Below are 57671 nucleotides of genomic sequence, written 5' to 3'. Positions count from 1 at the left end.
CGGTATTTGGCGGTCCATGGACGGACATGCCTCGGACGACCAGCGCAAGCGGTTTGTCGTCCCCTCGGTCATGGGCGAGATCAAGATCGCGTTCACGCTCACCGAACCCGGCAACGGAACCGGTGCGGACATCACCGCCTCGGTGACGCGTGAGGGGGACACCTACTACCTCTCCGGTCGAAAGCACCTGATCACGTTCGGGATGCGCTGCGATTACTACCTGCTGGCCGCACGCCTGGCGGATACCAGTGGGCACAGGGGCACGGTCGCTCTGCTGGTGCCCCGCGACGCGCCTGGGGTACGGGCCGAGGACATCTCCGACACGATGGGAGTCACCGGCACCGATCATGCCTCCCTCGTCTTCGACCGCACGCCCGTACCGGTGGACCACCGCATCGGCGAGGAGGGCGAGGGGCTGGACGTCTTCCTCGGCGGGTTCCTCACCCCCTCGCGGATCTCGGTCGCCATGAGCTGCGTCGGACTGGCCCGGCGAGCTCAGCAACTGGCCTTCGACCACGCGCGTACCCGGGTGACCTTCGGCAAGTCCCTGACCGAACGTCAGGCGATCCAGTTCATGCTCGCCGAGAACGCCACCGACATCGAGGCGGCCAGACAACTGGTGCTGCACGCCGCACGTCGCTTCGAGGCGGGTGCCGACGACGCGTCGATGCAGTCCTCGATGGCGAAGATGCACGCCGTGACGATGCTGACCACCGTCACCGACAAGGCCCTCCAGATCCACGGCGGGCTCGGCTACTGGAAGTCCCAGACGATCGAGCGCGTATACCGGGACGCCCGCGCCCAGCGCTTCGAGGAAGGCACCAACGAGGTGCAGAAAGCCGTTGTGTTCCGTGAACTGCTGCGGCAGGGCGCCGCCACCGGAGGGGGAGAGCGTTGACCCGTGACAGCAGCAGGACACCGGAGACCGGGACGGCTCCGGTCTCATTGATCACGGGCGCCTCGCGCGGCATCGGTAGGGCGCTGGCGCTCACCCTCGGCCGCCAGGGCTGCACCGTCGTGGTCAACTACAAGAAGAACGCCGACCTGGCGGAGAAAACCGTCGCCGATATCGAGGAGGCCGGCGGTCGGGGTCTCGCCGTTCAGGCGGATGTGGAGACCACAGAGGGCGTCCGCGTGCTCTTCGACGAGGTAGCGCGCCGCTGCGGGCGCCTGGACCACTTCGTGGCGAACGCGGCGGCCAGCGCGTTCAAGAACATCGTCGACCTGGGTCCGCACCACCTCGACCGCTCGTACGCGATGAACGTGAGGGCATTCGTCCTCGGCGCGCAGGAAGCCGTCCGGTTGATGGACAACGGCGGTCGGATCGTCGCGCTGTCGTCCTACGGCTCGATCCGCGCCTACCCGACGTACGCCATGTTGGGCGCGATGAAGGCCGCGATCGAGGCGTGGGTGCGGTACATGGCCGTGGAGTTCGCGCCGTACGGCATCAACGTCAACGCGGTGAACGGAGGCCTGATCCAGTCGGACTCACTGGCCTATTTCTACAGCGTCAAGGGCATGCCGGACATCGGCGGCGTGCTCGACCGTATACCCGCCCGGCGTCGCGGTACCGCCCAGGAGATGGCCGACACCATCGCTTTCCTGCTGGGCGACGGGGCCGGGTACATCACGGGCCAGACGCTGGTGGTCGACGGCGGCCTGAGTGTGGTCGCGCCGCCGTTCTTCGCCGACGCGGGCGAGGATCTCCGGCTGCCGCCCCGCCCGACGCGGGACACCTGAGCGGCAAGGGGCACAGTGTGTACGACCATGTCTTCCGGCCCGGTGTCATCGGCCCGCTCGGGCTCGCGAACCGCATCGTCATGGGTGCCATGCACCTCAACCTCGAGACCGCTGACGACGGGGGCGAGGCACTCGCCGCCTTCTACGCGGAGCGCGCGGAGGGCGGTGCGGCCCTGATCGTCACCGGCGGCACCGCTGTCAGTTCCGTCGGCGTGGGCGGCCATGGGTACGGGCTGATCGGGAACCGTAGGCACATGGCGGCGCTCTCGGCCGCCGTGCGCGCGGTACACGACCGGGGCGGACGGATCGCCCTCCAGCTCTTCCACGCCGGGCGGTACGCGCTCCTGGGCGTCGACGAGGGCCGCCCGCTCGCCCCCTCCGCGGTCTACTGCCGCTTCTCACAATGCACCCCGCGCGCAATGACGCTCGAGGACGTCGCCTCGACGATCGCTGACTTCGCCGCGGGCGCGGGAGCCGCGCGTGAACTCGGTTTCGACGCCGTTGAGGTGATGGGCTCCGAGGGCTACCTGATCAATCAGTTCACCGCACCGCTGACGAACCGCCGTGACGACGAGTGGGGCGGTGATGGCGGGAGACGGCGCCGGTTCCCCGTGGAGGTACTGAGCGCGGTCCGCGCCGCCGTCGGCACGGACTTCCCGGTTCTGTTCAGGATCTCCGGGGCGGATCTGGTAGAGGGCGGTACCCCCGAGGAGGAGGTCGGCGCCCTCGCCGTGGCACTGGCGAGGGCCGGCGCGGACGCGCTCTCGGTCGGCGTGGGTTGGCATGAGTCGCGGGTGCCCACCGTGCAGGCGCAGGTCCCGGCGGGTACCTGGGCGTACAGTGCCGAAGCGGTGAAGAGGACGTTGCGGGCGGACGGCATGGGCTCCGTGGCAGTGATCGCGGCCAATCGTTTCAACCGTCTCGAACAGGCCGAAGAGGTGCTGGCCGCCGGCGGGATCGACTTCGTGGCCATGGCCCGGCCCTTCCTCGCCGATCCGTGGATCGTCGCCAAGTCGGCCGCAGGCCGGTCCGACACCGTGAATCTCTGTATCGCCTGTAACCAGGCGTGTATCGATCGCTCATTCGGCTCCGACCCGGTGTCCTGCCTCGTCAACCCCAGGACCGGACACGAGACGGAGTTCCCGCCCGATCCCGCGCGTGGCGGTGGTCCGCGGCGCGGTCGCTACGCGGTGATCGGCGCGGGGATCGCCGGTTTGGAGGCGGCGCGGGCCCTCGGGGGACTGGGCCACCAGGTGGAGGTCTACGAAGCGTCCGCAGAGCCGGGCGGCCAGTTCCGGCTGGCCGCGCGAGTACCGGGGAAAGCCGACTTCGCTCAGACCGTCCGGCACCATGTGAGCGAACTGCGGGAACTGGGCGTGACCTTGCACACCGGCCGCAGGGTCGGCCCCCAGGACATCCCTGCACTGCGGGAGTTCGAGGGAGTCGTGCTCGCCACGGGCGTGGTTCCCGCGCGGCCAGCCCTTCCGGGCGTGACACTGCCCCATGTCCTGGACTACGGCCAGGTTTTCGAGGACCTCCCGTCCCTCGGCCCCAAGGTCGCTGTCATCGGCGGTGGCGGTATAGCGATCGACCTGGCGCACTGGCTCACCGCTGAGCCGGGCACCGGGTCCACACCGGAGGACTTCCTCGCGCGGTACGCCGTGCGCAAAGGGAGCGGTGCGACGACCCTGGCGCAACCCGTGCCCTCCCGGCGAGGCGCCCGTGAGGTGACACTGATGCGGCGGGGAAGGAAGATCGGCCACGGCATCGGCCCGAGCACACGCTGGGTTGTCATGGGGGAGCTGCGATCCGCCGGGGTCCGCATGTTGACCGGCGTGACGTGCCGGGAGATCACCCCCGATGGGGTGGTCGTCCGTGATGCCGAAGGGGAGCGGCTCGTCGCCGCCGACCATGTGGTCCTGGCCGTGGGCCAGCGGCCCGTGACGGACCTCGTCGCGCTGTTGCGCGATTCCGGCGTGCCGTTTGCCGTCGCCGGCGGTGCCGCTGGCGTCGAGGGTCTGAACGCTGTGAGGGCCACCGCGGAAGGGCTGCGGGCCGCGCACCGCGTCGCGCGCGTGCCGAGCGAGAACAGGGGCGGATAGGGGATGGAAGCCCTGCCGGATCGATGCGGAAAATCGTGCATGCCTTCGGCGGAGCGGGTGGCTCGGCGAACCTCTCCGACAGGACAGCCGCGGTGCACGGCCCCGCCGGCTGGTGCTCCGGCCGCCCGCACCTCCACCTCTTAGGCCTGTATGCACCCAGCACCCGACCAAGGGAAAGCAGAACATGTTCCGTTCGCTGCGCGCGCTATGGGGAGGACGGCACGTCCGTCGGCTTCTGCCGCTGTCGTTGCTCGCTCGAACCCACCTCAGTGCCCTGCCGGTCGCTCTGTCGTTCCTGATCGCCGACTGGACCGGTTCGTACGCCAGCGTGGGTCTGCTGTCCGGCGGGATGGCGGTTGGACAGGCGGTGGCCGGTCCTGTGCGAGGACGAATCGCCGACCGCGACTCCCTCACCACCGTCCTGTTCGCAACGGGTGTCGCCTACGCGACGGGGCTCGGTCTGTTGATCGCCGTGGCCGGGCTGGCGCCGGCGAGTCTGTGGCCGGTCGCCCTGGTGATCGCCTTCTGCACGGGGCTGGTCCTGCCGCCCGTCTCTCAGATCTCCCGGTCGGTGTGGCCGCGACTGGTCGAGGACGACCAGCGGGACGCCCTCTACACGCTGGACTCCACCGGATACGAACTGGTCGCCATGGCGGGACCTCTGCTGGCCACGACAGTCGTGACGCTGTGGGGCGGCCCGGCCGCCGTGGCTGTCTGCGCCGTACTGGCCACGGGTGGGGCGATGGTCTTCGCGCTGGTGCTTCGTGCGGCTGCTCTTGAGCATGTCGAGCCGCGCGGCCAGGCGGAGCCGGGCGAACCGGCGAAGCGGAGGTCGCTGCTGCGTGATTCGGTCTTCCGGCGCGCGGTGCTCGTGGCGTTCTTCCTGATGGCTGCCCTCTTCTCAGTGAACCTCTCACTCGTGGCCTGGGGCCGCGACAGAGGCGAGGCGACCACGGCGGGAGTACTGATCGCCCTGTTCAGCCTGGGTTCCGCCATCGGTGGACTGGCTGTCGTCGGACGTGGCCGCAAGCAGAACAGCGGGCGCAGTATCGGGGTGCTCGTGGTGGGTCTGGCTGTGCTGGCGGTGCTGCTGCCGCCCCTCTCGGAGCAGACCCCGGTGTGGACGCTCGCGGTGGCGACGGCCCTGACGGGGACGGCGGTAGCCCCGAGCCTCGGGGCGAGCAACGCCCGGATAGGCGATCTCTCGCCGCCCGAGCGCCGCGCCGAGGCGTTCGGCTGGCTGGCCACGGCGACCACCGGCGGAGTCGCCCTGATCATGCCCATGGTGGGCTGGCTGCTCGACGAGTGGGGACCGACGGCGTCGATCGGCCTCGGCGCGGTCTCCGCGCTGGTCTCCGCTGCCCTGGCCGTCAGCCTGCCGCAGCCCGTCCGGTCCGAGGCCGCTGTGCCGGCCAGCGAGGTGAACTGAGCATGCGAGTAGTCATTCTGGGCGCCACGACACGTCTCGGCGCCCGGCTGTCGGAGACCCTGCTCGCTCATGGCGTGACGCCGGTGGGTCTGATCCGCAGGGTCGAGCACGCGCCCCGGTTGCGGTCGGTCGGCGTCGAACCCGTAGTGCTCGGCGCCGACAGCAGCGGGGTGGCGGAGAAGGTCCTGGACGCCATGGCTGGAGCGGGCGCGGTGGTGCTGGCCGCGGGCACCGGGCTCGGATCCGGCCCGCCCGCGGCTCTGTCCCCGGCAGCTTTGCTGGCCCTCTCGGCCGAGCGGGCCGGGGTCCGCCGCTTCGTGCTGGTGAGCGCCATGCTGCCGAGCGAGAGCGACCGCGCGGCGCTCGGCGAGGATCTGCCCGCGTATCTGAGGGAGAAGGAGCGGGCGGAACTCGCCGTGCGGGAGCGGGACCTGGACTGGTGCGTGCTGCGCCCCGGGGAGCTGAACGATTCCCCGCCCACCGGACGGATCCGGCTGTGCGCCGGTCCCGACCCCCGCCCCGATGACCCCCTCGGCCGGGCCGACATGGCCATGACCATCGTGGAGGCGCTCGTCGCGCCGGAGGTGGTGCACAACGTGCTGGCCGTCACCTCCGGTACTCGGGAGATCCGAGCAGCCCTGGCGGAGCTGAGTCCTTGTGTATCCGGATCTCACCTTTTCTCGTCGTGAATGAACGGTGGAGTGAGCAGTGTTCAATGACAAGGCCGACGCGACGACCACCGAGCGGGAAGGTGACCGCCGGGAGCCGATCGCCGTGGTCAGTGTCGGCTGTCGCTACCCCGGTGGGGTGAGCGGAGCCGACGACCTCTGGCGCGTCGTCGTCGAGAAGCGGGACGTCGTCTCGGCTCCGCCCGCCAACCGCGGCTGGGATGTGACGGGTCGGAACGACCCGGATCACGGGGCGCAAGGCCGCAGCCGTGCGGGTGGCTTCCTTCACGACGCCGACCTGTTCGACGCAGCGTTCTTCGGGATCTCCCGCCAGGAGGCAGCAGCCCTCGACCCCCAACAGCGGCTGATGCTGGAGGTTTCATGGGAAGCAGTGGAGAACGCCGGCATCGATCCTCGCTCCCTGCGCGACTGCCGGATCGGGGTGTTCCTCGGATCCAGCGTCCTGGACTACTCGGACGTGCACGCTGCGGCGGGCGAGGTCGCCTCAGGACATCTCGTCACGGGTACGAGGGGCGCGCTGGTCTCCGGACGCGTTACCGGCACGCTGGGGCTGCGCGGACCGTCGCTGACCGTCGACACCGCCTGTTCCTCCTCGTTGGTCGCCCTTCATCTGGCCGTGCGGTCGCTGCGCGACGGGGAGTGTGTGGCAGCCCTCGCGGGTGGGGTGACAGTGATGTCGACGCCGAGCACCCTCGTCGACCTCGATGCCCGCGGGCTGCTGGCTCCCGACGGGCGGTGCAAGGCGTTCGGCGTCGGCGCGGACGGCTTCGGCCTCGGCGAGGGCGCCGGCGTCCTGTTGCTCGAACGGCTCTCGGACGCGCGTCGGAACCGCCACCCGGTGCTCGCGCTGATCCGTGGATCAGCGGTCAACTCCGTGGGCGCGTGCGAAGCACCGGACGGTCCGACACTTTGGGCGACTTCGGCCAGAGCGGCGCAGGAGCGGGTGATGCGTGACGCGTTGGCCGCGGCCGGCGTGCCGTCCGGTGAGGTGGACCTGGTCGAGGCGCACGGCGCGGGCACCCGTCTGGGCGACGCGATCGAGGCCGAGGCGCTGACGGCGGTCTACGGCACGGCCCGCAAGGCGGACGATCCGCTGGCGATAGGTTCGGTGAAGTCCAACTTCGGTCACACCCAGGCCGCCTCCGGCGTCGCCGGAGTGATCAAAGCCGTGATGGCACTCCGGCACCGCACGTTGCCGCCCACCTTGCACGCCGACGAGGTCACACCTGAGTCCGACTGGTCGGCGGGCACGGTTCGGCCAGTGACCCGGGCGCTGCCGTGGAGCGACATCGGGTATGCCCGGCGGGTCGGCGTCTCGTCCTTCGGACTCGGCGGAACCAACGCGCATCTGCTGCTGGAGGAGGCTCCCGGGGAGCCGTCGGGCGGGGCGGCGAGCGGGGCAGCGGCCCAGGACACCGGAGCCAGGCGTGAGATGTCCGGTTCTTTGCTGCTGCCTTGGTTGCTCTCCGGGCGATCGGCGCGGGCGCTGGCCGCGCAGGCGGCGGCGCTGCTCGACTGGACGGCCCGCCGACCGCAGCCCGAACCGCCGCACGTGGCGCGGGCGCTGGCCACCACCCGCAGCCGGTTCGAGCACCGCGCGGTCCTCCTCGGCCCAAACCTCGGTGAGCTGCGCGCGGCGCTTTCCGCGCTGGCCAAGGGAGACGAACATCCGGACGCCGTGACCGGCGAGGCACGCGGGACCGGCCGGATCGCTTTCCTGTTCTCCGGTCAGGGCAGCCAACGGCCGCGCATGGGTGTCGAGTTGTATGAGACCTTCCCCGCCTACGCGAAGGAGTTCGACGCGGTCTGCGCCGAGCTGGACCAACATCTTTCAAGACCGCTGCGAGAGATCGTCTTCGCCGACGCCGGTACGGCGGAGGGGGCGCTGCTGGACACCACCGAGTTCGCCCAGCCAGGGCTGTTCGCCGTCGAAGCCGCGCTGTTCGCGTTGCTGGACTCGTGGGGTGTACGCCCCGACCTGCTGCTCGGCCACTCCATCGGCGAACTCGTCGCCGCGTATGTCTCCGGGGTGCTGTCGCTCGCCGACGCATGTGCCGTGGTGGCCGCCCGAGCACGTCTGATGCAGGCGTTGCCGCCGGGTGGCGCCATGGCGGCGCTGCAGGCATACGAGTCCGAGATCGTCGACCTGCTGCGGGAACGCGCGGACCAGGTGGGCATCGCCGCGGTCAACGGCCCGCGATCCGTGGTCGTGTCCGGCGACGAGGACACGGTGACGGACCTGATCGAGCGTTGGCAGGCCCGGGGCAGACCCGCGCGGCGGCTGAACGTCAGTCACGCCTTCCACTCGCCGCGCATGGACGGCATGCTCGACGACTTCCTCCAGGTCACCTCGTCGGTCGAGTACCACGCGCCCTCCGTCCCGGTGGTCTCCAACGCCACCGGCGAACCAGCCTCCGCAACCCAGCTGTGCGACCCGCGCTACTGGGTGGACCACGTGCGCGGCACCGTCCGCTTCGCCGACGGTGTGCGCACCCTTGTAGCGCACGGCGTCACCACCTTCGTCGAGCTCGGCCCCGACAGGGTGTTGGCGACCATGGCCGCGGACAGCCTGGACGACCGGGACAACCTGAGCGTGGCGGTGCTCCACCGTGACCGGCCCGAGCCCCGGTCCGCTCTGACCGCCCTGGCCCGGCTGCACTGCCAGGGCGTCCCGGTGGATCTGGCCTCACTGCTGCCCCTCCATGGTGCCCACGTCGACCTGCCGACCTACCCCTTCCAGCGGGAACGGCACTGGCTCGACGCCGCACCACGGGCGACGACCGGTGACGACCCGCGCCTGCGGCGGCTTGTGTCCCGGGGCGACATCGCAATGGTCGCCGCCGAACTCGGTGTAGGGGAGCACGCGGGCCTCGCTGAGCTGCTGCCCGCCCTGGGCCGGTGGTGCGACCGCCCGGACACCGACACCGGGTCGGCTCTGCCGGCCGTCTCGGTCCTCGACCGGTCGGCAGAGCCGGCCCCGGCGTCGTCCCCTCGGGCCGCACCGCCTGCCGGTCCGGCGGCGGGACCGGAGCCGGTCCTGGCCGAGATCGACCGGGTGGGCGAACTCGTCGCAGGCCACCGTCTCGACGAGCAGGGCAGGGCGACGGTCGTGGCCCGGCTGCGGGAACTGGCCAGGGCACTGTCGCCCGCTCCGGTGGGAGACAACTCGTCGGTCGAACTGGCGAACGCCGACGCAGACTCGGTCCTCGCCTTCATCACCAGTCAATTCGGCATTGGGCCCGATTCGGAAGCGGAGTGACCATGGCCAGCGAGAGCGAACTGCTCGACTATCTGAAAAAGGTAACCGCGGAGCTGCACGAGACCCGCGAGCGCCAGCGGATCGCCGAGGAGAAGGCGGCGGAACCGATCGCCGTCGTTGGCATGGCCTGCCGGTTCCCTGGCGGTGTGACGAGCGCCGAAGACCTGTGGCAGGTGGTCGCGGAAGGACGGGACGTCATCGGTGACTTCCCCTCCGACCGGGGCTGGGACGTCGAGGCGCTCTACGATCCCGACCCCGCCCGGCCCGACACGTCGTACGTGCGCAGCGGCGGTTTCCTCACCGACGCGGCCGGCTTCGACGCGGAGTTCTTCGGCCTGTCGCCGCGTGAGGCGCTGGCGATGGACCCGCAGCAGCGGTTGCTGCTGGAGACGTCCTGGGAGCTGTTCGAGGGACTGGGTGCCGACCCCGCCGACCTGCGTGGATCGCGTACCGGGGTGTTCGTCGGCGCCGGACCCCAGGGCTATGTCAGCGCCGCCACCCAGTCGGCCGATGAGGTGCGAGGCCATCTCGCGACGGGCAATGCCCTGTCCGTGGCCTCCGGTCGGATCTCCTACCTGTTCGGGCTGGAGGGACCCAGCCTGACGGTGGACACGGCGTGCTCGTCGTCCCTGGTCGCGCTGCACCTGGCCATGCAGTCGCTGCGGAGGGGCGAGTGCTCGCTGGCCCTGGCCGGTGGCACCACGGTGATCAGCAGCCCGCTGGTGTTCGTCGAGTTCAGCCGTCAGCGCGGGCTGGCTCCCGACGGACGCTGCAAGCCGTTCTCCGCGTCCGCCGACGGTACGGGATGGGCCGAGGGCGTCGGGTTGATCGCCGTGGAACGGTTGTCCGACGCCCGCCGTAACGGCCACCCTGTCCTGGCGCTGGTCCGGGGCTCGGCGGTCAACTCCGACGGGGCGTCCAATGGCCTCACGGCCCCCAACGGACCCGCGCAGCAGCGGGTCATCCGCCAGGCGCTGGCCGACGCGGGGCTCTCTCCCGTCCAGATCGACGCCGTGGAGGCGCACGGCACGGGAACCGTGCTCGGGGACCCGATAGAGGCGCAGGCACTCCAGGCCACCTACGGTCAGCGACCGGTGGAGCAGCCGTTGTGGCTGGGATCCCTGAAGTCCAACCTGGGTCACACGCAGGCCGCCGCCGGTATGGCCTCCCTCATCAAGATGGTGCAGGCGCTGCGCCACGAGTCGCTGCCGAGGACCTTGCACATCGACCAACCGACCCCCCATGTCGACTGGAGCGACGGCGCTGTACGGCTGCTGACCGAGGCGCGGCCATGGCCTGCCGGGGAGCGCACCCGCCGTGCGGGCATCTCCTCGTTCGGCATCAGCGGTACCAACTCGCACGTGATCATCGAAGAGGCCCCGCCGGAGCCCGACGACACATGGCCGGAGCCAGCCGCCGGGCCGGTCGTCTGGATGGTCTCGGCCCGCACTCGCGCGGCGCTGGTGGATGGGTGCGCCCGGATCGCGGCCGCGGTGTCCACCGGTACGGCCGCCGGCGCGTCGGCCGCCGAGGTGGCCACCGCACTGGCGGGACGCGCCACACGGTTCGCCTACCGCGCCGCCGTGGTGGGCGAGGACATCGGGACACTCGCCGCGCGACTGCTGAGCGCACCCGTCGCCGGGGGGCCCGTGGAACCGTCCGCGGTCACCCTGCGACTGACCGGTGAACCGGCCGACGCCGCTGACATCCGGGATCTGCGCGATACCTTTCCGCCCTTCGCCGACGCGCTGGCGCAGGCCGCTGCCGAACTCACCGCAGCGACTGGTGAGGATGTGCCGGCCGCGATCGAGAAGGACCTGGACGGGCGGCTCGTCTCGCTCACCGGATGGCTCGCCCTGCTGCGCATGTGGCGTCACCTCGGCGTACAACCTGTCGCCGAACATGGCGACGCCGCCCGCGCCGCCGCCTACCTCGGCGGGGACTGCACCCTCCAAGAAGCACTCGACGGGGACGACCCGGCGCAGGCGACCCCCGCCGAGGGCGAGGGACCACAGCTGGAGAGCGGCTTCGGACCTCACCACCGGTGGACCAGGACGGAACTCCTCGCCGAGCTCGCCAGGCTGTGGGAGGGCGGGGTGCCGGTGGACTGGAGGCGGGTCTTCCCCCGGACGGCGGTGCGGCCGGTCGTGCTGCCTCCGTACCCCTTCCAGCCCACCCGGTTCTGGCCGGACGAGCCGTCCGCCGCCGATGTCGCGACGGCCGGTCTGCAACCCGCCGGGCATCCGCTGCTCGGGGCCCTCACCACGACCGTCGACGGCACGGGGGTTTCCGCGTTCGGCCGGCTGTCGCTGTCGACCCATGCCTGGCTGGGCGACCACGTTGTCGGTGGTCAGGTCTTTCTGCCCGGCACCGCCTTCGTCGAGCTCGCTCTGCATCTGGGCCGTGTGACCGGCTGCTCCGGGCTCGACGAACTCGTGCTGGAAACCCCGCTGGTGCTGGCGGCCGAGGGCGCCAGGCTGCTGCGCGCCGAGATCAGTGGACCGGACGACCGGGGCCGGCGGGAGATCTCGATGTACTCCCGTGAAGAGGAAACGGCGCGTCAGGAAGGAGCGGACGGGGGCAAGGGCTGGATCCGGCACGCCACCGGCACCCTCTCCACGACGGTGGCGTCCGCGGCCACCCGGTCCGCCTTGCCGCCTGCGGATGCCGAGCAACTGGACATCGCCGGACTCTACGACCGTCTGTCGGCCGCCGGACTCGACTACGGACCGCGCTTCCGGGGTCTCATGCAGGCCTGGTCCGACGGCGAGGCTCTCTACGCGAAGGTCCGGCTGCCCGACGAGGCACACGGTCAGGCACGGCGGTTCGCTCTGCACCCGGCACTGTCCGACGCGGCGTTGCACACGCTGGCCCTGCGCGGCGGAAACGAGAGCACGGGCATGCTGCCCTTCCTGTGGCAGGGCGTCACCCTGCACGCCACCGGTGCCACCGAGCTGTGGGCACGACTGAGCGGCGGAGTGGACGACACTGTCACGCTCGACCTGGCGGACGGTGACGGGGTGCCCGTCGCCACCGTCACCGGGCTGACAGTGCGTCCGATCGGCTCGGCCGACTCCGCGCGGGACGCCGTCCGGGACAACCTTTTCCGGGTGACATGGGCCGACGTGGGCCCCGCACCTGAGCGGGAGCACGTGCGGTGGACGACGGTCGGCGGCACCGGCACGCCGGCCTTCTGGCATGACGCCGTGCCAGACCTGCGTACCGCCGCATCGCTGGGTGCCGTGCTCTACGGTGACGAGGATCCCGGTGAGGCCGTGCTGGTCTGGTGGCCGATCGCCGAGCCGGATCCGGGGGTCGCGGTGGCCAAGGAAACCCGACGCGCGCTCGGTCTCCTGCAGGAATGGCTTGCCGACGAGCGCACCGGCGACAGCCGGCTCGTTGTCCTGACCCGCGGCGCCGTGGCCGCCACTCCGGTGGAACAGCCCGATCCCGCGCAGGCCGCCGTATGGGGGCTGCTGCGGTCGGCGCAGTCCGAGCACCCCGGCAGGCTCGTCCTGGTGGATCTCGACGGCCGGGAGTCCTCGTCCGCCCGGCTGCCGGCCGTGCTGGCGCACCGGGAGGCGCAGTACGCCGTCCGCGACGGCGAAGTGCTCGTGCCCCGCCTCGTCCCGGCGGACCTGTCCATGCCGCCAGAGACCGAGCCGGAGCCCCCGGGGGAGGGGCAGGTGCTCGTTGCGGTGAGGGCGGTGTCCGGCGGCGGCGCGGCCGGTTCGGTGCTCGCGGCCGGTCCGGATGTTACCGATGTCGCCCCCGGCGACCGGGTACTGACCGGCGAGCGGGTCACCGACGAGCGCACGGTCCCAATGGACGCGCGGACACTGCGTGTCGTGCCCGCCGGCTGGTCCTACCCGCGCGCGGCGTCGGCCGCCGCGTATCTGCGTGCTGCCGGGGTGCTCGCGCGGGCACCGAAGGACCGGCCGGTCCTGGTGCACGACGTGACCACGTTGCTGGATTACGCCGTGGTCGCGCTGGCCCGGCACCGGGGCCTGGAGGTCTTCGCCACCGCGGCGCCCGTCGCCCGGGCCCTGCTGCGTGCCCTCGGGATGGACGTCGGCCACCTCGCGTCCTCGCGCACAGAGGAGGCAGCTCATGTCTTCGCCCCGTTCTTTCGCGACCGGCCGGTCGGACTGGTCCTCAACCTTCCTGAGGAGGACGACTCCGCCGAAGAACCGGCCGCAAAGGCCATCCACCGGCTCACCGCCGACGACACGCGGTTCGCCGCCGTGCGGGACTCCGGGACCGGCCCCCTGCCTGAAGCCCTCGACGAACTGCCGGAGTTGCCACGACCCGCAGCCAGCGATGGCGAGGTCCTGTCCGGCTCGCGGGTGCGTACGACCGCACCTGCCTGGGACCCATTCGGCACTGTGCTGATCACCGGTGGCACCGGAGGACTCGGCCTGCGGGTCGCCCGCCACCTGGCGGAGGTACGCGGAATGCGCCGACTGCTGCTGCTCAGCCGACGAGGGGCCGACACCCCCGGCGCCGACCGGGCACTGCGGGAACTCGCCGAGCTGGGCGCCGACGTCCGGGTCCACGCCGGTGACCTCACTGACCCGGCGGCCCTCAGGGCCGCGCTCGCCTCGGTGCCGCCCGAACACCCACTGACCGCCGTGGTGCACGCCGCCGGCGTGATAGACGACGGTGTCCTGACAGCGCTGACCCCGGAGCGTTTGGAGACGGTGCTGGCACCCAAGGCCGAAGCCGCCTGGGCGCTGCACGAGGCAACCGAGGACCTCGACCTCGCGGCATTCGTGTTGTTCTCCTCGGCGGCCGGTGTGATCGGTGCGCCCGGACAGGGCAACTACGCCGCGGCCAACGCGTTCCTGGACGCGCTGGCCCAGCACCGTCGGGCGTCGGGGCTGCCTGCGGTGTCCCTCGCGTGGGGGTTGTGGAAGGAGGCCACAGAGCTGACCCGGGACGTCACGGATGCCGACGTAGGACGGATGGCGCGCGCCGGGCTCGGCACGCTGCCCACCGGGCTGGGGCTCGCTCTGTTCGACGCGGCGACCATCGGCGACGGGGACGCGCTGCTGGTGGCCGCTCCCTTCGACCGGCGCACCCTGCGGATGAGGGCAGCCGATCCCGGCCTGCCCACGCTGCTGCGACGGCTGGCCGGTGTCCAGGGCGGCGGTCACGACGAAGAATCCGCGAGCACCCTCAAAACGGAACTCGCGGGCCTTCCGGAGGCCGAGCGACGAGGCCGAGGGGTGACGCTGGTGCGGCAGATGGCCGCGGAGGTGCTCGGCTACGGCTCGGCTGCGGCCGTCGCTGCCGGACAGACGTTCACCGAACTGGGCCTGGACTCCCTGGGCGCGGTCGAGCTGCGCAGCCGGTTGACCGCGGGCACGGGCCTGACTCTGCCGGCGACGCTGGTGTTCGATTTCCCGACACCGGCCGCGCTCGCGGACCGCCTGCTGGTGCTGCTGGAGCCGCCCGCACCCGTCTCACCCCTGGACGCCGAGATCGACCGACTGGCCGAGACGTTGTCGGCGCAGCAGCCGGACGATGCCGAGCGTCGCCGTGTCACCGCGCGGCTGGAAGCACTGCTGTGGGGGTGGTCCGACGGCCACACGGCCACATCCCTGCAGCCTCCCGCGCAGGACCTCGACACCGTCTTCGAGGGCGAGAGCGACGAGGACATCTTCGCCCTGGTCGACCAGGAACTCGGCACGGACTGACCCTCTCGTCTCCGCTCCCCTCGCCCTCTGTACGGGACAGCACAGCACCCTGGAGCCCGATCCCATGTCAAACGAAGACAAGTACCGCGACTACCTCAAACGCGTCACCGCCGACCTGCGCAGCACGAAACAGAACCTGAAGGAAGTCCGCGACCGCGCCACCGAACCCATCGCCATCATCGGTATGAGCTGCCGGTTTCCCGGCGGTGTCGACTCACCGGAACAGCTGTGGGACCTCGTCCTCGGCGATGGCGACGCGATCGGACCACTGCCCACCGACCGTGGCTGGCCCCTGGACACCCTGTACGACCCCGACCCCGACACACCGGGCAGAAGCTACGTCACGGAGAGCGGATTCCTGGGCGGTGCCGCCGAGTTCGACGCCCCGTTCTTCGGCATCTCCCCCCGCGAGGCCCTCGCGATGGACCCCCAGCAGAGGCTGCTGCTGGAGACCTCCTGGGAAGCCGTGGAAAACGCGGGCATCGTCCCGGAAACACTGCGCGGCAGCAGCACCTGCGTGTTCGTCGGCATGTCCGCGCACAGTTACGGCTCCGGGTCGCCCACGATCCCCCCGGAGGTGGAGGGGCATGTCGTGACAGGCGTCGCCCCGGCCGTCGCCTCCGGCCGCATCGCGTACACCCTGGGCCTGGAGGGCCCGGCGATGACCGTGGACACCGCCTGCTCGTCGGCCCTCGTATCACTGCACCTGGCGTGCGAGTCGCTGCGCCGGGGCGAGACGAACCTCGCGCTGACCGGCGGCGCCGCCGTGATCGCCAGCCCGATGGTGTTCAGCGAGTACAGCAGGCAGCGCGCGCTCGCCCCCGACGGCCGGTGCAAGTCGTTCTCCGACGACGCCGACGGCACCAGCTGGTCCGAGGGCGCCGGCATGCTGGTCCTGGAGCGGCTGTCTGACGCCCGCCGCAACGGCCACGAGGTGCTCGCCGTGGTACGTGGCTCCGCACTCAACCAGGACGGCGCCTCCAACGGCCTCACCGCGCCGCGCGGGCCCTCCCAGCACCAGGTGATCGAGGCAGCCCTTCGCGCCGCCCAGGTCGCGCCCGGCCAGGTCGACATGGTCGAGGCGCACGGCACCGCGACCCCACTCGGCGATCCCATCGAAGCCCAGGCACTGGTCAACGTCTACGGCCGTGACCGCGATCCCGAGCGTCCCCTCTGGTTCGGATCACTGAAGTCGAACATCGGCCACGCGCAAGCCGCCGCCGGCGTCGGCGGGATCATCAAGACCGTCCTCGCCCTGCGGCACGGCGTGATGCCCAGGACGCTGCACGTCAGCGCGCCGACCCGGGAGGTCGACTGGGGGGAGGGACAGGTGCGGCTGCTCACGGAGGCGATGCCCTGGCCGGAGGTGGACCGCGCGCGCCGGGCCGCGGTGTCGGCGTTCGGCATGAGCGGCACCAACGCGCACGTCGTCCTCGAATACGACGCCTGGACGACGGCGCCCGGACACCCGCAGGACGGCGCGGAGCCGGAGACAGACAGGGCGGGCTCCGGAAAGCCGCCCGCGGTGCCGGTCGTGCTGTCGGCCAAGTCCCCCGCCGCGCTGAGCGCGCAGGCCGACCGGCTGCGCTCCTTCCTCCGCGCCCGGCCGCAGGCCAAGCCGGCCGACGTGGCCTGGTCGCTGGCGACCACACGGTCGCTCTTCCACCACCGTGCCGCAGTGCTGGCCGCTGATCGCGACACCCTGCTGGACGGCCTGGACGTCCTGGCGGCCGGTGAGAGGTTGCCGCTCGGAGTGGTCTCGGATGTCGCGGCCGATGGCGGCATGGCGCTGATGTTCCCCGGGCAGGGCGGCCAGTGGGCGGGCATGGCCCGCGACCTGATGGCCGAGTCTCCCGTCTTCGCCGACTCCATGCGCGCGTGCGCGGACGTGATGGACGAACTCGTCGACTGGCGTCTGCTGGACGTCGTGGCCGGTAACGACGGGGATCTGCTCGACCGCATCGACGTGGTCCAGCCGGCGCTCTTCGCCGTCATGGTCTCGTTGGCCCGGCTCTGGCAGTCGTGGGGAGTGCGAGTTGACGCGGTCGTCGGGCACTCGCAGGGCGAGGTCGCGGCCGCCTGTGTATCGGGCGCTCTCACCCTCGCCGACGCGGCGCGCGTGGCGGTGGCCCGCTCCCGGCTGCTCGTAGGACTCTCCGGGAAGGGCCGGGCATTGTCCGTAGGGTTTTCGGCGCACCAGGCCACGGAGCGTCTCGCGCCCTGGGGGAACGAGCTGTCGCTGGCTGCGGTCAACGGTCCGGACTCCGTGGTCATCTCCGGCACCTCGGAGGCGCTGCGCGGATTCGCCGCGAAATGCAAGGCCGATGGGGTGTGGGCCTGGTGGATCGAGGTGGACTTCGCCTCCCACTCCGCGGCCGTGGAGGAGATACGAGACGAACTGCTCGCCGCGATCGCGGGGATCGAGCCCGTGGACGGCACGGTGCCGCTGTACTCGACCGTTACCGGCACCCGGCTCGCCGGGCACGAGCTGGACGCCGACTACTGGTACCGGAACCTGCGGCAGACAGTGCTGTTCCAGGACGCGGTCGAGGCGCTGGCCTCGGACGGGTTCAGGTTCTTCGTGGAGGCGAGCCCGCACCCCCTTCTCGCGGTCGGCGTACAGCAGACCCTCGAGGCGGCCGGCGCACCCGGCGTGCCCGTCGGCACACTGCGCCGCGACATCGGCGGGCTGGACCGTGCGCTGCTGTCGTTGCTGGAGGCGCACGTCGCCGGCCTGCCGGTGGACTGGTCCCGGGTGCTGGTCCCCGGCGACCGACTGCCGCTGCCGACGTACGCCTTCCAGCGCGAGCACTACTGGCTGGTGCCGCCCGTCCCGGTGGCTCCGGGCATGGATGCGGAGACCGGCTTCTGGGACGCGGTGGAACGCGAGGACATCGAACGGCTCAGCGCCGAACTGGGCACGGAGGACGGGCTCCGCGCGGTCGTACCGGCCCTCGCGCACTGGCGTCGGCGTAACCGGCTGCGTTCCGAACTGGACGACTGGCGCTACCGCATCGGATGGATCCCGGTGGCACGACCGCAGGAGGTACGGAGCCTCCCCGGCCGCTGGCTCGTCGCCGGGTCCACAAGCGTGGACGAGCATGGCCTTGAGAGGCTGTTCGACGAGGCGGTGCGACTGCCGCTGGAGGGCGCCGACCGCTCCTCGCTGGCCACCGCCCTGGCCGCGGTGGGGAGGGTGGACGGCGTGCTGTGCCGGTCCGACGACGCTGAGCACGTGCTGACGCTCGTCCAGGCCCTCGGCGACGCCGAGATCGGCGCACCGCTGTGGTGCGTCACCCGTGAGGCGGTCAGCACGGGCCCGGCCGACGTGGTGCGCAGCCCGCGTGGCGCCGCAGTATGGGGCCTGGGGAGAGTCGTCAGCCTGGAACATCCGGAACGCTGGGGCGGCTTGGTCGACCTACCGGGGGCGCTTACCGAGCGGGAGGTCGACCTGCTCGGAGGTGTCCTTGGCACGGGCGGTGCCGAGGACCAGGTCGCCGTGCGCCCCGACGGCGTGTGGGCCCGCCGTCTGATGAAGGGCCGCGAGGACGTCCTGGGCACCCGGCCGTGGCGGCCCTCGGGCACTGTTCTGGTCACCGGCGGCACTGGTGCGGTCGGCGGACACGTCGCCCGATGGCTCGCCGCCCATGGCGACTGCTCGATCGTGCTGCTCTCCCGGCGGGGCGCCGATGCCCCCGGCGCGGCGGAACTGCTCGCCGAACTGGACGCAACCGGTACTCCGGCCAGGGCTGTTGCGGCTGACGTGGCCGACCGGGACGCGGTCGCCACCCTGCTCAGGCAACTGGCTGACGAGGGCGCGCCGGTCCGGTCGGTCTTCCACGCGGCCGGTGTCGGGCAGAGCACCTCAATCGCCGAGATGAGCCCCCAGGAGTTCGCCGACGTGGTCTCGGCGAAAACCGACGGAGCCCGGATCCTGGACGAACTCCTCGGCGGCACCGAACAGGACGCGTTCGTGGTGTTCTCCTCGATCTCGGCGGTCTGGGGCAGCTCCTTCAGCGGGGCCTACGCGGCTGGGAACGCCTACCTCGACGCCCTGGTCGCGCTACGCCGGGCACGCGGAGCGGCCGGTACCTCGGTGGCCTGGGGCATCTGGGCGGACTCGGGGATGGTGGACCGGGACACCGCGCGGCAGCTGCGCCGCATCGGTCTCGGAGCGCTGAAGCCCGCCCAGGCGATCGCCTCGTTGCAGCGGACACTCGATGACGACGAGGCCGAAGTCACCGTCGCAGACGTGGACTGGGTGCCGTTCGCGGCCAGTTACACAGCCGTGAGGCGACGTCCGCTGATCGAGGACCTGCCTCAGGTGCGGGCGGCGCAGACGGCCGTCCCGGAGGCAAGCGACACGGCGGCGGAAGCCTTCCGGCGGGAGCTGTCCGTACTCGAACCGGCCGCTATGCAGGCCGCGTTGCTCGATCTGGTACAGAACGAGGTAGCGGCCGAGCTGGCTTACCCGGACCCGGCTCAGGTGGAACCCGCGCGTTCGTTTCGCGACCTCGGGCTGGACTCCCTGGCGTCCGTCGGTCTGCGCAAGCGGCTCAACAGCAGGCTCGGGGTGGACACTCCGGTGACGCTCGCTTTCGACCACCCCTCGCCCACGGCCATCGCGGCCTTCCTGCAGCAGCTGCTCACGGTCGAAGGCGCGCCCGGAACGGGGACGGCAGACGAGGAACTCGACCGGCTGGAGGCCGCACTGGCCGCACTGAAGGCGGACTCGGTGGGACGGTCCCGGATCTCGATGCGTCTGGCCAGTCTCCTTGCCCGCTGGAAGGCGGGCGAGGAAGTGGGGCCCATTCCGGCAGGAGTGCCCGGAGAAGGACTCGACGACGCCACCGACGAGGAACTGCTGGCCATGCTCGGCAGCGAATTCGACATCTCCTGACGCGGCATCTCCACGAAAGGTCCTCCCATGTCTGTTCCCCCATCAGACGGCCCGGCGTCGACAGAGCACCGGATGAGGCATTTCCTCAAGCAGATCAGCGCCGATCTGCGGCTCGCCCGGCAACAACTGCGGGAGTACGAAGCCCGGGACAAGGCCGACCCGATCGCCATCGTCGGCATGAGCTGCCGTTTTCCCGGCGGCGTACGCAACCCCGACGAGCTCTGGAACCTGGTCGCCACCGGGACCGACGCCGTCTCCCTGTTCCCCTCGGACCGAGGCTGGGACACCGAGCGGATCTACGACCCGAATGGCGACAGGCCCGGCACCACCCTCACTCGTGAGGGCGGCTTCCTGTACGGGGCGGCGGAGTTCGATGCTGAATTCTTCGGCATCTCGCCACGTGAGGCGACCGGCATGGACCCGCAGCAGCGGCTGCTGCTGGAGACGTCCTGGGAGGCGCTGGAGTACGCCGAGATCGATCCGGCGGGCCTGCGCGGCAGTCGCACCGCGGTCTACGTCGGCGCGGCGCCCCAGGGCTACGGGTTCGACGCGCAGAGTGCCGGTGTGGGCCTGGAGGGTTACGGCATCACCGGCGTGTCCACCTCACTGTTGTCCGGGCGGATCTCCTACACCCTGGGACTGGAGGGCGCCGCGCTGACCATCGACACCGCGTGCTCCTCCTCGTTGGTGGCGCTGCATCTGGCCTGCCAGGCGCTGAGTCTCGGCGAGTGCGACCTCGCCCTGGCGGGGGGCGTGACCGTGATGGCGACGCCCAGCGGCTTCATCGAGTTCAGCCGGCAGGGCGGGCTGGCTCCGGACGGCCGGTGCAGGTCGTTTTCCGACGGTGCCGACGGGACTGGCTGGTCCGAAGGCGTGGGCATGCTCGTGGTCGAGCGGCTCTCGGACGCCCTGCGGGCCGGCCACGAGGTGCTGGCCGTAGTCCGTGGCTCCGCGGTGAACCAGGACGGCGCTTCCAACGGCCTCACCGCGCCGAACGGCCAGGCGCAACAGCGGGTCATCCTCGACTCGCTGGCCAGCGGTGGACTGACTCCGGCCGATGTCGACATCGTGGAGGGGCACGGCACGGGCACCCGGCTGGGTGACCCGATCGAGGCGCAGGCGCTGATAGCCACCTATGGCCGGGCCCACGCCGACACGACGCCCCTGTACCTGGGGTCGTTGAAATCAAACATCGGCCACGCCCAGGCCGCCGCGGGCGTCGGCGGCATCATCAAGATGGTGCAGGCGATGAGGCACGGGTCGATGCCGCCCAGCCTCCACGCGGAGAAGCCCACGAGCGAGGTGGCGTGGGAGGACAATGGCGTCGAACTGCTGACGCGGGAGCGGGAGTGGACTCGCGGAGCCGGGCCGCGCCGGGCCGGCGTCTCCTCGTTCGGCATCAGCGGGACGAACGCGCATGTGGTGCTGGAGGAGTTCACCGCCGGCCCGGGGGAGGGCGGGCCGAGGACGGACACCGCCGCGGACGTGGTGCCGCTGGTGCTGTCCGCCAAGTCCGGTCAGGCCCTGTCGGGGCAGGCCGCGGCACTGCGCGATTTCATCACCGCCCGTCCCGGGAGTGGTCTCGCCGAGGTAGCCCGTTCACTGGTCACCACCCGGTCCCTGTTCAGTCACCGCGCCGTCCTGGTCGGCGACCGCACCCAACTGCTCTCCGGACTGCACCAGCTGGCCGCCACCGCACCCACCACAACCGCCGCAGGCGACACGCCGTTGGCAGCCGCCTTCACCGGCCAGGGTGCCCAGCGCGTCGGCATGGGACGCGAACTCAGCCGGTCCTTCCCCGCCTTCGACCACGCACTCGACGAGATCTGCTCGATAGTCGATCCGCTCCTCGGGCGTGGCCTACGCGAGGTGATGTGGTCCGACGCGGACGACGCCGCACAGACACTCGCCCGTACTGAGTACGCGCAGCCCGCCCTGTTCGCCTTCGAGCTGGCGCTCGCCCGCCTCTTGCAGTCCTGGGGCGTGCGGTTCGGAGCCGTCATCGGCCACTCCGTCGGTGAGATCGCCGCCGCCGCAACCGCCGGCGTTCTCTCCCTTGAGGACGCCGCACGCCTGGTGGTCACCCGCGGCCGTCTCATGCAGCAACTACCTCCCGGTGGTGCCATGCTCGCCGTCAACGCCTCGGAAACAGAGGTCAGCACGGTTCTGGCCGGTACTCCCGAGGTCGTGGTGGCCGCCGTCAACGGTCCCGACTCCGTAGTCGTCTCCGGGGACGAGGAGCACATCGGTCGGCTCGCCGACCACTGGCGTCAGCGCGGCACCCGCGTGGCCCGCCTCCACGTCAGTCATGCCTTCCACTCACCCCTCATGAACCCCGTGCTGGAGGAGTTTCGCGCCGTCATCGACCAGCTCACCTTCCGCCCGCCCACCATCCCTGTGCACGCCGCGGCCGACACCTCCCACCTCATCGACACCCCCGACTACTGGATCGACCACGCCCGCAACGCCGTGCACTTCGCCAAGGCCGTCGACACGATTCCGCGCACCCACGTCCTTCTCGAGATCGGCCCCGACGCCGCCCTCACACCTCTCCTCACCGACACCCACCTCACCGCGCCCGCCTGCCGTAAGGGTCACCCCGAAACCCACACCGTCCTCCAGGCGCTCGGCCACGCCCACACCCATGGCGCCGCCGTCGACTGGACGGCCGTCCTTCCCGAGGCCCGGGCCGTCCGGCTTCCGACCTACGCCTTCCAGCGCCAGAGGTACTGGCTCACTCCGGCCCGGACGGCTGGGAACGGCCGGGACGCGGGTGGCGACCAAGCCTTCTGGTCTGCTGTCGAAAAGGGGGACTTCCCCACGCTCGCCGAGACGCTCGGCGTCCCGGCCGAACTGGAGCCCGCGGTGCCGGCACTCGCGCGGTGGCACCGGGACAACACGCGCCGACGGACCATGGACTCCTGGCGGTACCGGGTTGTCTGGAACCCGGTGGAATGGGCCCCGGTCGCCCAGGTTCCGGGCTCCTGGCTGGTCGTGCTCCCCCCTGGCGGGGGTGACCCGGACGTGCTCCGCTCCCTGACCCGGGTGCTGGCGGACGCCGTGACGGTCGAACTGGGACGGGAAACGGACCGGAAGGCGACCGCCGAGGCACTGGCCATGGCGGTCAGAGGTGTGCCGCTGTTGTCCGGCGTGATCTGTCTGCCCAGCCGGCCGGAAAATCTCCTTGTCCTTGTCCAGGCCCTCGGTGATATCGGGGCGGGCGCGCGGCTGTGGTGCCTGACAAGGGGCGCGGTGGCCACGACCGAGAGCGAGGCACCTGACCCGCTCTCCGCTGCCTGCTGGGGCGTCGGTCTGGTCGCAAGTCTCGAACATCCGGAGCGCTGGGGCGGACTGATCGACCTTCCGGAAAGGCTCGACGACCGCTCCACCGGTTGGCTCGCGGCTGTCCTCGACGGCGACGGTGAGGAGGACCAGCTCGCCATCCGCGTCGGCGGAGTGCTGCGGCGTCGGCTCGTGCCCGCGCCCGCCGCCCCGGAGCCGCGCGGTAGCTGGCGCCCTGGCGGCACGGTCCTCGTCACGGGCGGAACCGGCTCGATCGGTGCGCACATCGCCCGTTGGCTGGCGGCCCAAGGCCCTTGCTCTCTCGTTCTGGTCTCGCGGCGCGGCGCCGAGACGCCGGGCGCCGCCGACCTGCGGAAGGAACTTGAAGGGCGGGGAGCGCGTGTGCGGCTGGCTGCTGCCGATGTGACGGACCGGGAGAGCATGGCCGCCCTGGTCGCCGAGATCGCCGCGGACGAGGGTCCGGTGCGCGCCGTCTTCCACGCGGCGGGCGTGGGCCAGAACACCGCCATCGCCGACATGGATCTCGACGAGTTCCGGGCGGTCTCGTCCAGCAAGACCGACGGAGCACGGGTCCTCGACGAACTCTTCACCGACGACGAACTGGACGCCTTCGTGCTGTTCTCCTCGGTCTCGGGTATCTGGGGCAGCGGTCGCTACGCGGCCTACGCCGCCGGCAACGCCTACCTGGACGCGCTGGCCGAACGACGCCGCGCCCGGGGGCTGCCGGCCACCGCGGTGGCGTGGGGTGTCTGGGCGGAGTCGGGAATGGTGGGACCGGACGGCGCGCGGCACCTACTGCGCCGCGGCCTGGTGCCCATGCCGGCGGAGGACTGCGTGGCCGCGCTCGGGCGGGCACTGGACGATGGCGAGACCAGGGTCACCGTCGCCGACGTCGACTGGGAGACGTTCCTCGTCGGGTACACGGCCGCCCGCCGACGGCCACTGGTCGAGGAACTGCCCCAGGCCCGTGACCTGCTCGCCGAACGCCCCGCCGCAGCTCCGGCGAGCCAGGGCGACATCCGCCGCACGCTCGCGGGTCTGCCGCCACAGGAGCGGCGGATCGCGCTGAAGGAACTGGTGAGCGCCACGGTAGCCGATGTACTGGGTTACGCGGATGCCGCGTCCGTCGACGCCGATCGGCCCTTCGTGGAGATGGGCTTCGACTCCTTGTCCGCCGTGGAGGTTCGCAACAGGCTCAACGTCGCCACCGGCCTGGCCCTCCCGGCGATGCTGGTTTTCGAGCATCCGACGGTGGTCGCCATAGGTGAGTTCCTCCACACCGCGCTCGCCGACGGAGCGTCGGCGGGCCCGCACACGGCGGGCCCGGTCGTGGAGTCGGGGGAGTCGTTCGCGGCCATCTACCGGCAGGTCGCGATCCGTGGGCGGATGACCGAGGTCGAGGCGCTGCTGACCGGCGCGGCCGGGCTGCGTAGCACGTTCACAGACCCCTCACAGGTCGAGGGCGGGCCCGGCTTCGTCCGGCTGGCCACCGGCGGCGAGGGGCCGGCCGTCGTCTGCTTCCCGCCCTTCGCCCCGGTAGAGCAGTCGCTGCAGTTCGCTCGGTTGTCCATGTTCTTCCGAGAGCGGCGTGACCTGTCGATGGTCTTCGTGCCCGGTTTCCTTCCCGACGAACCGATCGCGGCGACGCGTGAAGCGCTGGTCGAGGCGCTGGCTCGCGAGACGATGCGCTGCGCCGGAGGCAGGCCGTTCGCGCTGCTCGGATACTCGTCCAGCGGCTGGCTCGCGCACTCGGTCGCGGCGTGGCTGGAGGAGCGGGAAGAGTCCGCCCAGGGCCTGGTACTCCTCGACACCTATCTACCCGACAGCATGTCGCTGAGCATGCGTCAGGCGATGACGTACGAGGTCAACGAGCGCCGGTCCAGGTTCACCACGATGAACTTCACGACGCTGACGGCCCTCGGCGCGTACCGCAGGCTCTTCCGCGGCTGGGCGCCGGAGGCCGTGGCCACCCCCACGCTGTTCGTCCGACCGGAGGACTGCATCCCCGGTGACCCCGCAGCACCGCCGATGACCGACGACTGGCGCGCGCACTGGCCGCTCTCGCATCGCGAGGCGGTCGTCCCCGGCGACCACTGCACCATCGTCGCCGAACACGCCGAGGCCGTCGCCGCCGAGGTGCACACCTGGCTGGAAGAACAGCGCTGACCACTGAGACGCCCAGCTGACACCGCCCACCGAAAGAGGAACCATGACCCAACCCCTACGCACCATCGGCGTGCTGGGAGTCGGCAACATCGGCAGCACCGTCTGCGTCGACTTCGTCGTCCACGGATTCCGTGTCGTCGCCGTCGACCAGGAAGAGGCCGCACTGGCCGCGGCTCGGGAACTGTTGCGTGACGTCAACCGGTTCCTGCCCGCCGTACGCCCCCGCCTGCCCCGCCTGGCCACTGACACGGCGCAGGAACGACTCGTCACGACCACCGACCTGGCGGCGCTCGCCGAGTGCGAGTTCGTGGTGGAGAACGTCAGCGAGAAGTGGGAGACCAAGCGGGACCTCTACCACGACCTGGACAAGGTGCTGCCCGACGGCGTCGGTATCGGCGTCAACACGTCGAGTATCCCGATCGGTCGGCTGGCGGCCATGACCCGCCGTCCCGACATGGTCGTCGGCATCCATTTCATGAACCCCTCCTACCTGAAGGACGCGGTGGAGGTCATGCGGGGGGCCGACACCTCGCAGAAGTGCCTCGACCAGGTACACGAACTGCTCGCCCGGCTGGACAAGCAGGCCGTCGTGGTCGGGGACTTCCCGGGGTTCGTCAGTAACCGGATCTCGCATCTCTTCTTCAACGAGGCGATCAGGGTCGTACAGGACCAGGGCGTCGACCCCGCGGCGGTCGACGACATCTTCAAGAAGTGCTTCGGCCACACCATGGGGCCGCTGGAGACGGCAGACCTGATCGGCCTCGACACCGTGCTGCTCACCCTGGAGAACCTCCGCGACAGCTATGGCGACGACCGCTACGACGGCTGCGCGCTGTTGCGCGAGATGGTCGCCTCGGGGCGGCTGGGACGCAAGTCCGGCCAGGGTTTCCACCATTACCACGGTGCGACAGCCGTGGCGACTACGACAGGAGAATGACCATGACCGTACGCACCATCAACGAGATCGACGACGTAGTACGGGATTTCCTGGCCGCGCGTGACACCTCGCCTGCCCCCGAGCGCGACGAGGACTTGTTCCAGTCCGGCAGGGTCAATTCGTTGTTCGCGATTCAACTGATGAGTTTCGTCGAGCGGACCTTCGAGATCGAGGTCGACGTGGACGACCTCAGCCTGGCCAACTTCGCCAGTATCGCCAAGATCACCGACTTCGTGCAGCGCAAGCAGCTCGAAGCGCAGTCCGTCTGACCACCACTGGTAAAGGAAGAATGGGCTGATCGTCATGGAACACCTGCTTGACCCGGAGGAGCGCGCGCATCACGACCAGATGCTGCGGCTGGTCACGGGCCGCTGGGCGCGGAGCGCCCACACATGGGAGCGCGGCGAGATCCTGCCCGAGGAGGTGGTCCGCTGGTGTGGCGAGGCAGGACTCCTCGGCGCCGCGCTGCCGTCGGCCGTCGGTGGCGGTGGCTGGTCGCCCATCGAGGCGGGACTCATGTACGAGGCGCTGGGCAGGGTGAGCGTCTCGCTGGCCTCATTGGTGAACGTGCACGGCATGATGGCGCAGACCCTGGCCCGCTGGGGCACCGCGTGGCATCGCGAACACGTCCTGCCGGCCCTCGGAGAAGGCAGCCGTGTCGCCGCGATCTGCATGACCGAACCGCATGCCGGAAGTGACCTGGCCGCGATATCCGCCAGCCTGCTGGAGAAGGCCAACCGGCTTCTGGTCAACGGAACGAAGGTCTTCATCACCTTCGGCCGCCGCGCCGACGACCTGCTGGTGTTCGTGCAGCGTGAGGGCCGGTCCGAAGCGTGTCTGGTGCGGCGCGACAACCCCGGCGTCAGCATCGAGCCCATGGGCGACGTACTGGGGCTGCGCGCTGCGGGACTGGCCCGCATCACCTTCTCCGACTGCGAGATCGCACCGGAGGCGGTGGTCGGAAAGCCCGGCTTCGCACTGCCGGTGCTGATTCCGACCGCCCTGGAACACGGGCGGCACGCGGTCGCCTGGATGGCGCTCGGCATGCTCGAAGCATGCTTCGCGGAGTGCGCGCGGTTCGTCCGCACCCGCAGGGCCTTCGACCGGACACTGATCGACCACGGCCAGGTCCAATCACTCGTCACCAGGATGGGCGCCGATCTGGAAGCCGCCCGCCATCTCTGCGTCTCCGCCTCACGGGCGATGGGCGCCAAGGACCCGGCAGCCACCGAGCGGATTCTGCTTGCCAAGTACTTCGTATGCCGGGTGGCTCAGGAGCACACCGCCTCCGCGGTGCAACTCCTCGGCTCCTCGGGTGTTTCGGAGCAGTCGGTGACCGCGCGTGCCTACCGGGACGCCAAGGTGCTCACGATCATTGAGGGCACCGAGCAGATTCTGGAGCGCTCGCTGGCTCCGGCGCTGGTCAACGCGGTGGCGGAGGCCTCATGACCACCACGCACATCGCCGCCGAGGGCCTCCTGGACACGGTGGCGACCAAAACGCTGGGCGACCTGCCCTCCCGCGAGGCCGAGTCTTTCCAGCTCGCCGCCGCCGTGCTGGCACTGGCCTACGTGACGCACGACGACAGTCCGGTCGTCCGGGTGGTTCACGGGACGGACCCGGCCCGCACGGTCGCGTTCACGGTGGATCTGGGCGACAGCGGCGACGCCATGGTCACCGGCGTGAACGACGCACCCGACGCCGACGAGGAAGCCCAGCACGCCATCCTGCTGGGCACGCGCACGGACCCGCCGGAGCCCGGCGAGGACAGCACCGTGGAGGGGGTCTTCCGGCTCGCCCTGGAGGTGGACGACGAGCGGGTGTTCTGCACGCACAACGGCGCTCCGGGTGCCGCGCTGGACGCGAAGACGCTGGTGTCGGTGTATCTGGCCGTACTGCCGCGCATGCTCGCCGATCCCGAACGTCCCGTGGCCACCTATGAACTGCTCCACGGCCCTGAACGGACCCGAGTGCTCCGCGACTACAACGACACAGCCCACCCGCTGCCGCCGGAGCGCACACTGCACGGCGTCTTCCACGCGCAGGCGCTGCGCACCCCGGACGCAGTGGCGGTGAGCACCGACCACGACTCGCTCACCTACCGCGAACTGGACGAGCGCACCGACCGGTTGGCCCGGTACCTCGTCGGGCGCGGCGTCACCGTCGGCACGGTCGTGGCGGTGTTGATGGAACGCTGCCTCGACCTGCCGGTGGCCGTCATAGGCATCCTCAAGGCTGGTGGTGCCTACCTGCCGCTGGCCCCCGACGCGCCGCCGGAGAGGCTCGCCGGCCTGGTGGCACAGAGCGGCGCCCCGCTGGTGCTCACGCAACCCGGCCTGGCGGTACCCGAGAGCATCGCGGTGCCGTCGGTGCCGCTGGACGATCCGGAGCTGTACACCGGCCCGGATCCCGGTTTCCAGTCCCACAGTGGCCCCCGCGACCTGGCCTACGTCATCTACACCTCTGGGTCCACGGGTCGGCCCAAGGGCGTGGAAGTGGAGCACGAGTCGGTCGTCAACCGGCTCAACTGGATGCAGCGGCGCTACCCCTTGACCGGGTCGGACACGCTGCTGCAGAAAACCCCGGTGATCTTCGACGTGTCGGTCTGGGAGCTGTTCTGGTGGTTCTTCGCCGGCGCGCGCATGCATCTGCTCGCCCCCGGGATGGAGCGTTTCCCGCTGGCCATCTCCAAGACCGTGCGCAAGCAGCGGGTGAGCGTGCTGCATTTCGTCCCGTCCATGCTGGGGATATTCCTGGAATACCTCAAGGACGGAGGCGGCGACCTCACGGCGCTCGCTTCGCTGCGCTGGTGCTTCTCCAGCGGGGAGAGCCTGCTGGCCGGTCAGGTGACCACATTTGGTGAACTCTTCGCCGCCCAGGGGGCCAGGCTGGTGAACCTCTACGGTCCCACGGAGGCGACGGTGGACGTCACGGGCTACAACTGTCCCGCGACGGCGTTCACAGGTGTCGTCCCCATCGGCCGGCCCATCGACAACACCCGGGTGTACGTCCTCCGCCACGGTAGGCCCATGCCGGTCGGTGTCTACGGCACGCTGTTTCTGGCAGGCGCGGGTGTCGCGCGCGGCTACCTGGGCGATCCGGAGCTGACGGCGGCCCGGTTCGTACCCGAGTACGGCCATCCGGACGGCCGGATGTACGACACAGGTGACATCGGGCGCTGGCTGCCTTCCGGGGACCTGGAGTACCTGGGCCGAACCGACAACCAGATCAAGATCCGCGGTATCCGCATCGACCTGGGTGAGATCGAGAACGTCCTGCTGCAGTCGCCCGGTGTTACCGAGTGCGTGGTGGTGCTGGAGAGCGCGAACCCGAGCCGGCCACGATTGCACGCCGCGGTGTCCGGGGCCACCGGTCTGACGGAGGAAGCCCTGCGCGAGCACGCGGCCCGGTGGCTGCCGGAGTACATGGTGCCCGTCGTCTACCACCGTCTGGAACGACTGCCGCGGACAAGCAGCGGAAAGCTCGACAGGAAGGCAGCGGCCCAACTGGCGCACGGGTCCAAGTGACATCACCGGTGTGCGGCGCGTCGAGGACCGGCGCCACCACCCCGTACCAACGGGATCCCGCGCCATGGCTCGTCGTAGGGCATGACGAGCCATGGCGCGGGTGAAGGGTCGGCAGGCGTGTCCGACACGCCGGCCGATCGAACAGCCAGAGAGAGGTCGCCAGAACCGTGTCATCAGTTCACAGCATCACCACCGACTCCGTGTTGAACGCGGCGGCAGGGGAGTTCACAGCGCGGGTGGAGGAAACAGGCCTGGCCGCCCTGCTGCGCGCTTACCGGACGAGTGGGACGCGCAAGTCGGCGCTTGTCCGGGACCGGTCGTCGCTCACCCCGTACCTGCGGGACGCCGTCGACTTTCTCTGTCTTTCCCAGGCCGTGCCGCGCGGTGAAGCCGTACGTCTTCTGACCGAGCCGTTGCTCGACCAGTTCGTCGGCATGGGGGCCGCGTCGGAATCCGGGGAGACTGTCGCACTCTCACAGGTCCGCCTCATCGAGCATTTCGGCCGCCTGGTCTTCGTCGGCACCGCCAACAACACCGGATACGGCTGGTACGGTCGCGATTCCATAGGGATCGGGCAGCAGCTTGCCGGTGCCCGGGGAAGGTGTCTCGACATCGGCTCGTCCACCGGCTGCCAGGCCGTTCTGATGGCCGCAACGGCAACGAGCGTGCAGGCCGTCGAGATCGACGAGAAGCTGGCTCCGCTTTTCGAGGTCAATCTGGCCGTCAACCAGTGCGGTACCACGCTGCAGCCGCGATGGGGCGACGCGCGGGAGCTCACATTCGACGGGGATTTCGACACGATCGGTGTCAACGTGCCAATGATGCCCACGTTCGGTGTCCTCGACCTGCCGTGGACGGGAGACGGCGGCTCCGACGGATCCCGGCTCCTGGAGAGCGTGCTGCGGCGTGTCCCTCTGGCTTCGTCGGGCAGGTTGGTGGCGAATTCGATGATTCCCGGCAACGCCTCGGGCCTGGACGCCGAGTGGCTCCGGAAGCTGAGCGTGGACCGGGAGTGGTCCATCACCGTCATCCCGTGCGACTACGAGCCTCTCTCGGCCGATTCGGCGTTCGTGCGGTCCACCCTGGGCAACCGGGCTATCGTCGCGGAAGAGGCAGTGGACACCGTGATGGCGGAACTCTCCGCGTCCTGGGCGGCGAGCAGGACGGACCGTATGTACTTCTCCACCATCTCCGTGACGGCCGGCGGCGGTCCGTCGTTCCGGGTCGCATCGACGTCGCTGGGCGGTGAGCGCTGGTCCCTGTGACACGCGTTTGACCGAAGACGGGGGCCGGGCGCTGGACGCCCGGCCCCCGTCTTCGGCGCGCTCACACGGTCAGGGGTCCCCGGCCCCCCGCGGGCCTCACGGCCCCTCAGCGGCGAGGTTGTCTGCCGGTTTGATGCCCAGTTCCCCGGTGATGAAATCGATGACCTCACTGGCCGATGCCTCGGTGAGCGAGGCGGCTCCATCCGGGTCACGCTCCGCGGACCAGCTCCTGAGCAGACCCCGTAGCCGCCCTTCGATCGCTGCGCGCGAGGCGCCGTCGAGTGCCACGGCACCGAGTGTGCTTTCCAACCGGTCGATCTCGGCGAGTGCCGCTTGCGTTGCCCGTGCGCCCCCGCCGAACATCTCGGCCTCCAGGAACGCCACGAGCGCGTCGAGGGTGGGGTGGTCGAAGACCAGGGTGCTCGGCAGTTTCAGGCCGGTGGCGGCCTCAAGACGGTTGCGCAGTTCAACGGCGGTGAGGGAGTCGAAGCCGAGGCTCTGCAGCGGCCGGCCGGCCTCCAGTCGCCACTGGGCGCCGTGCCTGAGTGTGAGACCCGCCTGCCGGTGCACCATGCCGGACAGCCGGTCGTGTCGCTCGCCCGGCGACAGCCGGACCAGGTCGAGGGCCGACGCCGCCTCACCTGAGGACGGTCCTGCCGGGGCTGTGACCAGCTCGGCGAGCTGCCGGATCGGACGGAAGGCCGCGGTCCGGCCCGCGAAGGCGTCCCAGTCCACATCGGCGACCGTCACGGCCGGCGCCTCTTCGGCGATCGCTTGCCAGAGAGCCGCGACGGCCTGGTCGGGTGCCATGGGTCGCAGCCCGCTCTCGTGCAGCCGCTCGGTGGCGAGCCCGTTGGCCATGCCGTCGTCGGCCCATGGCCCCCACGCCACCGAGGTGGCCGGCAGCCCCAGGGCGTGGCGGTGCTCGGCCAGAGCGTCCAACTGGGCGTTGGCCGCGGCGTAGCTGCCCTGTCCCGCGTTGCCGAGGACGCCGGACAACGAGGAGAACAGGACGAAGGCGCGCAGGTCCTCATGGACGGTCAACTCGTGCAGGTACCGCGCCGCCACGGACTTCGCCGCCAGCACCTCGCTGGTGCCCTCCGGGGTCCGAGTGTCCAATAGGCCGTCGTCCAGAACGCCCGACGTGTGGAACACGGCGCTCAGCGGATGCTCGTCCGGCACCTCGGCCAGCGCGCGGGCGAGATCCGCCCGGTCTGACACGTCGCACGCCCTGATCGTGACGGCGGTTCCCAGCTCCTCCAGTTCCTGACGCAGCAGCGACGCGCCGGGCGCGTCGGGACCCCGACGGCTGAGCAGCAGCAGACGCGGTGTCCCCCGTGCAGCGAGCGAGACGGCGATCCGGGTGCCGAGAGCCCCCGTCCCACCGGTGACCAGGACCGTTCCAGGCAGTTCCGGCGCGGCGCCGGGTCGGGCGGGCGTGGAGACCAGACGCCGCGCCAGGACCGTCTCACCCCGGATCGCCACCTGGTCCTCGTCTGCGGTGAGCGCTTTCGCGATCAGCCGCTCCAGGCTGTCCGGCGCGGTGGGCGGCAGATCGACCAGGCCACCCCACCGGTCGGGATGTTCCAGGGCCGCGACCCGGCCCAGTCCCCATACCCCGGCGGAGGCCATGTCGGCAGACTCGTCCCCGACGGCGACAGCGCCACGGGTCAGGCACCACAGCGGAGCCCGGACGCCCGCGTCTCCCAGAGCCTGCAGTAGTGCGAGGGTCGTCTGCACGCCACGTGTCACATCGTTTTGCGGGTCCGTGGGACGCAGGGTCAGGGTCGAGACAACGCCCGCCGGTTCCGGCACCCCGGCCAGTAGCCGGGTGAGCTCCGCCCGGTCGGCCGTTTCCGGGACCGGTAGGTGCTTCACCTCGGCCCCCAGCCCGGTGAGGACGGCTCGGATCCACTCGTCGTCACCGACCACGAGCCATGTGCCCGTCAGCGCCCCGCCGCCGGCGTGCGGCACGGGGCGCCAAGCGACCGAGTACCGCCACCCGTCCGTGTCGCCCAGCCGTGCGACGTGCTCACGCCAGCGCGTGAGCGCGGGCAGGACTACGGCGAGGTCGGCGTCCGGCGCGACACCGAGTTCACCGGCCACGGTGGACGGGTCGGCGCTGGAGACCAGGGACCAGAAACGACGGTCCTCCACCGAGCCCGGACGGTGTTCCGCGTCCAGCCAGTGCCGTTCCCGCTGGAAGGGATAGGTCGGCAGGTCGAGGTACGGCCCGCGGCCGGGAAGCAGCGCCGCCCAGTCCACGTCGGTGCCGTGGCAGTGGAGCCGGGCCACGGCGGTCAATACCGAGCGCGTCTCCGGCATGCCGCGACGCAGGCTCGCCAGACACAGCGAGGCCCGGTCGTCCAGACAGTCCGCTGCCATACCGCTGAGTGAGCCGTCGGCGCCCAGCTCGACGAACGCGGTGACCCCGTCCGCCTGTAGCGCTTCGACTCCCTCCTGGAAGCGGACGGTGCGGCGCACGTGGTCCACCCAGTAGCGTGGGTCGGCCAGTTCGCCCGCGTCGGCCGGTTTGCCGGTCACGTCGGAGACGATCGGAATCGACGGCTCGCAGTATGAGACCGACGAGGTGACGGCGAGGAAGTCGTCGAGCATGGCGTCCATCCGTGGGGAATGGAACGCGTGGCTGACGTTGAGCCGCTTGACGCGCCTGCCCCGTTTCCGCCAGTGAGCGGTCACGCCGACCACGGCCTCCTCGTCACCGGAGATGACGACCGCCTGCGGCCCGTTGACCGCCGCGACGCCGACACGGTCCGCACAACCCTCCAGCAGCTGCAGGACTTCCTCCTCGGTCGCCTGCACCGCGGCCATCGCACCTCCGTCGGGGAGAGCCTGCATGAGGCGGCCCCGGGCGACGACCACGGCACAGGCGTCGGGCAGGGACAGCACACCTGAGACGTGGGCGGCGACGAGTTCGCCGATGGAGTGTCCGAGCAGCCGCTCGGGATGTACACCCCAGGAGCCGAGCAGTGAGAACAGGGCCACCTCGACGGCGAAGATCGCGGGCTGTGCGAACTCGGTACGGTCCAGCATCGCTGCTTCGGGCGTTCCCGCCTCGGCGAAGACGATCGGGCGCAGCGGCCGGGGCAGATGCTCGTCGAGTTCCGCGCAGACCGAGTCGAAGGCCGTGCGGAAGGCGCGAAAGGCCTCGTACAGGTCCCGGCCCATACCTGGGCGCTGGCTGCCCTGCCCAGAGAACAGGAACGCCAGCCGTCCCTGTGCCGAGGTCACGCCGCGGACCAGGTCGGGGCTCTCCTCGCCCGCAGCCAGAGCCGCAAGAGCCTTACGGGAGCCGACGGCGTCGTCGGCCAGCACGACCGCGCGGTGTTCGAACCGGCTGCGGCCGTGGGCGAGTGCCCGGGCGACGGCCCCGGGAGCTGCGTCACGCCGGCCGGCGGTCCAGTCCAGCAGGTTGCTCGCCTGCGCTCGCAGGGCGTCGGCCGACCGGGCCGACAGCAGCCAGGGAAGAGGGCTCGGATCCGTTTCCTCGGCTGGGGGCGGGACGGTTCCGCCCGCGGTATGCGCCGCATCCTCGGGCGCTTCCTCCACGATCAGGTGGGCGTTGGTACCGCTGATGCCGAAGGCGGAGATCCCGACGCGGCGCGGGTACGTCCCGGCAGGCCACTCCCGGGCGTCGGTGAGCGGCAGGACGGTGCGTGTGGACCAGTCGATCTCCGGGGACGGCACCTCGGCGTGCAGGGTGGGGGGCAGAGTCCGGTGCCGCAGTGCCATCACGGCCTTGATGACACCGGCGACACCGGCCGCGGCCTGTGTGTGTCCGATGTTGGACTTGACCGAGCCGATCCACAGCGGTGAGTCGGCGTCCCGTACCGATCCGTACACCGCCATCAGGGCCCGGGCTTCGATCGGGTCACCCAGCTTGGTCCCGGTGCCGTGCGCCTCGACGAGACCGACCTCGCCCGCAGGCACCCCGGACGCGCCCAGCGCCTCCCGGATCACGCGCTCCTGGGAGGGCCCGTTCGGGGCGGTGATGCCGTTGGACGCGCCGTCCTGGTTGACCGCCGAGCCGCAAATCAAGGCGAGCACCGGATGACCATGCCGGCGTGCGTCGGAGAGGCGCTCCAGGAACAGCATCCCCGCGCCCTCGCCGAAGCCGAATCCGTCGGCGCCCGCCCCGAACGCCTTGCAGCGACCGTCCGCCGACAGCGCGCGTTGTCGGCTGAACTCGCTGAGCCCACGAGTGGTGGTGAGTACGGCGACGCCACCCGCGAGCGCGGCGACGCACTCCCGGTTGCGCAGCGCCTGCACGGCGAGATGCAGGGTCACCAGGGAGGACGAGCAAGCGGTGTCGATCGTCAACGACGGTCCGCACAGTCCCAGCGTGTAGGAGATCCGTCCGGACACCATGCCGCCGGTGGTGCCGGTGACGACGTATCCTTCGGCGGCCTCGGGGGCTTCGGCGAGCACGTCGGCGTAGTCCTGGGAGTTCGTCCCGGCGAACACCGCAGTCTGGCTGTCGCGGAGGGAACGCGGGTCGATGCCCGCGTTCTCCACCGCCTCCCAGGACGTCTCCAGCAGCAGCCGCTGCTGCGGGTCCATGGTCGCCGCCTCACGCGGCGAGATGCCGAAGAACTCCGCGTCGAAGCGGTCCGCGTCGTGCAGGAAACCGCCCGCCGTGCTGTAACTGCGGCCAGGGGTGTCCGGGTCCGGGCTGTACAGGCCCGCGAGGTCCCAGCCTCGGTTGACGGGCAGGCCGCCAGTCGCGTCCTGACCGTCTCGGACGAGTCGCCACAGGCCGTCCGGGCTGTCCGCGCCGCCGGGGTAGCGGCAGCCTATGCCCACGATGGCGATGGGCTCGCGCTGCCGGTCCTGCAGTTCGCGGTTGCGGCTCAGTGCGGCGCGCAGCTCGTTGTCCATGGTGCGCAGATGCCGCGCGAGTCGTTCTTCGGTGGTCTGTTTCATGTCGGTCACTTCTCGTTCCGCCCTGGTTCTGTGGGAGACACGGCCTGGTGCCGGGTGCCGTTCACGACTCGCCGAACCGGTTGTCGAGCAACTCCAGCAACTCGTCGGTGCTGCCGACGGCTTCCAGGCTCGGCGTCTGGTCCGCCGTGCTGCCGGTGCCGCGCACGGCCCCGAGAAGGGACTCGACACGGGCCGCCAGCCGCAGCCGGACCGAGTCGTCGGCCAGCAGGTCCTGGAAGTCCGCCTCGATCCGGTCGAGCCGGCCGATGACCGCCTCGGCCGTGGGGCTCTCCTCACTGAAGAGTTCGGTGAGCAGGTGTTTCGCGAGGCGGGCCGGGGTGGTGTGGTCGAAAAGCAGCGTCGGCGGCAGGGTGAGGCCGGTGGCCCGGCCAAGCCTGTTGCGCAGATCGACCGAGAGCAGTGAGTCGAACCCGGCCTGCTGGAATTCCTGGTCCGACGGCAGTTGGTCGTCCGCGCCGCGGCCCAGTACCACAGCGCCGTTCGTCCGGACCAGCTCCAACAGGGAGCGCTCGCGGTCCGTGGGTGTCATCGCGGCCAGCCGCTCTCGGATGCCGTCACCGCTGCCCCCGACGGGGGTGTCGGCGTCCTGCCGTTCGATGACTGCCTCGACGAAGTCCTCGATGAGGGGACTGCTGCGTACCGAGGTGAACACCGGGACGAACCGCGCCCAGTCGACGTCGGCGATCACCTCGAACGCCCGATCCGAGGACAGAGTCCGGTACAGGCCCTCGAAGGCGGTGGACGGGTCGAGGAACGGCAGGCCCTGGCGGACGACGCGTTCGACGTTCGCGCGGTCCTTGGTGACCTCCTCGTCCCAGATACTCCATGCCAGCGACGTCACCGGGAGCCCCTGCGCGCGGCAGCGTTCGGCGTACGCATCGAGATGCGCGTTGGCCGCACCGTAGGCGCCGTGATCGCCGCTGCCCCAGACCCCGGCGATCGAGGAGTACAGGACAAGTTCGCGCAGATGGGCGGGGTCGAGCAGTTCGGCCAGGTTCACCGCGCCCGCCACCTTCGCGTCCACCACTTCGCAGAAGTGCGACAACGGGGCCGACTCCAGGGGGGCGATGTCCAGGTGGGCGGCGGCATGCAGGGCGGTGGTCACCGGATGCCCGGCGCTCTCCAGTTCGCGGAGTACCCCGTTCAGACGTTCCCGGTCCCGTACGTCGCAGGAGAACACGGTTGCGGCGCAGCCCGACTCGCCGAGTTCGGCGACGAGTTCCGGCATACCCGGCGACTGCGGTCCGCGCCTGCTCAGCAGGGCCAGGTGCTTTGCTCCGCGCTCGGCCGCCCACCGGGCGAGATGCGGTCCCAGCGATCCGCCCGCGCCGGTGATCAGCACGGTCCCCGAGGGCTGCCACATGCGGTCCGCCGCCAGGACCGGCGGCTCGTGCCGGACAAGCCGGCGTACCCGGGTGTCGGAGGCACGTATCGCCAGCTGGTCCTCGCCGTGGCCCCCGGCCAGCACCCGCAGCAGTGTCGCGACGGCGCCCGTGTCGGGCTCCGCAGGAAGGTCCACCAACCCTCCCCAACGCCTGGGGTGCTCCAGGCCCACGACCCTGCCCAGACCCCACACCTGGCTCTGCTCCGGGCTGCGCGGGACTTCTCCGGCACCCACGGCACCGCTCGTGACCGCCCACAGAGGAACGTCGATCCCCAGGTCGCCGAGGGCCTGGACCGCGGTGACGGTCAGCGCGAGCCCCGTGGACAACCCCGGCAACGATGGGTGCGGCCGATCGTCCAGGCCCAGCAGGGACAGCACACCCTCGTACTCCGGCCGCTGACCGCCGTCCGCTGCCGCGACCTTGGAGCCCACCACTGCACGGTCGGCGTCTTCCGCCTCCAATGTCAGGGGGGTCAGGTCCAGTCCCTGCTCCACCAGCAGGGCCCGCAGCCGCTCGGACGCGGCAGTAGCGGGCGTCAGCAGCAGCCATCGTCCCGAGGGTGCCGTGCCACCGCCGAGCGGGTGGTCACGCCATGCGATCTCGTAGTGCCAGGAGTCCAGTTCGGCTCGCCGTCTGCTTCCGCGGCGCCAGTCGGTGAGCGCCGGCACCACCTCGGCGAGGCCCTCCACACGGCCGATCCGATCAGACAGCTGGTCCAGATCCCCGCGCTCGACCGCGTCCCAGAACCAGGCGTCCGTGTCGGACCCGTGAGACACCGGCCGACCTGCGGAGGCGTCCAGCCAGAAGCGGCGGTGCCGGAACGCGTAGGTGGGCAGGTCCACGCGGCGGCCCGCCGGGAGCACCCGAGCCCACTCCACCGGGAGCCCCCGTGTGTACCCCTCGGCCAGCGACAGGAACATGCGGTCCATGCCTCCGTGGTCCCGGCGCAGCGAGCCGCACACCACACCGCCGCCGTCCAGCGTGTCCAGCGTCTCCCGTATGCCGACCGCGAGCACCGGATGCGGGCTGCACTCGACGAAGAACGAGAACCCGTCGGCGGCCAGCGCCTCGACCACGTTCTGCAGCAGCACTGTCTCCCGCAGGTTGCGGTACCAGTACTCCGCGTCCAGCTCGGATCCGGACAACCGGGTGCCGGTCACCGTCGAGTACAGCGGTACGGTGCCGGCCCGCGGGGCGATGCCCGCCAGCTCGGCCAGCAGCCGCTCGCGGACCGCCTCGACCGCCGGCGAGTGCGAGGCGTAGTCCACGTCGACCCGGCGGACCTGGACGCCGTCCGCCCTCGCGGAATCGATCAGTTCGCCGAGCGCGTCGTCCGGACCCGACACCACCACGGAGCGGGGCCCGTTCACCGCGGCGACCGACAGCCGGTCGTCCAGCCGGTCCCGTACCTCCTGAGCGGACAGGCCCACGAACACCATTCCCCCGGTCCCGGAGAGCTCGGCCAGCAGGCGAGATCGGGTGGCGACCACCCGGGCCCCGTCGGCGAGCGACAGCGCACCGGAGACGCAGGCGGCGGCGATCTCCCCCTGTGAGTGACCCACCACGGCATCCACCGGAACGCCCCAGTGCTGCCACATCCTGGCCAGCGACACCATGACGGCGAACAGGACAGGCTGGACCACGTCCACGGTCTCCGGCACCGAGCTGTCCGCGCCGCGCAGGACCTCCGAGAGGGACCAGTCGACGTGGGGTGCCAGCGCCTGCTCGCACTCCCGCACCGCGGCGGCGAACACCTCCGACTCGTCGAGGAGGCGGCGACCCATGCAGAGCCACTGCGAACCCTGTCCCGGGAACGTCAGCGCCACTCGGCCGCGTCGCGTCGTGTCGGTGACCACCGACGCGGGGCGGACCGCGCCCGCGGTGCCGAGTGCGTCGAGCCCGGACAGCAGCTCCTCCCGGTCCGCTGCGACCACCACGGCACGGTGGTTGAAAGCGGAACGGGCAGAGGCGAGCGACCACGCCACGTCGGACGGGGCGAGACCGGGACGGGCCAGCAGGTGTGCGCGCAGTGCCCGCGCCTGCGCGGGCAGGCCGTCCGCGGTCCTGGCCGAGAGGACGAACGGCAGCGGCCCGGCCTCCGTGCCCGGCTCGGCGCCGCTCGGCGGCGCCCCGGTGTCCGCGTCCGGCGGGAGCTCGGTCGTGCGCAGCGGATCGCCTTCCTCCAGGACCACGTGCGCGTTGGTGCCGCTGATGCCGAACGAGGACACCCCCGCCAGGCGTGGACGCCGGCCGCGCGGCCAGGACCGTCCCTCGGTCAGCAGCGCCACCGCGCCCGCCGACCAGTCGACCTCTTGCGACGGGGTGTCCGCGTGCAGTGTCCGCGGCAGCATCTCGTGCCGCATGGCCTGCACCATCTTGATCACACCGCCGACGCCGGCCGCGGCCTGGGCATGGCCCAGGTTCGACTTGAGTGAGCCCATGTACAGCGGCCTGTCCCGCTCCCGTTCGTGGCCGTATACGGCGATGAGTGCCTGGGCCTCTATGGGGTCGCCGAGCCTGGTACCGGTGCCGTGCGCCTCGACGGCGTCGACGGCGGAGGCCGGGACCCTCGCCTGACCGAGAGCGGCCTCGATGACCCGCTGCTGCGAAGGCCCGTTCGGCGCGGTCAGGCCGTTGGACGCGCCGTCCTGATTGACGGCTGAACCTCTTACGACGGCCAGCACCTCGTGCCCGAGACGCCGGGCGTCGGAGAGCCGCTCAACAAGGAGCACACCGACGCCCTCCGACCAGCCCGTGCCGTCCGCGTCGGCGGAGAACGGCTTACAGCGGCCGTCCCGGGCCAGCCCGCCCTGGCGGCTGAACTCGACGAAGATGTTGGGCGACGCCATCACGGTGGCCCCGCCCGCCAGCGCGAGGTCGCACTCTCCCTGCCGCAGCGCCTGGCAGGCGAGGTGCAGGGTGACCAGTGAGGACGAGCAGGCCGCGTCCACCGTGATCGCCGGGCCCACGAGGCCGAGCAGGTAGGCGAGCCGACCAGACATGACGCTGTTGCTGTTGGCGATGCCGAGGATGCCTTCGAGGCCGTCCGGGATGCCGTTCAGCCGGTTGTAGTAGTCGTTGTACATCGTTCCGGCGAACACGCCGGTACGGCTGCCGCGCAGTGACTGCGGATCGATGCCGGCGCGTTCGACGGCCTCCCACGATGCCTCCAGGAAGATCCGATGCTGGGGATCCATCGCCAGCGCCTCGCGCGGGGGGATGCCGAAGAAGTCCGTGTCGAATCCTGCGGGGTCGTCGATGAACCCGCCCTCGCGCACATAGCTCTTGCCGACGCGATCCGGGTCGGGGTGGTAGAGGTCGGCCAGGTCCCAGCCGCGGTCGGAGGGGAACCCGGTGATGGCGTCCGCCCCGTCGGCCACCAGCCGCCACAACTCCTCCGGCGAGGTCACTCCGCCGGGGAACCGGCACGCCATGCCGACGATAGCGATGGGTTCGGTGCTGGTGTCCGCGGCGGCCGTAACGCCCGGGACACCCGGAATGGCCGCAGAATCGTCCCTTGCGCCAGGGATCTCCGTCGACAGATGGGCGGCCAGGGCTGCCGGGCTGGGGTGGTCGAAGACGACTGTGGCGGGCAGGCGCAGTCCGGTCGCGGCATTGAGATGGTTGCGCAGTTCGACGGCGGTGAGCGAGTCGAAGCCGAGGGCCTTGAACGCGCTGTCGTCGTCGACGTCCGAGGCACCCGAATACCCGAGCACACCGGCGACATGTGTGCGTACCAGGTCGAGAAGCGAGCGTTCCCGGTCGGCGGCGGGCAGCTCTGCGAGCCGCGCAGCCCACGACGAACTGTCTGGCCCCGAACCGGCGTCGCCGGAGCCGACGGCGCGCCGAACCCGGTGCGCGAGGCCGCGCAGCAGCGCATGGGGTTTGACGCCGGGTCGCGACAGGGCGGCGGTATCCACCCGGGTCGCCGCCAGTACGGCCTCCCCGGCGCGCTGCGCGGCGTCGAACAGAGCGGCGCCGTCTTCGGCGGACAGTGGCGGCAGGCCGGAGCGGGCCATCCTTCTGAGGTCGGTCTCGTCCAGGTGGCTGGTGCTGGTGCTTGCTGACTCCCACAGTCCCCAGGCGATGGAGACGGCGGGCAGCCCCTGGGCACGGCGGTGGTGGGCGAGCGCGTCGAGGAAGGAGTTGCCCGCGGCGTAGTTCGCCTGTCCCGCCGTGCCGAGGAGGCCGGCAAGGGACGAGTAGAGGACGAAGGCGTCAAGGCTGAGATCACGGGTGAGGTCGTGCAGATTCCAGGCCGCGTCGGTCTTGGGCCGCAGGACGGTGTCGAGCCGCTCGGGTGTGAGGGCGGGGAGGACCCCGTCGTCCACGACGCCCGCGGCGTGCACCACTGCGGTGAGCGGACGGTCGGCGGGGATGTCGGCCAGGACTCGGCCGAGGGCGTCCCGGTCGGAGGCGTCGCAGGACGCGAAAATGACCTCGGCGCCGGAACCGGTGAGTTCCGCGGCGAGTTCGGCGGTGCCCGGTGCCTGGATTCCGCGTCGGCCGAGCAGCAACAGATGCCGCGCGCCATGCCGTTGGACCAGGTGCCGGGCCAGCAGGCCGCCCAGAGCGCCGGTGGCACCGGTGATCAGGATCGTGCCGCGGTCCCAGCGCGGCACGCCCTCTTCGGCGTCGGCGGCTGCCGTGCGGGTCAAGCGCGGTGTCAGCAGTTGGCCGGCGCGCAGCGCCAGCTGGGTCTCTCCGGCGTCCAGCGCCGCCGCGACCGGCCCTGCGTCATGTCCCACGGCCTCGATGTCCACGAGAGCGAAACGGCCCGGGTTCTCCGCGACCGCCGAACGCACCAGGCCCCACACACCGGCGTGCACGAGGTCCGGAACGTCGTCGGCGTCCACCCCCACGGCCCGGCAGGTGACCACCACCAGCCGGGAGGCAGCGAACCGCTCGTCCTGCGACCAGGTCTGGACGGTCTCCAACAAAGCTTGCACCGCCGTGCGGGCGCGGGCCCCGGTCCTCTCGTCGATGGTGCCATCGGGCGACAGCGGCAACAGGACCGTGTCCGGTGCGGGATCGCCGTTCTCCACCGCGCGTACTAGTTCGCCAAGACCGGCGTATGAGTGAACCTCATCGTCGGTCGTGAAGGGTTGTATGCCGCCCAGGACCGCCCAGGTTCCGATGGCTCCCGTTGTCCCGTCGATGTGGCGCGGCGTCCACTCCACACGGAGCAGGCTTCCCCGTGAGCCCCGGCTGGATCCGGGCCGTGCGTCACGGGTGAGCGGTCGCAGATCCAGGTTCTCCACCGTGGCGACCGGAAGGCCTGCCGCGTCGGTGACGACCAGGCGCACGGTCTGTTCGTCCCTGGCCGTCAGCCGCACACGCAGCTCGGTGGCACCGGCGGCGTACACCCGTACACCGGACCAGGCGAACGGCAGCAGCGCGGGACCGTCCGCGCGGGCCACGCCTGGCAGCAGTGGGTGCAGCGCCGCGTCCAGCAGGGCGGGGTGCACGACGAACGAGGCCGCGTCCGCGCGCTCCTCATCGCTGAGCGATACCTCGGCGTAGAGGTCACCGTCCGCCCGCCAGACGCGCCGAAGCCCCCGAAAGGCGCTGCCGTAGCCGTAGCCGTTGTGGGCGAGCCGCTCGTAGAGGCCGTCCTGGACCTGGATTTCCTCCGCGCCGGCGGGCGGCCACACCGAGAGGCCGACGGGGACGTCCTCGTCCTCATCGGCGGGGGCGAGGATCCCGCTCGCGTGCAGGGTCCAGGCCGAACCGTCGTCGTCTGCGTCCGGTCGCGAGTACACGCCGACCGTGCGGTGACCCGAGCCGTCGGACTCGCCGACCACGACCTGGAGCCGTACGTCACCCCACTCCGGCACTGTCAGGGGAGTGGCGATCGTCAGGTCCTGCACGTAGTCGCAGCCCACCTGGTCTCCGGCGCGAAGCGCCAGATCGACGAAGCCCGTTGCCGGCAGCAGGACCTCGTCGAAGACCCGGTGGGCGGCGAGCCAGGGGTGGGAGCCCAAGGAAATACGCCCGGTGAACACCGTCTCATCGCGGTCGGCGACACCCAACGCCGTGCGGAGCAGGGGATGATCCGCGGTCACCAGCCCGAAAGCTGACGCGTCACGGGGAGCGGACGTGCCCTCCAGCCAGTACCGCGTCCGCTGGAAGGCGTACGTCGGCAGATCGATCCGCCGGGCGCCCGTTGCCTCGAAGACGGCGTCCCAGTCCAGGCCGACACCGCGGGCCCAGGCCTGCCCGACGGAGGTCCACATTCGTTGCGGACCGCCTTCGTCGCGGCGCAGTGAGCCGAGGACGGCGACCTCCGCACCGGCGGCCTCGGCGGTTTCCTGCACGGCGACCGTCAGCACGGGGTGGGCACTGGGCTCGATGAACGTTCCGAACCCGTCGTCCAGGAGCCTGCGCACCGCATCGTGCAACTCCACGGTCTGCCGCAGGTTGCGGTACCAGTAGGCGGCGTCGAGTTCCGGGCCATTCATCCACTCACCGGTGACGGTGGACAGGAAGGGGATTTTCGCCTCGTGGGGGCGTATCGCAGACAGCAGCTCGCTCAGTTCCTCCTCGACGAGCTGCACATGCGCGGAGTGCGAGGCGTAGTCGACGGGGATCCGCCTGGTCCGCACATCTTGGCGAGCCAGGGTTTCCAGGAGCTCTTCGAGCGGCGCGACCTCGCCCGACACGACTACCGAGGACGGGGCGTTGACGGCGGCGATCTGGAGGCCGTCCCCCCAGGGCGCGATGCGCTCGCGGACCTGTTCGGCGGTCAGGGCCACCGACGCCATGCCCCCCAATCCCGCCAGCACCCGCCCGATGGCCTGGCTGCGCAGCGTCACCACGCGGGCAGCGTCCTCCAGCGTGAGGATCCCGGCTGTGAAGGCCGCCGCGATCTCGCCCTGCGAGTGGCCGACCACCCCTTCCGGGCGTACGCCGTACGACTGCCACAGTGCGGCGAGGGACACCATCACGGCGAACAGGACGGGTTGGACGACGTCGACACGGTCCAGGGACGGGGCGCCGTCGGCGCGACGCAGGACCTCCTCAAGGGACCAGTCCACGAAGGGCGCGAACGCGTCTGCGCAGGCGGCTATCTGTTCGGCGAACACAGGGGAGGAGTCCAGGAGTCCCGCAGCCATGCCGGCCCACTGGGAGCCCTGCCCGGGAAACACGAACGCGGTCCTCGACGGTGCCGCGGCGCTGCCCTCGAGCAGCGCGGCCCCATGACCGCCGTCGGCGAGGACGCGCAGCTGCTCCAGCGCCTTCTGCCGGTGGGAAACCACGATCACGGCACGCCGGTCGAGTGCCGTCCGCGTGGTGGCCAATGAGTACGCCACGTCCAGTGATGTCTGCCCGGGGTTCTGCTCCAGGTGCTCCAGCAGTCGGCCCGCCTGCCCGGCCAGCGCCTGTCGTGTGGCCGCAGACAGCACCCATGGCACGACGGGTACCGCCGGCGGTGACCCGACGGCGGGGGACTCCTCGGCGGGCTGCTCCTGGATGTCCTCTTCCACGATGACATGGGCGTTCGTGCCCCCCAGGCCGAACGACGACACGCCCGCCCGCCGTGGTCGCGCTTCCACCGCGGCCCACTCACGGGCCTCGGTCAGCAGCCGCACCTCACCGGACTCCCAGTCCACCAGGGGGGTCGGAGTGTCTACGTGCAGAGTCCTCGGCAACACCCCGTGCCGCATCGCCTGCACCATCTTGATCACACCGCCGACCCCGGCGGCAGCCTGGGCGTGCCCGATGTTCGACTTCAACGACCCCAGATAGAGCGGCCGTTCAGCCGTGCGCTGGTGTCCGTACGTAGCCTGCAGGGACTGCACCTCGATCGGATCCCCCAACCGGGTACCGGTTCCGTGCGCCTCCACCGTGTCCACGTCCGAGGTCTTCAGCCCGGCGTTCGCCAGGGCCTGCCGGATCACGCGCTCCTGCGACGGACCGTTCGGTGCCGTCAGCCCGTTGGACGCCCCGTCCTGGTTCACGGCGCTGCCTCGCACCACCGCCAGCACCCGATGACCCGCCCGCCGCGCATCCGACAGCCGTTCCACGAGCAGCAGTCCTACGCCCTCCGACCAGGCGGTGCCGTCCGCCGAGGCGGCGAACGACTTGATCCGGCCGTCGGGCGCCAGACCGCGCTGACGGGAGAACTCCACGAAGCCGACCGGGGTGGACATCACCGCCGCACCGCCGGCCAGAGCGAGATCGCACTCGTCCTGACGCAGGGCGTTGACCGCGAGGTGCAGGGCCACGAGGGAGGAGGAGCAGGCCGTGTCGACACTCACGGCCGGCCCTTCCAGCCCGAAGGTGTAGGCGAGCCGGCCCGCCGCGATGCTGCCGGCGCTACCGCTGTAGAGGTAGCCTTCCAGGCCCTCCACCGGAAGATGCGGGCGAGAACCGTAGTCGGTGTACATCAACCCGGTGAAGACCCCGGTCCGGCTCCCCCGGTACACGGTGGGATCGAGCCCGGCGTACTCGAAGCTCTCCCAGGCGGTCTCCAGCAGCAGCCGCTGCTGGGCGTCGGAGGCGAGTGCCTCGCGCGGTGACATGCCGAAGAAGCCGGGGTCGAACCGGTCGGCGTCGTGGAGGAATCCTCCGTGGCGGGTGTAGGAGGTTCCCGGTTGGTCGGGGTCGGGATCGTAGAGCTTGTCCAGGTCCCAGCCGCGGTTGTCGGGGAACTCGCTGATGGCGTCGACTTCGTCGGAGACCAGCCGCCACAGGTCCTCGGGGGAGGCCACGCCGCCCGGGTAGCGGCAGGCCATGCCGATGATCGCAATCGGTTCCTGCACCCTCGCCTCGACCTCATGCAGGCGTCTGCGTGCGTCACGCGCGTCGGCGATGGCCCGCTTGAGGTACTCGCGGAGTTCTTTCTCGTCAGCCACGTGGGTCAGCTCCCAGGGATGAAGTACGTGCCCTGATGTGGGCGTGCGTGTGGTCGGGGTGGTTCCGGGGGAGGGACGAGCGGGTCCCCTTTGCCGTTCGTCGGTCGGGTCGATCGACAGCAACGAGCGGGTGCCTGTTGCCAGTTGTGGGTCGGGTTGGGCGGCGTGAGTGAGAGAGCGTCCGCTGCTCGTCAGCCGAGTTCGTCGACCAGGGCGAACAGGTCCTCGTCGCTGGCGGATTCGAGGTCGTCGCCGGGCCCGGCGGCACGGCTGGCCTCTCCGAGGAGGGCGAGGAGATCGCGCAGCCGCGTGGTGATCTCCTGCTGCGCTCTGAGGTCCGCAGCCACCGGGGGGATCATCGTCCTGAGCCGCTCAAGCTCGGCGATCACCGGTCCGGCGGGCGACAGCTCGTCCGCGAACCGCGTGTGCAGGTGCGCGGCGAGGGCTGCTGGGCTGGGGTGGTCGAAGACGAGGGTGGCGGGCAACCGCAGTCCGGTGGCGGTGGTGAGGCGGTTGCGCAGTTCGACGGCGGTGAGCGAGTCGAAGCCCAGGTCCTGGAAGCTCCGTCCGGTCTCGACGCCGTCGCTGCGGTGACCGAGGACCTCGGCGACGTGGATCCGCACCAGGTCCTGGAGAACGCGCTCACGGTCGGGGGAGGGCAGCCCCGCGAGCCGCTCGGCCAGTGACGGCCCAGCCCCCGGCCCCACGTCGCCGGATCGGGCGCTGCGCCGTGCGGGGCGCATCAGGCCCCGCAGGAGTGGATGGGCCTCGGCGCCGGAGTGCCGTAGCGCCGTGGTGTCGATGTGCGCGGCGGCCACCACGGGCTCCTCGGTGTCTCCCACGGCGTCGAAGAGGGCGATGCCGTCCTCGGTGGTCAGCGGCAGCAGGCCGGTGCGCGCGAGTCGCTGGAGGTCGTTGTCGTCGAGATGGCTGGTGCCAGTGCTGGTTTCCCGCCAGAGCCCCCAGGCGATGGAGCGGGCGGGGAGCCCCTGGGCACGGCGGTGGTGGGCGAGCGCGTCGAGGAAGGTGTTGGCGGCGGCGTAGTTGGCCTGCCCCGCTGTGCCGAGGAGACCAGCGAGGGAGGAGTAGAGGACGAAGGCGTCGAGGTCATGCCCGCTAGTGAGTTCGTGGAGGTTCCACGCGGCTTCGCTCTTGGGTCGCAGGACAGTTTCGAGGCGCTCGGGTGTGAGGGCGGAGAGGACTCCGTCGTCGACGACGCCGGCGGTGTGGACGACGGCCTTGAGGGGATGCTCGGCCGGGACGGCGGCGAGGACGCGGGCGAGGCTGTCGCGGTCGGCGGCGTCGCAGGCCGCGAAGGTGACATGGGCGCCGGCCGCGGTGAGTTCGGCGGTGAGTCGGGTGGCGCCGGGTGCCCGGTCGCCGCGTCGGCTGAGCAGAAGCAGGTGCCGGGCGCCGTGGCGCTCGACGAGATGGCGGGCCAGATGGCGGCCCAGGGTGCCGGTGGCACCGGTGATGAGGGTCGTGCCGTCTCCCCAGCGAGGCGTGTCCTGTTGCCCGGGGGCGGCGGTCGCGCGGGTCAGCTTCGGGCTCAGCAGTCGGCCCGCGCGCAGCACGAGCTGGGTCTCGCCGGTCGCCAGCGCCCCGGCGAGTGCCGCGGGGTCGTACGGGGTGCCGTCGGTGTCCAGGAGGGCGAAGCGCCCTGGCTCCTCCGTGGAGGCCGAACGCACCATGCCCCACACGCCGGCGTGCACGAGATCCGGCGTCTCCTCGCGGTTTACCGCCACGGCCCCCCGGGTGACCACCACCAGCCGGGAGCCGGCGAACCGTTCGTCGCGCGACCACTGTTGAGCCACCGCCAGGACCCGCCGCAGTGTGTGGCGGGCGGCTGCGGGGACCGTCTCGTCCCCGGTGTGCTGCGCCAGCGGCAGCAGCACCGTGCCGGGGACTCGGGCGCCGGCGTCGGCCGCCCTGGACAGTTCGGTGAGGTCTACGGCGGACACCGCGTGGCCGGCCGGGGCCACAGCCGTGTCGTCGCCGAGCACGGCCCATTCGCCGGTCCGGGCACCCGGGCCCGCAGTGGGCGCGTCGCTCCACTCGATTCGGAACAAGCCGTCCTGGGTGCCGCGGGCGACCTGGGCGAGGGTATCTCGAGACAGCGGTCGTAGGACCAGTGAGTCCACGGTGGCCACCATGGCGCCGGTGCCGTCCGTCGCGGTCAGGGAGGCCGCGGTGTCTCCCTGCCACGTCAGGCGCGCGCGCAGCAGCGACGCGTGCGCCGCGTGGAGTGTCACTCCCGACCAGGCGAATGGCAGGAACGGGCCACGGTCTGGGCCCGCGACGCCCGGCAGCAGGGCGTGCAGCGCCGCATCGAGCAGGGCGGGGTGTAGGAGAAAGGTTCCTGCGGCGGCACGTTGATCGTCGGGCAGGGCCACCTCCGCGAAGATTTCGCCGTCGGAGCGCCAGACGCGCCGCAGTCCGCGGAAGGCGGGTCCGTAGCGGTAACCGTGTTCCTCCAGACGGTCGTACACCCTGTCCAACGGCACCTCCCGGGCACCGGCCGGCGGCCACACCGGTGACTCGGCCACGGGTTGGGCGCCGACCGGCGCGAGTGTGCCCTCGGCGTGCTGGGTCCACGGCCGCCCTGGCTCGGAGTCCGGGCACGAGTGGACCGACACGGCGCGTTTCCCGGAGTCGTCGGCCGCACCGACCACCACCTGGAGCCGTATGCCGCCCAGCTCGGGCAGCGGCAGCGGAGCGGAGAGCATCAGCTCTTCGACGCGTCCGCAGCCGAGCTGGTCGGCGGCGCGCAGCACGATCTCCACCAGGCCGGTGCCCGGCACGACGACCGTGCCGGACACGGCGTGGTCGGTCAGCCAGCTGTGTGTCGCTCGCGACAGGCGGCCGGTGAACACGGTCTCGTCGCGGCCGGCCATACTCAACGCCGCTCCGAGCAGCGGGTGGTCGGCGGGTGAGAGACCGAGTCCGAAAGCGTCGGCAGTCACCGGTGCGTTCATCAGCCAGTGCCGCGAGCGCTGGAACGCGTATGTCGGCAGTTGCACAGTCCGGCCACGCGGGAACAGTTCGGCCCGGTCGAGCGGGTGACCCCGCAAGTACGCCAGCACCAGCGCGGTGGTCACCGTCTCGCTCTCCGGCCGGCCGACGCGCAGCACGGGGGTCAGGGAGGCGGCCGGTGTCATCAGGCAGTCCTGGACCAGGGCCGTCAGCACCCCGTCGGGACCGATCTCCAGGTAGTCGGTGACCCCCTCCCGCTCCAGAAAGGCGACACCGTCGGCGAACCGGACGGTCCCACGGATGTGGCGCGCCCAGTAGTCCGGCGAGCACAGCTGTTCCGGGGTGGCGCGGACGCCGGTCACGTTGGAGACGACGGGTACGCGAGGGGCGTGGAAGGTCAGGTCTGCCACCTCGTCGAGGAACTCGCCAAGGATCTTGTCCATGTGCGGGGAGTGGAACGCGTGGGAGACTTTCAGGCGCCGGCTCTTGCGGCCCAGGGAGCGCCAGTGGGCGGCGACCTGCTCGACGGCCTTCTCGTCACCTGAGATGACGGTGGCCCCGGGGGTGTTGACGGCCGCTATCACGACCGCGTCGTCCAAGCCGGTCAGGGAGTCACGAACCTCCTGTTCGGCGGCTTGGAGGGCGGCCATCGCCCCGCCTTCGCCGACGGCCTGCATCAGCCTGCCGCGCGCGGCCACCAGACGGCACGCATCCGCCAGGTCCAGCACCCCGGCCAGGTGGGCGGCTGTGACCTCACCGATGGAATGGCCGAGCAAATGGTCGGGGACCAGGCCATGGTGTTCGACCAGTCGGTGGAGGGCGACCTGGATCGCGAAGAGCGCGGCCTGGGTGTAGGCGGTCCGGTCCAATAGGACCGCCTCCTCGGTGTTCTCCGAGGCGAAGAGCACTTGCTTCAACGGCCGGTCGAGCAGGGGGTCGAGATGAGCGCACACCTCGTCCAGGGCCCGCGCGAAGACAGGCGACGCGGTGTACAGCTCACGGCCGGCGCCGAGTCGCTGGCTGCCCTGGCCGGAGTAGAGAAACGCGATCTTGCCGCGCGGGGCCGGGTCCGCCCGCACCACCGTGGGCGGGTCGCCGCCCTCGGCCAGGGCGGCGAGGGAGCCCAGCAGGCCGTCGAGGTCGGAGCCGACGACGGCCGCCCGGTGCCGCAGTGATGCGCGCGTGGTGGCCAGGGAGAACGCCACATCGGCGAGACGCGGTCCGGGGCGCTCGGTCAGCTGGGCGTGCAGCCGCCGGGCCTGGGCGCGCAGCGCCGCCTCGTCCGCTCCCGACACGATCCACGCCACCGCGGTACCGGTGCCCGATGCCTCGCCGGGTTCGGGCTCGGCGATGGGGACGGGGCCCTGCTCGATGACGACATGCGCGTTGGTGCCGCTGACACCGAACGCCGAGATGCCGACGCATCGAGGTCGGCCGTCGGGTTTGGGCCACGGCCGGGCCTCGGTCAGTAGCCGGACGGCCCCGGCCGACCAGTCGACGTGCGGGGTGGGCTCGTCGACGTGGAGGGTCTTCGGAAGGACGCCGTGCCACATGGCCTCGACGCTCTTGATGACGCCGGCGATGCCCGACGCGGCCTGTGTATGGCCGATGTTGGACTTCAGTGAGCCGAGCCACAGAGGCCGGTCCGCGGGGCGGTCCCGTCCGTACGTGGCGAGCAGCGCGCCCGCCTCTATCGGGTCGCCGAGCGAGGTACCGGTGCCGTGCGCCTCCACGGCGTCCACATCGGCGGACCGCAGGCCTGCGTTGGCCAGGGCCTGCCGGATCACCCGTTCCTGGGAGGGGCCGTTCGGAGCGGACAGTCCGTTGCTCGCCCCGTCCTGGTTGACGGCCGATCCGCGCAGGACGGCCAGGACCCGGTTGCCCTGTCGCCGGGCGTCCGACAGCCGCTGCAGCAGGATCAGACCAACACCCTCCGACCAGGCGGTGCCGTTCGCGGATGCTGCGAACGGCCGGCACCGCCCGTCGGCCGCCAGACCGCGCTGCCGGGAGAACTCCACAAAAGTGGAAGGGCCGGGCATCACCGTGGCGCCGCCGGCGAGCGCGAGGTCGCACTCGCCCTGCCGCAGGGCGCCGGCCGCCATGTGCAGGGCGACCAGAGAGGAGGAGCACGCAGTGTCGACGGTGACGGCGGGCCCTTCCAGGCCCAGGGTGTACGCGATACGACCGGAGGCCACACTGCTCAAATTGCCGGTCAACAGGAAACCCTCGAACTCCTGCGGGGCGTCGGCGACGCGGGTGGCGTAGTCGTCGTGCATGACGCCCGCGAACACGCCCGTACGACTGCCCTTGAGGGCCGTCGGGTCGAGCCCGGCGTTCTCGAAGGTCTCCCAGGCGGTTTCCAGCAGCAGCCGCTGTTGTGGGTCCGTGGCCGTGGCCTCGCGCGGTGACATGCCGAAGAAGCCGGGGTCGAACTGGTCGGCGTCGTGGAGGAATCCTCCGTGGCGGGTGTAGGAGGTTCCCGGTTGGTCGGGGTCGGGATCGTAGAGCTTGTCCAGGTCCCAGCCGCGGTTGTCGGGGAACTCGCTGATGGCGTCGACTTCGTCGGAGACCAGCCGCCACAGGTCCTCGGGGGAGGCCACGCCGCCCGGGTAGCGGCAGGCCATGCCGACGATCGCGACCGGCTCCTGCGGATCGGCCGTGGGCACGGTGACAGGGGCGGGTTCGGTGGTGTCGCCGAGCAATATCCGGATCACTTGCTCCGCCACCGCCCGCGGAGTGGGATGGTCGAAGAGGACTGTTGGGGGCAGCCGCAGACCCGTGACCTCGCACAGCCGATTACGGATCCGCAGTGCTCCCGCGGAGTCGACGCCCATGGACCGGAACGCCTCGTCGGCGCCGGTGACCGTGATGGATGGCGCCAGTTCCGCGGCCACGGAGTCTGTCACCAGTCGTACGGCCTCGGTGAGCCGCTCCGCCGGGCCGTACCCCAGCAGCCGATCGAGGGGGCCGGCCACGCCCGCCGTGTCGTCCCCGTCGGCCGCGACCGAGGCCAGCGGGTAGGAGGGGAGGGTGACGCGGCGGGCGCCCGGCAGGATGGTATTCCAGTCGGGGGCAACACCGTTCAGATGGGCCGTCGCCAGAGCCGTCAGATGGCGGTCGAGTCCGGCGTCGTCACGGCGCATCGTCTCCAGGACGACCACGTCCTCACCGATGTGCGCGGCGGTCTCTTCCACGGAGAGGGTCAGGACCGGATGCGGACTGATCTCCACGAACACACGGTGACCCTCGCTGAGCAGCGTCTCGGTGACGTCTTGAAAACGGGCGGGCTCCCGCAGACTGGTGAACCAGTGCTCGGCGTCCAGATTCCCGGTGTCAAGAGGACGGGGCGTGGTCGATGTGTAGACCGGGATCTCCGTGGCACGAGGCCGGACCGCAGCCGCTTCCCGCACCAGGTACTCGTGGATGGGCTCCATGTATGGCGAGTGCCCGGCGATGTTGATGGGCAGTAGCCGGGCACGCACGCCCTGGGCACGCAGCCGGTCCAACATGGTGGCGCCGGCTTCGCCGGACCCGGCCACGACCGTCGCGTTCGGACCGTTGACGACAGCGACGTGCAGGTCCAGACCCCACTCGGCGATCAGTTCGGCCGTCCGCCCAGCGGGCAGGGACACGGCGACCATGTCGCCCTGCCCCTGGAGGCGGGCCAACGCCTTGCTGACCGCGCAGACCAACCGGGCGCCATCCGACAGGGACAGGCCGCCCGCAGCGGTCACAGCCGCGATCTCGCCGAAACTGTGTCCCACGACGGCGGCCGGCGTGACGCCGTTCGACCGCCACAGTTCCGCCAGCGAGACCATGACGGCGAACAGGGCGGGCTGGATCACTTCCACACGGTCCAGCGAGACCGCGCCCGACAGTACCTCGTTGGGGTCGAATCCGGCGAAGGGCCGCAACGCGTCTGCGCACTCGGCCAGCTTCTCCCGGAAGACCGGTGCCGTCGCGGCCAGTTCAGCGCCCATGCCGAGCCACTGGGCGCCCTGGCCGGGGAAGACGAAGACAGCGCTGCCCGGTCCGGACTCACCGTGCACCATGCTGTCGCCCGACGTTCCTGCGGCAAGGGCCCGCAGTGCGCCGATGGCCGAGTTCCTGTCCCGCGCCGTGATCAGATGGCGGTGCGGCCAGACGGTACAAGCGGTGGCCAGGGTGAACGCGGTGTCGCGCAGGGAGACCTCGGGACGGCGCCGCAGATGCTCGGCCAGCTCACCCGCGCGGGACCTCAGTGCGCTCACGCTGTGGCCGGAGAGCAGCAGCGGTACCCCCGAGTCGGGGGAGTGAGGTGCTGACGCGCTTGTACGCAAGCGCGGGGAGAGTGCCCGCAGCCACGCCGACCGTTTCCCGGCGGCCAGGGGAACCGGCCCGTAGTTTTCGGCCGACGGCGTCCCCAAGACAAGTGCGACAGCGTGGGACTTGCCGTCGGTTCTGTCGTACGAGACCACCATCGCCGGGCGTTCGCCGCGCAGGCACTTCTCGGCGCTGTCGAACGGAGTTGCAGTTTTCGGCGAGCGGATCTCCAGGGCAGAGACCGGGTCCCCGGCCGTCTGGTACTCCGCGTCCGGCTCGGCGAACACCACCACCCGGCGGGAGGACGACGGCACTACTCCGGAGTCCTCGACGGCCCTCCAGACGACAGACAGGACCGGATCGGACTCCTGGCCGTGCGCGATTCCGACGACAACCATCTGATCAGTGCCCTGTGCCACGAAACAGCAACTCCCTGTGGGGCCGGAGGTCCGCCGAAGCGGCTTTCTCCCTCTGTCATGGGGTAGATCGCTTGATAGTTAATCAACCGACCTCCGAGAATTACCCCCCTAATCACCCCTAGAGTCGGTCTTGGCACCGCTAAAATTACATAATCGACCGATTGCCTACCCGTGCTCGGGTTCCCCGCAATACACTGAGGCGTTGCATGGGCCTGGAGAGCCGCTGGGCGGATTCATCGGGCGCCATGCCATCGTGGCCGGGACTGGGAAGAAGACGAAGAAACCAGCGATTGGAAAGACGATGCCAGTATTTGACCCCCTGCCTGAAGCTCCTGCCGTAGACCGACTTCCCCTGCATTTCTGGAACAGGCCGGACTTCACAGTCGTACCCTGGCCCGAGGACACTTGGAAGATAGGCTACAACTCGTATACTTGGCTGCTTGAGGGTAACGGTGAACGTGCGGTTCTGAAAGCCGTACCCAAGGAACAGCAGATCAAATTCGAATCCGGCCTGCGTGCAGCGGAAATGTCGGAGCGGGCGGGTATTCCGTCTGGTGCTCCCCGTCCGGCCCTTGACGGCAAGATCGTCGTCGAGCACGGCGACTGGTGCTGGGCTCTGCTCGAATATGTCGCCGGTCGGCCCACAGACCCCGAGAATCCCGCAGAGCTGGCACAGGCGGGCCGGACTCTCGGCCGCATCCACGCCGCTCTGCGCGACGTCCCCCCGCTGCCGCAGACGATGGCGTGGAATCAGATGGACTGGGCGCTCGCGGATCAACCCTTCCTGGATGGACTCGACTGGATTCAGAAAGCCATCCGCGAAGGTTTTGACGCCACGCCGAAAACACTGTCGGACGGGATAATACATTGCGATCCACGGCTGACTGAGTTCCGCTTCGACGGCGACCGGGTGGGTCTCCTCGACTGGGGCGAGGTGATGCACGCTCCTCATGTGTTCGACCTTGCCGCGACACTGAGTTTCCTGGAGGAGGAAACAGACTGGGAGCCCTATGTATCCGGCTACCTGGAGACATCTCCCGGACCAGTGGACGACCTGATTTATCTGCCCATCATGCTCAAGACAAGGGCCGCTCTGGAGGGGTGGGTCTATGCGCGACGGAAGTACTACGGGATCGACCTGGGACAGGTCGCCGAGCACACCAACGCCAGCCTGATCGAGCGTTCCCGGGAGAACATCCTCGCGGCCGAAGCCCTGCCCAAGGACTTCTACATGCCCTGACGCCGGTTGGGCGATCGGGCGGCGCCGGCCGGAGGTTCTCACGGGGTCGGCCGGAGCGGGCAGCGCGCCCCAGGGCGATTGCATGATCGAGATCGGTCTGGGTCCGTCACGTGGGATCGAGAACTCCGATGGTGGGTTGTGCAGAGAAGCCATGGCACGGGGCAGGGTCCCGGTACGGACCTTGGAGTCGCCCTTTCGGAAGGCCGAATGGCTAGTGCTGTGGCCGCATAGGTTCACCGAGTTGAGTGCGCTCAGTCGAGCCGCGCCGCCTTTCACACCCACGACGTCCGGCGGGGCAGACCGTCCAGGTCCCCGCGTCCGGTGCACCACAGCAGTACTCGGACGGGCTCGCCGGGCGGGGCGTCGGGGAACAGCCGGTCGAGCACGCCCGCGCACAGCGGTGCCGGCGGCAGCCAGTCCACGCCCGGTCCGCGGGTGATGTCGTGGGTGTGCAGCAGGACCTCGGCGACGCCCATCGCCGCGAACTCTGTCGGGTCGTACGGGCCCCAGTGCCAGGCCCGCAAGGACCGGTCGGCGGTCGCGAGCGCGCTGCCGAGTAGCCCGCTGCAGGCGGCGGCCACCTGCAGCACCTCGGCAGGCGAGGCGGTAGGTCCCACGCGCAGATCGAAGGGGAGGTAGGCGTCGGCCGGGTTCGCGGCGAGCTGACCCGCGTAGGCCAGCAGGTCGTGGCCGATGTGCGCGGCCGTCTGCCGGCAGCTCCACTCCAGCGGGCCGGCCGGAACCGTCCAGTCCTCGCCCATGCGAGGCCCCAGTACCTCCAGCATCTCCGCCACGGCGGCCTGAACGTTTTGGTGGTCCATGTGGAGCTCCTCGCAAGGCAGGTTGTGGTGCGGCTGTGCTGTTCGTTCGTTCAGGCCGCGGCGGCGATGGGTCTGCCGCCCCAGCGGATGCCCTTCTCGCTGCGGATCCGGGCACGTTCCTTGCGCTGGGCCGCGAGGAGGTCCGGGTGGCGGGCGTTGGTGTTGCGCCAGCGCAGGTAGGCATGCAGGGACCGAGTCTGGATGGTGTGGTTGCGGTGGTGGGAGTTGGCGACGGTGAACTGCCGCAGCGGTCCGAAGTTGGCCTCGATCGGGGTGAAGCACAGCTCGACCCGGTTCTTCTTCGCCCAGCACCGGATCTGCTCGCCCTTGTGGGCGGACAGGTTGTCCGGGATCACGTAGATCGGGGCGCCGTCCGGGCGGGCGGTCCGGATCGACTTCAGCGCGGCCAGCGTCTTCGCGGTGCCCTTCTTCCTGCGGTTGACGCCCCACAGGGTGCCGTCGCCGACCGAGTATCAGCCGTGAAAATAGCGCACTCCGTGGGTGCGGTGGTAGGTCGCGGGGTGCCGCTCGGGCCGGCCCTGCTGGGCCCAGCACGATCCGGCGGTGGGCCGGATGCCGAGCGGCCCGAACTCGTCGAACGCGAAGACACGGTACGGGAAGCGCGCCAGCACCTCCTCGATGCGGTCCAGCTTGGCGTCGCGCTCGGGGTCAGGCGACTCCTTCCACGTATTGGTGCGCTGGAAGGTGACGCCCCGGCGGGCGAGCAGGCACCGTAACGCCTCCCGGCCGATCCGGATCACGCGGCCGTGCACTTTCCGCAGGTAGGCGGCGAGTTTGCGGATGGACCAGCGGGTGAAGGGCTGCCCCAGCTTGGTCGGGCGGGTGGTGGGATGACGAAGTCCTCGTCGTCAGTGCTGAGCAGGCGGGGACGGCCTCCCGCCCACCGAGGGTCCAGGCAGCCCAGGAGGATCTCTTTGAAGCGGTGGATCACATCCCGGACAGTGTCCTCGTCGGCCTGCACCAGCTGCGCGATCACCGGCACCCGGTTGCCGCCAGCCGAAGCCAGCAGCACCATCGCGCGCCGGTACCGCACCGAACTGGTGCTTCCCCGGCGCACGATCTGCTGCAGCTTCTGACCTTCCTGGTCGGTCAGTCTGCGCACACGGACAGGCTCAGCCACCACACATGCCCGAGCGGGATGCGCCGCCACGGAAGTAGCTTCCTGACCTGGGCGTACAGACCCGGATGGTTCTTCTCCTCAACCGTGTAGGGCGTCGGCAATCAGTGAGCTTCTTCAGCGTTGCCGCTCCAGCGCGAGAGCGGGCGCCGGGTCTGCTGAAGGTCCTGCGCGAGGTCGATGCGGCCTTCGTCCTCCTGGACGGCACACTTGCCGAGCGCGACCGGGTCGGCGCTCCGTCCGCCCTACGCGAGGAGCTGAAGCCGCTCTCGAATTCGCGACTGCTCCGCCGGTGCGCAGAACTGGCCGACACCCGCGAGGGCAACCCTGCAGCCGACACGGCGGTCTTCACACTGCGGCTGCTGGCACAGCGCGTCGTGCAGCTTCGACACGAAGCCACCGGGCTCGAAAGGCGGATGGCCATAGCGATCCGGGCGACCGCGCCCAGCCTGCTGGAGCAGTGTCAGCGCTCACGGAATGTTCCCGTCGGGGTGTGATCCGCTCACGGAATGTTCCCGCGGGCCGCTCGTCGGTTCCCGGTAGTGCGCTCGTGA

Annotated in this window: 19 protein-coding genes and 2 pseudogenes (1 of these 21 running past the window's edge); 16 read left to right on the top strand and 5 right to left on the bottom strand. The window is 70.8% G+C overall.

Annotation, left to right across the window (positions count from 1 at the left end; all coding sequences use genetic code 11):
• From ABZ855_RS36765 to ABZ855_RS36700, 14 genes are all read left to right on the top strand, one after another.
• Nucleotides 1-898, top strand: partial view of an acyl-CoA dehydrogenase family protein gene (locus ABZ855_RS36765; RefSeq protein ID WP_360814406.1) — the 3' portion only. The gene continues 266 nt to the left of window position 1, outside the view; 898 of the gene's 1164 nt are visible here — the last part of the coding sequence; the start codon falls outside the window, past its left edge; it ends in the stop codon at nucleotides 896-898.
• Nucleotides 895-1740 (top strand): SDR family oxidoreductase, encoded by an 846-nt coding sequence (locus tag ABZ855_RS36760; protein ID WP_360814404.1) that lies wholly within the window; start codon nucleotides 895-897, stop codon nucleotides 1738-1740. Before ABZ855_RS36765 ends, ABZ855_RS36760 begins: the two co-directional genes overlap by 4 nt.
• A gap of 17 nt (nucleotides 1741-1757) precedes the next feature.
• Entirely contained in the window at nucleotides 1758-3842 is a 2085-nt protein-coding gene (locus ABZ855_RS36755) for an FAD-dependent oxidoreductase (RefSeq protein WP_360814402.1), read from the top strand.
• 184 nt (nucleotides 3843-4026) lie between these two features.
• Complete coding sequence (locus tag ABZ855_RS36750) at nucleotides 4027-5271, top strand: MFS transporter (protein ID WP_360814400.1); 1245 nt, start codon at nucleotides 4027-4029, stop codon at nucleotides 5269-5271.
• Nucleotides 5272-5273: 2 nt separating this feature from the next.
• Nucleotides 5274-5960: an NAD(P)H-binding protein gene (locus ABZ855_RS36745; protein ID WP_360814398.1), complete on the top strand. Its 687-nt coding sequence runs from the start codon at nucleotides 5274-5276 to the stop codon at nucleotides 5958-5960.
• Nucleotides 5961-5979: 19 nt separating this feature from the next.
• Complete coding sequence (locus ABZ855_RS36740; RefSeq protein WP_360814396.1) at nucleotides 5980-9219, top strand: type I polyketide synthase; 3240 nt, start codon at nucleotides 5980-5982, stop codon at nucleotides 9217-9219.
• A gap of 2 nt (nucleotides 9220-9221) precedes the next feature.
• Nucleotides 9222-14918: an SDR family NAD(P)-dependent oxidoreductase gene (locus tag ABZ855_RS36735; protein WP_360814394.1), complete on the top strand. Its 5697-nt coding sequence runs from the start codon at nucleotides 9222-9224 to the stop codon at nucleotides 14916-14918.
• A gap of 64 nt (nucleotides 14919-14982) precedes the next feature.
• Entirely contained in the window at nucleotides 14983-19818 is a 4836-nt protein-coding gene (locus ABZ855_RS36730) for a type I polyketide synthase (RefSeq protein WP_360814392.1), read from the top strand.
• Nucleotides 19819-19890: 72 nt separating this feature from the next.
• Entirely contained in the window at nucleotides 19891-25287 is a 5397-nt protein-coding gene (locus tag ABZ855_RS36725; RefSeq protein ID WP_360814390.1) for a type I polyketide synthase, read from the top strand.
• A gap of 43 nt (nucleotides 25288-25330) precedes the next feature.
• Nucleotides 25331-26224 (top strand): 3-hydroxyacyl-CoA dehydrogenase family protein, encoded by an 894-nt coding sequence (locus tag ABZ855_RS36720; RefSeq protein ID WP_360814388.1) that lies wholly within the window; start codon nucleotides 25331-25333, stop codon nucleotides 26222-26224.
• A 2-nt stretch (nucleotides 26225-26226) separates the two neighbouring features.
• A complete protein-coding gene (locus ABZ855_RS36715) occupies nucleotides 26227-26493 on the top strand; it encodes a phosphopantetheine-binding protein (RefSeq protein WP_360814386.1) in 267 nt (88 codons plus the stop codon).
• 34 nt (nucleotides 26494-26527) lie between these two features.
• Entirely contained in the window at nucleotides 26528-27673 is a 1146-nt protein-coding gene (locus ABZ855_RS36710; protein ID WP_360814384.1) for an acyl-CoA dehydrogenase family protein, read from the top strand.
• A complete protein-coding gene (locus ABZ855_RS36705; protein ID WP_360814382.1) occupies nucleotides 27670-29751 on the top strand; it encodes an amino acid adenylation domain-containing protein in 2082 nt (693 codons plus the stop codon). Before ABZ855_RS36710 ends, ABZ855_RS36705 begins: the two co-directional genes overlap by 4 nt.
• A gap of 167 nt (nucleotides 29752-29918) precedes the next feature.
• Nucleotides 29919-31016, top strand: a complete 1098-nt coding sequence (locus tag ABZ855_RS36700; protein WP_360814380.1) for a hypothetical protein — start codon at nucleotides 29919-29921, stop codon at nucleotides 31014-31016.
• 96 nt (nucleotides 31017-31112) lie between these two features.
• Here ABZ855_RS36700 and ABZ855_RS36695 read toward each other — a convergent pair whose 3' ends face one another.
• From ABZ855_RS36695 to ABZ855_RS36685, 3 genes are all read right to left on the bottom strand, one after another.
• Nucleotides 31113-35960, bottom strand: a complete 4848-nt coding sequence (locus tag ABZ855_RS36695; protein WP_360814378.1) for a type I polyketide synthase — start codon at nucleotides 35958-35960, stop codon at nucleotides 31113-31115.
• Nucleotides 35961-36021: 61 nt separating this feature from the next.
• Entirely contained in the window at nucleotides 36022-46224 is a 10203-nt protein-coding gene (locus tag ABZ855_RS36690) for a type I polyketide synthase (RefSeq protein ID WP_360814376.1), read from the bottom strand.
• Nucleotides 46225-46415: 191 nt separating this feature from the next.
• Complete coding sequence (locus ABZ855_RS36685; protein ID WP_360814374.1) at nucleotides 46416-53918, bottom strand: SDR family NAD(P)-dependent oxidoreductase; 7503 nt, start codon at nucleotides 53916-53918, stop codon at nucleotides 46416-46418.
• A 202-nt stretch (nucleotides 53919-54120) separates the two neighbouring features.
• Between ABZ855_RS36685 and ABZ855_RS36680 the strand changes: the two genes are divergently transcribed.
• Nucleotides 54121-55158, top strand: coding sequence for a phosphotransferase (locus ABZ855_RS36680; protein WP_360814371.1), 1038 nt, complete (start codon nucleotides 54121-54123; stop codon nucleotides 55156-55158).
• Nucleotides 55159-55430: 272 nt separating this feature from the next.
• On the opposite strand, the gene ABZ855_RS36675 is transcribed toward ABZ855_RS36680, so the two are convergent.
• On the bottom strand, nucleotides 55431-55979 hold the full coding sequence (locus tag ABZ855_RS36675; RefSeq protein ID WP_360814369.1) for a maleylpyruvate isomerase N-terminal domain-containing protein: 549 nt from the start codon (nucleotides 55977-55979) through the stop codon (nucleotides 55431-55433).
• 50 nt (nucleotides 55980-56029) lie between these two features.
• Nucleotides 56030-57120 (bottom strand): annotated as a pseudogene (locus tag ABZ855_RS36670) (IS630 family transposase).
• 137 nt (nucleotides 57121-57257) lie between these two features.
• Here ABZ855_RS36670 and ABZ855_RS36665 point away from each other — a divergent pair.
• Nucleotides 57258-57350: pseudogene (locus ABZ855_RS36665) on the top strand (IS5/IS1182 family transposase); the annotation flags it as partial.
• Nucleotides 57351-57671 lie beyond the last annotated feature (321 nt).

This window comes from Streptomyces sp. NPDC047042 (assembly GCF_040644035.1).
Classification (GTDB): domain Bacteria; phylum Actinomycetota; class Actinomycetes; order Streptomycetales; family Streptomycetaceae; genus Streptomyces.
The sequence above is the reverse complement of the archived record's forward strand: the minus strand, read 5'-3'. Positions and strand labels throughout refer to the sequence as shown.

Coding starts and splice junctions, on each gene's coding strand:
- ABZ855_RS36705 (WP_360814382.1), top strand. CDS start 27,670: ATGACCACCACGCACATCGCCGCCGAGGGCCTCCTGGACACGGTGGCG.
- ABZ855_RS36725 (WP_360814390.1), top strand. CDS start 19,891: ATGAGGCATTTCCTCAAGCAGATCAGCGCCGATCTGCGGCTCGCCCGG.
- ABZ855_RS36730 (WP_360814392.1), top strand. CDS start 14,983: ATGTCAAACGAAGACAAGTACCGCGACTACCTCAAACGCGTCACCGCC.
- ABZ855_RS36695 (WP_360814378.1), bottom strand. CDS start 35,960: ATGAAACAGACCACCGAAGAACGACTCGCGCGGCATCTGCGCACCATG.
- ABZ855_RS36715 (WP_360814386.1), top strand. CDS start 26,227: ATGACCGTACGCACCATCAACGAGATCGACGACGTAGTACGGGATTTC.
- ABZ855_RS36710 (WP_360814384.1), top strand. CDS start 26,528: ATGGAACACCTGCTTGACCCGGAGGAGCGCGCGCATCACGACCAGATG.
- ABZ855_RS36675 (WP_360814369.1), bottom strand. CDS start 55,979: ATGGACCACCAAAACGTTCAGGCCGCCGTGGCGGAGATGCTGGAGGTA.
- ABZ855_RS36720 (WP_360814388.1), top strand. CDS start 25,331: ATGACCCAACCCCTACGCACCATCGGCGTGCTGGGAGTCGGCAACATC.
- ABZ855_RS36735 (WP_360814394.1), top strand. CDS start 9,222: ATGGCCAGCGAGAGCGAACTGCTCGACTATCTGAAAAAGGTAACCGCG.
- ABZ855_RS36745 (WP_360814398.1), top strand. CDS start 5,274: ATGCGAGTAGTCATTCTGGGCGCCACGACACGTCTCGGCGCCCGGCTG.
- ABZ855_RS36750 (WP_360814400.1), top strand. CDS start 4,027: ATGTTCCGTTCGCTGCGCGCGCTATGGGGAGGACGGCACGTCCGTCGG.